General features: G+C 56.2%; 59 protein-coding genes (1 of these 59 cut by a window edge). 33 read left to right on the top strand and 26 right to left on the bottom strand.

Features of this window, described 5'->3' with window-relative positions:
- Window positions 1-578: 578 nt before the first annotated feature.
- Window positions 579-881: a hypothetical protein gene (locus tag IB237_RS17775; RefSeq protein WP_192490036.1), complete on the bottom strand. Its 303-nt coding sequence runs from the start codon at window positions 879-881 to the stop codon at window positions 579-581.
- 867 nt (window positions 882-1748) lie between these two features.
- Between IB237_RS17775 and rsgA the strand changes: the two genes are divergently transcribed.
- The 5 genes from rsgA to IB237_RS17750 all read left to right on the top strand — a co-directional run bounded on the left by rsgA (window position 1749) and on the right by IB237_RS17750 (window position 5905).
- On the top strand, window positions 1749-2771 hold the full coding sequence (gene rsgA / locus IB237_RS17770; RefSeq protein ID WP_192490035.1) for a ribosome small subunit-dependent GTPase A: 1023 nt from the start codon (window positions 1749-1751) through the stop codon (window positions 2769-2771).
- Complete coding sequence (locus IB237_RS17765) at window positions 2749-2901, top strand: hypothetical protein (RefSeq protein WP_192490034.1); 153 nt, start codon at window positions 2749-2751, stop codon at window positions 2899-2901. Before rsgA ends, IB237_RS17765 begins: the two co-directional genes overlap by 23 nt.
- A 407-nt stretch (window positions 2902-3308) precedes the next feature.
- Window positions 3309-3770, top strand: a complete 462-nt coding sequence (locus IB237_RS17760; protein ID WP_192490033.1) for a DUF4126 family protein — start codon at window positions 3309-3311, stop codon at window positions 3768-3770.
- Window positions 3767-5122: an FAD-containing oxidoreductase gene (locus IB237_RS17755; RefSeq protein WP_192490032.1), complete on the top strand. Its 1356-nt coding sequence runs from the start codon at window positions 3767-3769 to the stop codon at window positions 5120-5122. Before IB237_RS17760 ends, IB237_RS17755 begins: the two co-directional genes overlap by 4 nt.
- 264 nt (window positions 5123-5386) lie before the next feature.
- Window positions 5387-5905 carry a YidB family protein gene (locus IB237_RS17750; RefSeq protein WP_210324011.1) on the top strand — a complete coding sequence of 173 codons (519 nt, stop codon included), beginning with the start codon at window positions 5387-5389 and terminating at the stop codon, window positions 5903-5905.
- A 437-nt stretch (window positions 5906-6342) separates the two neighbouring features.
- Here the strand turns inward: IB237_RS17750 and IB237_RS17745 are convergent, their stop codons facing one another.
- Window positions 6343-7548 carry an ROK family transcriptional regulator gene (locus tag IB237_RS17745; protein WP_192490030.1) on the bottom strand — a complete coding sequence of 402 codons (1206 nt, stop codon included), beginning with the start codon at window positions 7546-7548 and terminating at the stop codon, window positions 6343-6345.
- A gap of 221 nt (window positions 7549-7769) precedes the next feature.
- On the opposite strand from IB237_RS17745, the gene IB237_RS17740 reads away from it, so the two are divergent.
- The 7 genes from IB237_RS17740 to IB237_RS17710 all read left to right on the top strand — a co-directional run bounded on the left by IB237_RS17740 (window position 7770) and on the right by IB237_RS17710 (window position 14469).
- On the top strand, window positions 7770-9008 hold the full coding sequence (locus IB237_RS17740; protein WP_192490029.1) for an extracellular solute-binding protein: 1239 nt from the start codon (window positions 7770-7772) through the stop codon (window positions 9006-9008).
- Between the two features lie 75 nt (window positions 9009-9083).
- On the top strand, window positions 9084-9968 hold the full coding sequence (locus IB237_RS17735; protein WP_192490028.1) for a carbohydrate ABC transporter permease: 885 nt from the start codon (window positions 9084-9086) through the stop codon (window positions 9966-9968).
- Window positions 9968-10813, top strand: coding sequence for a carbohydrate ABC transporter permease (locus IB237_RS17730; protein WP_192490027.1), 846 nt, complete (start codon window positions 9968-9970; stop codon window positions 10811-10813). Before IB237_RS17735 ends, IB237_RS17730 begins: the two co-directional genes overlap by 1 nt.
- Window positions 10810-11832 carry an SIS domain-containing protein gene (locus IB237_RS17725; protein WP_192490026.1) on the top strand — a complete coding sequence of 341 codons (1023 nt, stop codon included), beginning with the start codon at window positions 10810-10812 and terminating at the stop codon, window positions 11830-11832. The genes IB237_RS17730 and IB237_RS17725 overlap by 4 nt, the downstream gene beginning before the upstream one ends.
- Window positions 11833-12762, top strand: coding sequence for a PfkB family carbohydrate kinase (locus IB237_RS17720; protein WP_192490025.1), 930 nt, complete (start codon window positions 11833-11835; stop codon window positions 12760-12762).
- Window positions 12759-13829, top strand: a complete 1071-nt coding sequence (locus IB237_RS17715) for an ABC transporter ATP-binding protein (protein WP_192490024.1) — start codon at window positions 12759-12761, stop codon at window positions 13827-13829. Before IB237_RS17720 ends, IB237_RS17715 begins: the two co-directional genes overlap by 4 nt.
- A gap of 373 nt (window positions 13830-14202) precedes the next feature.
- Window positions 14203-14469 (top strand): hypothetical protein, encoded by a 267-nt coding sequence (locus IB237_RS17710; RefSeq protein WP_192490308.1) that lies wholly within the window; start codon window positions 14203-14205, stop codon window positions 14467-14469.
- A 435-nt stretch (window positions 14470-14904) separates the two neighbouring features.
- Here IB237_RS17710 and IB237_RS17705 read toward each other — a convergent pair whose 3' ends face one another.
- From IB237_RS17705 to IB237_RS17690, 4 genes are all read right to left on the bottom strand, one after another.
- The gene (locus IB237_RS17705; RefSeq protein WP_192490023.1) at window positions 14905-15111 is read right to left on the bottom strand and encodes a hypothetical protein; all 207 of its coding nucleotides are present in this window, start codon (window positions 15109-15111) and stop codon (window positions 14905-14907) included.
- Between the two features lie 207 nt (window positions 15112-15318).
- A complete protein-coding gene (locus tag IB237_RS17700; protein ID WP_192490022.1) occupies window positions 15319-15843 on the bottom strand; it encodes an NUDIX hydrolase in 525 nt (174 codons plus the stop codon).
- Window positions 15840-16022: a hypothetical protein gene (locus IB237_RS17695; protein ID WP_192490021.1), complete on the bottom strand. Its 183-nt coding sequence runs from the start codon at window positions 16020-16022 to the stop codon at window positions 15840-15842. Before IB237_RS17695 ends, IB237_RS17700 begins: the two co-directional genes overlap by 4 nt.
- A 180-nt stretch (window positions 16023-16202) precedes the next feature.
- Window positions 16203-16430, bottom strand: a complete 228-nt coding sequence (locus IB237_RS17690; RefSeq protein WP_192490020.1) for a hypothetical protein — start codon at window positions 16428-16430, stop codon at window positions 16203-16205.
- An 82-nt stretch (window positions 16431-16512) separates the two neighbouring features.
- Here IB237_RS17690 and IB237_RS17685 point away from each other — a divergent pair, with 82 nt between their 5' ends.
- Window positions 16513-17331, top strand: coding sequence for an alpha/beta fold hydrolase (locus IB237_RS17685; protein ID WP_192490019.1), 819 nt, complete (start codon window positions 16513-16515; stop codon window positions 17329-17331).
- Window positions 17332-17762: 431 nt separating this feature from the next.
- Here IB237_RS17685 and IB237_RS17680 read toward each other — a convergent pair whose 3' ends face one another.
- Entirely contained in the window at window positions 17763-18038 is a 276-nt protein-coding gene (locus tag IB237_RS17680) for a hypothetical protein (RefSeq protein ID WP_192490018.1), read from the bottom strand.
- A 635-nt stretch (window positions 18039-18673) separates the two neighbouring features.
- The gene (locus IB237_RS17675; RefSeq protein WP_192490017.1) at window positions 18674-19957 is read right to left on the bottom strand and encodes a Gfo/Idh/MocA family protein; all 1284 of its coding nucleotides are present in this window, start codon (window positions 19955-19957) and stop codon (window positions 18674-18676) included.
- Between the two features lie 368 nt (window positions 19958-20325).
- Here IB237_RS17675 and IB237_RS17670 point away from each other — a divergent pair, with 368 nt between their 5' ends.
- The 4 genes from IB237_RS17670 (at window position 20326) to IB237_RS17655 (ending at window position 25461) form a co-directional block, all read left to right on the top strand.
- Window positions 20326-21246, top strand: coding sequence for a LysR family transcriptional regulator (locus IB237_RS17670; protein ID WP_192490016.1), 921 nt, complete (start codon window positions 20326-20328; stop codon window positions 21244-21246).
- A 444-nt stretch (window positions 21247-21690) separates the two neighbouring features.
- Window positions 21691-23646 (top strand): methyl-accepting chemotaxis protein, encoded by a 1956-nt coding sequence (locus IB237_RS17665; RefSeq protein ID WP_192490015.1) that lies wholly within the window; start codon window positions 21691-21693, stop codon window positions 23644-23646.
- Between the two features lie 667 nt (window positions 23647-24313).
- Entirely contained in the window at window positions 24314-24808 is a 495-nt protein-coding gene (locus tag IB237_RS17660) for a GNAT family N-acetyltransferase (RefSeq protein WP_192490014.1), read from the top strand.
- Between the two features lie 323 nt (window positions 24809-25131).
- Window positions 25132-25461, top strand: a complete 330-nt coding sequence (locus IB237_RS17655; protein WP_192490013.1) for an HNH endonuclease — start codon at window positions 25132-25134, stop codon at window positions 25459-25461.
- A gap of 145 nt (window positions 25462-25606) precedes the next feature.
- On the opposite strand, the gene IB237_RS17650 is transcribed toward IB237_RS17655, so the two are convergent.
- From IB237_RS17650 to IB237_RS17635, 4 genes are all read right to left on the bottom strand, one after another.
- Window positions 25607-25894 carry a putative quinol monooxygenase gene (locus tag IB237_RS17650; RefSeq protein ID WP_192490012.1) on the bottom strand — a complete coding sequence of 96 codons (288 nt, stop codon included), beginning with the start codon at window positions 25892-25894 and terminating at the stop codon, window positions 25607-25609.
- 157 nt (window positions 25895-26051) lie between these two features.
- Window positions 26052-26834 (bottom strand): SDR family oxidoreductase, encoded by a 783-nt coding sequence (locus IB237_RS17645; protein ID WP_192490011.1) that lies wholly within the window; start codon window positions 26832-26834, stop codon window positions 26052-26054.
- 14 nt (window positions 26835-26848) lie between these two features.
- Window positions 26849-28045 carry an aminotransferase class V-fold PLP-dependent enzyme gene (locus tag IB237_RS17640; RefSeq protein ID WP_371815347.1) on the bottom strand — a complete coding sequence of 399 codons (1197 nt, stop codon included), beginning with the start codon at window positions 28043-28045 and terminating at the stop codon, window positions 26849-26851.
- The gene (locus IB237_RS17635; protein ID WP_192490010.1) at window positions 28039-28518 is read right to left on the bottom strand and encodes a RidA family protein; all 480 of its coding nucleotides are present in this window, start codon (window positions 28516-28518) and stop codon (window positions 28039-28041) included. The genes IB237_RS17640 and IB237_RS17635 overlap by 7 nt, the downstream gene beginning before the upstream one ends.
- A 118-nt stretch (window positions 28519-28636) precedes the next feature.
- Here IB237_RS17635 and IB237_RS17630 point away from each other — a divergent pair, with 118 nt between their 5' ends.
- On the top strand, window positions 28637-29527 hold the full coding sequence (locus IB237_RS17630) for a LysR substrate-binding domain-containing protein (protein ID WP_192490009.1): 891 nt from the start codon (window positions 28637-28639) through the stop codon (window positions 29525-29527).
- Between the two features lie 376 nt (window positions 29528-29903).
- Here the strand turns inward: IB237_RS17630 and IB237_RS17625 are convergent, their stop codons facing one another.
- On the bottom strand, window positions 29904-30638 hold the full coding sequence (locus tag IB237_RS17625; protein ID WP_192490008.1) for an SDR family NAD(P)-dependent oxidoreductase: 735 nt from the start codon (window positions 30636-30638) through the stop codon (window positions 29904-29906).
- A gap of 156 nt (window positions 30639-30794) precedes the next feature.
- Between IB237_RS17625 and IB237_RS17620 the strand changes: the two genes are divergently transcribed.
- Window positions 30795-31142: a helix-turn-helix domain-containing protein gene (locus IB237_RS17620; protein ID WP_192490007.1), complete on the top strand. Its 348-nt coding sequence runs from the start codon at window positions 30795-30797 to the stop codon at window positions 31140-31142.
- Window positions 31143-31320: 178 nt separating this feature from the next.
- Here IB237_RS17620 and IB237_RS17615 read toward each other — a convergent pair whose 3' ends face one another.
- On the bottom strand, window positions 31321-32214 hold the full coding sequence (locus tag IB237_RS17615; protein ID WP_192490006.1) for a LysR family transcriptional regulator: 894 nt from the start codon (window positions 32212-32214) through the stop codon (window positions 31321-31323).
- Between the two features lie 153 nt (window positions 32215-32367).
- Between IB237_RS17615 and IB237_RS17610 the strand changes: the two genes are divergently transcribed.
- The 8 genes from IB237_RS17610 (at window position 32368) to IB237_RS26320 (ending at window position 39327) form a co-directional block, all read left to right on the top strand.
- A complete protein-coding gene (locus IB237_RS17610) occupies window positions 32368-33417 on the top strand; it encodes an ABC transporter substrate-binding protein (RefSeq protein ID WP_246788060.1) in 1050 nt (349 codons plus the stop codon).
- Window positions 33418-33473: 56 nt separating this feature from the next.
- A complete protein-coding gene (locus IB237_RS17605; RefSeq protein WP_192490005.1) occupies window positions 33474-34265 on the top strand; it encodes an SDR family NAD(P)-dependent oxidoreductase in 792 nt (263 codons plus the stop codon).
- Between the two features lie 15 nt (window positions 34266-34280).
- Window positions 34281-35723: an allantoinase AllB gene (allB, locus tag IB237_RS17600; RefSeq protein ID WP_192490004.1), complete on the top strand. Its 1443-nt coding sequence runs from the start codon at window positions 34281-34283 to the stop codon at window positions 35721-35723.
- Window positions 35720-36559 (top strand): ABC transporter ATP-binding protein, encoded by an 840-nt coding sequence (locus IB237_RS17595; RefSeq protein ID WP_192490003.1) that lies wholly within the window; start codon window positions 35720-35722, stop codon window positions 36557-36559. The genes allB and IB237_RS17595 overlap by 4 nt, the downstream gene beginning before the upstream one ends.
- On the top strand, window positions 36556-37332 hold the full coding sequence (locus tag IB237_RS17590) for an ABC transporter permease (RefSeq protein WP_192490002.1): 777 nt from the start codon (window positions 36556-36558) through the stop codon (window positions 37330-37332). The genes IB237_RS17595 and IB237_RS17590 overlap by 4 nt, the downstream gene beginning before the upstream one ends.
- A 67-nt stretch (window positions 37333-37399) precedes the next feature.
- Window positions 37400-37813, top strand: coding sequence for a DUF3830 family protein (locus IB237_RS17585; protein ID WP_192490001.1), 414 nt, complete (start codon window positions 37400-37402; stop codon window positions 37811-37813).
- A 3-nt stretch (window positions 37814-37816) separates the two neighbouring features.
- Window positions 37817-38767 carry an acetamidase/formamidase family protein gene (locus IB237_RS17580; protein WP_192490000.1) on the top strand — a complete coding sequence of 317 codons (951 nt, stop codon included), beginning with the start codon at window positions 37817-37819 and terminating at the stop codon, window positions 38765-38767.
- Window positions 38768-39048: 281 nt separating this feature from the next.
- Window positions 39049-39327, top strand: coding sequence for an LOG family protein (locus tag IB237_RS26320; protein WP_246788058.1), 279 nt, complete (start codon window positions 39049-39051; stop codon window positions 39325-39327).
- A 64-nt stretch (window positions 39328-39391) separates the two neighbouring features.
- On the opposite strand, the gene IB237_RS17570 is transcribed toward IB237_RS26320, so the two are convergent.
- Genes IB237_RS17570 through IB237_RS17550 form a run of 5 tightly spaced genes read right to left on the bottom strand, consistent with a single transcriptional unit; the run spans window position 39392 to window position 43500 of the window.
- Window positions 39392-40102 carry a fumarylacetoacetate hydrolase family protein gene (locus IB237_RS17570; protein ID WP_192489999.1) on the bottom strand — a complete coding sequence of 237 codons (711 nt, stop codon included), beginning with the start codon at window positions 40100-40102 and terminating at the stop codon, window positions 39392-39394.
- Window positions 40102-40854, bottom strand: a complete 753-nt coding sequence (locus tag IB237_RS17565; protein ID WP_192489998.1) for an ABC transporter permease — start codon at window positions 40852-40854, stop codon at window positions 40102-40104. The genes IB237_RS17570 and IB237_RS17565 overlap by 1 nt, the downstream gene beginning before the upstream one ends.
- A 6-nt stretch (window positions 40855-40860) precedes the next feature.
- Window positions 40861-41667 carry an ABC transporter ATP-binding protein gene (locus IB237_RS17560; protein ID WP_246788056.1) on the bottom strand — a complete coding sequence of 269 codons (807 nt, stop codon included), beginning with the start codon at window positions 41665-41667 and terminating at the stop codon, window positions 40861-40863.
- 1 nt (window position 41668) lies between these two features.
- Complete coding sequence (locus IB237_RS17555) at window positions 41669-42511, bottom strand: ABC transporter permease (RefSeq protein WP_192489997.1); 843 nt, start codon at window positions 42509-42511, stop codon at window positions 41669-41671.
- On the bottom strand, window positions 42511-43500 hold the full coding sequence (locus IB237_RS17550; protein WP_192489996.1) for an ABC transporter substrate-binding protein: 990 nt from the start codon (window positions 43498-43500) through the stop codon (window positions 42511-42513). The genes IB237_RS17555 and IB237_RS17550 overlap by 1 nt, the downstream gene beginning before the upstream one ends.
- A gap of 251 nt (window positions 43501-43751) precedes the next feature.
- Here IB237_RS17550 and IB237_RS17545 point away from each other — a divergent pair, with 251 nt between their 5' ends.
- The 4 genes from IB237_RS17545 (at window position 43752) to IB237_RS17530 (ending at window position 48889) form a co-directional block, all read left to right on the top strand.
- Complete coding sequence (locus tag IB237_RS17545; RefSeq protein ID WP_192489995.1) at window positions 43752-44426, top strand: FadR/GntR family transcriptional regulator; 675 nt, start codon at window positions 43752-43754, stop codon at window positions 44424-44426.
- 52 nt (window positions 44427-44478) lie between these two features.
- On the top strand, window positions 44479-45693 hold the full coding sequence (locus IB237_RS17540) for an NADP-dependent isocitrate dehydrogenase (protein ID WP_192489994.1): 1215 nt from the start codon (window positions 44479-44481) through the stop codon (window positions 45691-45693).
- A gap of 583 nt (window positions 45694-46276) precedes the next feature.
- A complete protein-coding gene (locus IB237_RS17535) occupies window positions 46277-46564 on the top strand; it encodes a DUF2218 domain-containing protein (protein ID WP_192489993.1) in 288 nt (95 codons plus the stop codon).
- Window positions 46565-46624: 60 nt separating this feature from the next.
- On the top strand, window positions 46625-48889 hold the full coding sequence (locus tag IB237_RS17530) for a TonB-dependent siderophore receptor (RefSeq protein WP_246788055.1): 2265 nt from the start codon (window positions 46625-46627) through the stop codon (window positions 48887-48889).
- A 221-nt stretch (window positions 48890-49110) separates the two neighbouring features.
- Here IB237_RS17530 and IB237_RS17525 read toward each other — a convergent pair whose 3' ends face one another.
- The 6 genes from IB237_RS17525 to IB237_RS17500 form a co-directional block, all read right to left on the bottom strand.
- Window positions 49111-50136, bottom strand: coding sequence for an ABC transporter ATP-binding protein (locus tag IB237_RS17525; RefSeq protein ID WP_192489991.1), 1026 nt, complete (start codon window positions 50134-50136; stop codon window positions 49111-49113).
- Between the two features lie 3 nt (window positions 50137-50139).
- Window positions 50140-50982: a carbohydrate ABC transporter permease gene (locus IB237_RS17520; protein WP_192489990.1), complete on the bottom strand. Its 843-nt coding sequence runs from the start codon at window positions 50980-50982 to the stop codon at window positions 50140-50142.
- Window positions 50979-51833 (bottom strand): carbohydrate ABC transporter permease, encoded by an 855-nt coding sequence (locus IB237_RS17515; RefSeq protein WP_246788053.1) that lies wholly within the window; start codon window positions 51831-51833, stop codon window positions 50979-50981. Before IB237_RS17515 ends, IB237_RS17520 begins: the two co-directional genes overlap by 4 nt.
- A 139-nt stretch (window positions 51834-51972) precedes the next feature.
- Window positions 51973-53220 carry a sugar ABC transporter substrate-binding protein gene (locus tag IB237_RS17510; protein WP_192489988.1) on the bottom strand — a complete coding sequence of 416 codons (1248 nt, stop codon included), beginning with the start codon at window positions 53218-53220 and terminating at the stop codon, window positions 51973-51975.
- Window positions 53221-53304: 84 nt separating this feature from the next.
- Window positions 53305-54096 (bottom strand): SDR family NAD(P)-dependent oxidoreductase, encoded by a 792-nt coding sequence (locus tag IB237_RS17505; RefSeq protein ID WP_192489987.1) that lies wholly within the window; start codon window positions 54094-54096, stop codon window positions 53305-53307.
- Window positions 54093-54845: a FadR/GntR family transcriptional regulator gene (locus IB237_RS17500; RefSeq protein WP_246788051.1), complete on the bottom strand. Its 753-nt coding sequence runs from the start codon at window positions 54843-54845 to the stop codon at window positions 54093-54095. Before IB237_RS17500 ends, IB237_RS17505 begins: the two co-directional genes overlap by 4 nt.
- Before the next feature lie 134 nt (window positions 54846-54979).
- Here IB237_RS17500 and IB237_RS17495 point away from each other — a divergent pair, with 134 nt between their 5' ends.
- Both IB237_RS17495 and IB237_RS17490 read left to right on the top strand, forming a co-directional pair.
- A complete protein-coding gene (locus tag IB237_RS17495) occupies window positions 54980-55891 on the top strand; it encodes a DUF6772 family protein (RefSeq protein ID WP_246788049.1) in 912 nt (303 codons plus the stop codon).
- Window positions 55891-56226, top strand: coding sequence for a hypothetical protein (locus IB237_RS17490; protein ID WP_192489985.1), 336 nt, complete (start codon window positions 55891-55893; stop codon window positions 56224-56226). The genes IB237_RS17495 and IB237_RS17490 overlap by 1 nt, the downstream gene beginning before the upstream one ends.
- 36 nt (window positions 56227-56262) lie before the next feature.
- Here the strand turns inward: IB237_RS17490 and IB237_RS17485 are convergent, their stop codons facing one another.
- A protein-coding gene (locus IB237_RS17485) for an FAD-dependent oxidoreductase (protein WP_192489984.1) crosses the window boundary here: on the bottom strand, window positions 56263-56360 show its end. The gene runs 1297 nt beyond the window's last position; only the last 98 of its 1395 coding nucleotides appear in the window; the start codon falls outside the window, past its right edge — the gene reads right to left on this strand; its stop codon occupies window positions 56263-56265.

The raw sequence follows: 56360 nt of genomic DNA, 5'->3' as shown, positions 1-56360 counted from the left end.
CTTCGCCGCGTTCGTCTGCAGAAGATCACTATGAGCGCATAACATCAAATCAAATTGCGTCATCGCATTATACTTAAATGTTATGATGGCTTGGATTGCAGCCTAGGCTTGCATTTTGCGGATCGGCATTGGCGAAACGTGGCGAGGCGACAACGACTTACGCGTGATGGCATCACGCTGAGCGGGCCTCTCTCCCGCGTAGTCCCCGTTTCAGACTCTAGAAGTCAGAGTTCAGGCCTCCTGGTTTCATGCGAGATGGGATCGATGGGGATTGCCACAACGGGCTGCATTCAGCCAGAATGAAGGGACCATTAATGTCTGCGTGTGCGCTGGAAATTCAACCATACCGGTCGTGGTCCGATCGCCAAGCGCCTTCGAACGTGGGATAGGAAAAAGGTTCTCATCGACCTTTTTCTTACTGATCGGTAAGCTGACGCAGGAATCGCCATAAATCGCGCCGATAGCGGTTTGTGAGTTTTTGCAATACGGAAGCTGACAAAAGACAATTTGATTGCCCGTCCCACCGGCGCTCCGGATAAATTATCTTCCTGCCATCAGGAGGCCGAATGGCATTTGGTTCAACGCCGCCAGCTTCTGAGCGAAATTGCATCGGCCAGTTTGTGCACCCACGTCAGCTTGCCAGGTTGTGACATAACCTCAGAGACGTGCTCTGCCGGTAGCTCACCGACTGTCGTTTCTTCAGATACAATTGATGGTAGTGTCTTAGCACCCACAACCACATGAGAGATGTCTGTATGGTCGCGTTTGACAGCAACCAACACTTCGGAGCCTGAACGGATCAAATCAATTGCGTTTTGCGCCGCAGATTGTGGATCATCCGCGTCGATGAGAGTGGTCTGGGTGACAAGATAGAATGGCATGGATATTCCGCAGTCGTTTCGTAACAAGTCCATTGTCTGGCAGCGCGCGTCAAGACGCATCAATCAACAATCTACAGAAGAAATTTATGCTCATTTCTCTACCATTGGTTCAGTCGCACACGCTGGCTTTCCGGCACCAGTAATGACGCACAGTCGTCCGACAGGAATGAGAAAGAAAAAAGGCCGTCGACAAAAGTCGCGGCCTATAAGTTTGAAGGTTCAAAACCTCCAGAGGGGAACAACCGACGCTGCGATCCCGGGAGGAGATCGCCGTGTGCATCGGTTGTAGTCGTTATGCCCGATTTTTGACCATTTGGAAAACAATTACTGTGCAACTCAGCTATGCGCATATCGCGCTGCTTGTCTGAAATGCGCTGATCGAAATATGGATTACCCACAATCCACCGGTCCTGCCGCCGCTCGGCACCACCACGGCCGCGGAAGCTCCTTGGCCCAATCGCAGTTTGGTCCCGCCCGGACAGCGCCGGCGTGTGGGTGTATTTCGCAAGATACGCAAAGTGGTGCTGATCAATTCGTCTTTTGTGCGAACACCTGATACATCCATGGGCTGATGGGTATGACGGTCGAACATCATCTTCAGAGTTTAACAACATCGGACCGATATTGGAGACCATTCTATGGGTTGGAAAACGACAAAGTTTGAATACGTGAATGGATATAAAATCGTCGAAATCGACGGGCCCGCCTTCCAGGTTTACGACGGCGACCGTCAGTTGTCAGACCCATTCCCATATTCCGGCGAAGCGGCTGCTTATGCAACCTCTTTGCCTAAGCGAGAACAGCAGCGCACCTAGGCAGGAAACCTTCAAACCTCTGTAAACTCCGACAGCGAATGTGATAAGAAATTTGACCGAATCCCATCTTCACACTGCCCTGGAATCGCTTGGTTGGTCAGACTTCTTCGCAGATCAGATCACGCCTGGTGAAACTGACCTCTTGCCTCGGCGCGTCGCATCGGTTCACCGCGCGCGCATCGACGTGATCGGTGTCGCGGGGCCTGTCGAGCTTGTGCTTCCGGCCAATGCCAATACGGCGGAATTTGCGGTCGGAGACTGGGTTTTAGCCGATCCCCACTCAGAAATGTTTGTCCGTCGGCTTGATAGAAAAGCGGTGTTTCAGCGGCGTACAGAGGTTGGACGTGGCCAACAACTCGTTGCTGCCAACGTCGATACGCTGCTGATTGTGACGTCGTGCAATGCCGATTTCAATAGTGATCGGCTGGAACGTTACATAATCATGGCCAACCAGGCTGGGAGTAAGCCGGTAATCGTGCTGACAAAAGCTGACACCGCCAACGATGTCGGCCTGTTTCAGACCAAAGCAGAGGCTTTGCAGCGTGATCTGCCTGTCGTTGCGCTGAATGGTCGATCCGGCGATGCAAAGTCTCTTTTAAGTCCCTGGTGCGGTGCTGGCCAAACGATTGCTCTGGTTGGATCCTCAGGGGTAGGAAAATCGACGCTGGTGAACACGCTGACCGGCCCAGCGTCTGACTTAAAGCAGAAAACCGGACCTATTCGCGAATATGATGCGCAAGGCCGTCACACCACGACCGCGCGATCCCTGCATGCCATTCCCGGTGGTGGCTGGGTGATTGATACCCCTGGGATCAGGACACTCTACATCAGTGATGTCACCGACGGCATCGACACACTTTTTGCAGACGTCGTTGAGCTTGCACCACATTGCCGATTTCGTGATTGCACTCATGCGCATGAGCCGGGCTGCGCAGTTCAGACGGCCGTCAAAAGCGGAGCTTTGGCCGCCGAACGCGTTGATCGGTGGCGCAGGCTTGTCTCTGAAAATCTGGCGAGAACACCCGTCATCAGCGGAGCACGTGGCAACAAGAGTGTTCGCAAGAACAAATATTGAAGCCCGCGCTACGATGTGGAGCGACAACGGTGGCAGCGGCGTAACCGCTATCATAACAGCGCTACTGGAAGGCAAAAAGTCCGTCGCCATCATCGCCGGCAACACCGTCGCGGTGTTCCTCACCCCGTAGAGAAGGCCTCGTGATTTCCGGTGGACCAGCCAGCCCTCTGTTTGGCTGCACACGGTCAGCCCGCGATCGTTACGGAATGCTGCACTGTTCCGTCTGACTAATTCTCGGCAGGCTTCGCCCTTTGCATCGATTTACGACGCTTAACTCGCCAAACAAAAATCAGTCAGGTAACGTTATCTCGTCAAAGGCCGTCAGAGGAGGATGCTATCAGCGATCGCACGCTGGCACTCGCATCGGGGAACCAGATGATGTCGTCCGCACATAATTGGACGATACGGAAATCTATTACCAGACAGGGGTCTTGTGACACTGACCTGCTTGACTTCATCGAAGGCTGGGCTCTCATTTGCTGCACGCGATGGCGCAGTGGCGACAGGCACCACGCCAGATCAAAAAAGGGGAATGGCATGATGATTTTTCTCGCGCTTTTAATCGGTGTCATCGCCGGACTACGGGCGATGACAGCTCCAGCTGCCATCGCTTGGGCGGCAAACCTTGGCTGGCTCGATGTTTCCCAGACACCTCTGGCCTTCATAGGGTACAAGTGGACACCTTTGATTTTGACAGTTCTGGCACTTGGTGAATTGATCACGGACAAGCTCCCAGGCACGCCCTCCCGCAAAGTGCTGGTCCAGTTCGGAACCCGCTTGGCATCAGGCGCTCTGTCAGGCGCAGCAATCGGTGCGTCGGCTGGATTGCTCGCTTTAGGCTTGGTCGCCGGGATCGTCGGAGCGACCATCGGTACCTACGGCGGAGCAGCCGTCCGCGCCAGACTTGCCACCTCGTTCGGGCGCGACCTGCCCGCCGCCCTGATCGAAGACGCTGTCGCCGTCGTAGGAGCGCTGCTGATTGTAGCGGCCGTGTCATGACTTCCTTCGACGCCATCTTCATCGGTGCAGGACAGGCCGGTCCATTTCTGGCGGCGCGAATGGCGGCGGCTGGGCGCAAGGTCGCGCTGATCGAGCGCAAATATCTTGGCGGCACCTGCGTCAACGCCGGATGCATGCCAACCAAGACATTGGTCGCCAGCGCACGGGCTGCACACGTCGCGCGGCGCGCTGGCGAATATGGTGTCGTTGTCCACGGCGAGATCGGTATAGACATGGAGGCTGTGCGAGGCCGGGCTGAAAAGGTCACGCTCGATGCCCGCAAAGGCCTTGCTACCTGGTTTGACAGTCTCGACAGCATGTCGGTGATCTACGGACAAGCAAAGTTCGAAAATCCCAATACGGTTGTGGTCAATGGCACGCGCCTGACAGCACCGCAGGTGTTCATCAACGTCGGTGCACGTCCGTCTATTCCCGACTACCCTGGGCTTGCGGACGTGCCATACCTGACAAGCACATCGATCATCCATCTGGCGGAGGTTCCGCGTCATCTCGTTGTGATTGGGGGAAGCTACATCGGGCTGGAGTTCGCGCAGATGTACCGCCGTTTTGGCGCAAGCGTAACCATTTTAGAGCGTGGCACCCGCCTCGCCTCACGTGAAGACGACGATGTCTCCTCCGCCATTGCTGACATCCTACAGGCAGAAGGGATCGCGGTTCATACGGGGGTAACCGGGCTATCGTTCAGAAAAACTGCGGACGACATCGCGGTCACGACAAACAGCGGGACCATGAATGCAAGCCATGTCCTTGTTGCTACAGGTAGACGACCCAATACCTATGATCTGGGTCTTGAAGAGGCTGGTGTCGAGACCGACGACAAAGGTTTTATTGTCGTAGACAACAGCCTCTCCACGAATGTCAGCGGCATATGGGCATTGGGGGACTGCAACGGCCGCGGCGCTTTTACCCACACGTCCTACAACGACTTCGAGATCGTCGCCGCCAACTTGCTTGACGGGGGCGACCGGAAGCTCAGCGATCGCATTCTGGCCTACGCCCTCTACATCGACCCTCCGCTTGGACGGGTAGGCATGACGGAGCGCCAGGCAAGAGCATCGGGTCGCCAAATTCTCGTATCGACACGGCCCATGAGCCGTGTCGGCCGAGCCGTTGAGAAAGGCGAGACACAGGGCTTCATGAAGCTAATCGCGGATGCCGAAACCCGACAAATCCTCGGGGCGGCTATCCTTGGCATAGAGGGCGACGAGGCCATCCATGGCATTATCGATGCAATGAACGCGCGCACCCCGTACCCGGCTCTTCAATGGTCGGTACCGATACATCCCACCGTGTCGGAACTCGTGCCTACGCTTATCGGAGACCTGAGGTAAGTCTCCTGATCTGCGCATGGAAAGCGAACTGCTTCTTGCGCACGGTGCTGCTCGGTAGGCGACTGGGAGAAGGGTTACATCCCTTCCTTTTGCCGAACAGAGAAAGGTTGCCAAAGTTGGCCCGCCGTGCGGCAGGCGGCGCGCATGGGTTCGCTGCGTTCGTTGTACCTGTGGAGGCGGAACTTCATGGCCAACCAACCGTTTCAGTCCAGCGAACTGGGCCGCGTCGCGACGTTGTTTTCGAGGCCCACGGAGGAGAAGAACATGGTAAGTGGTCAACTGAAAGCATTGCTTGGTGTACTTGCCGTCGCTGGCTATCAGAACAGGGACAAGATTGCGGACCTCCTGCGCGGATTGAACAAGCCGCAGGCGGAGGGCGCAAACACAGGTCAAGACGCTGGATCGCGCCAGACAAATGGCCTTGACGATCTGCTTGGCAAGCTCGGTGGAGGCAATGAGACGGGGGGACTCGGGTCTATTCTCGGCGGCCTGACCTCTGGGGGAATTTTGAGCGGTGGCCTGAGCGACCTACTCAAAACGTTCCAACAGAACGGCTTCGGACAAAAAGCTGATTCCTGGGTAAAGCCTGGGACAAATGACGATATTGATGACAACGAACTTGCAGAGGCGATTGGACCGGACGTGCTAGACGAATTGACTGCAAAAACCGGTCTGTCGCGAGAGGAAATCCTCGCACGTCTTAGCAAGGATTTGCCACGGGCGGTCGATGAACTGACACCGGATGGGAAGATACCCGGCGATGATCAGCCAACGACTGTCTGAACCGCGGCGATGCGTCCTATAGCCGACGTACCGTCGGCAGCGCAGTGATCCTACTCTGGTACGAGCGTCTCATTTCTATGGATTAGTAGCGTGCGGCAGTTTTCCATTGCCGCATTAAACATGATGGACGCCTTGTTCGAATTATCCAACGGCTGTTTTGACTGCACGACAGCAGTTCTTCTGCGTTTACCTGGCACTTTCCCAATGCGCACATGCCAGGACCTGCAGATCAGCAGTCTCATCCTTTGAGAAGGGATTAATGAGACGGAGCCGACTGCATCGGCCGAAAGCGCATAGAATCCGCTTACTTTGCAATGTCTGAACGGCGGTGCGATTAGAGAAGCTGACAATCAGCCCAGTTGCGACCGCCACAAACCGTCCCCCGTCAAATACCCGTCGCGATAGTTCTGTAACGACTTTACGGACATGAACCAGCTTCAAATTGCCTGCTTGAGAATCGCTGAAAATCGAGGATCGAAAGCGCGACTGATGGGTTCTGCCGCCGCCCCCAGTGCTACCGCCCATGGATCTGTCATTCCCAGCTGAAACCTTGGCACGCTGCGGTTGGAGCGCTGCGCAACCGACGGAACCAGCGGCTCCATCGCTGCCATCAAGCGAAAGGCAAGCGCTTCGGGCGCACCACCGCACAAGATCACTGTTTGTGGATCGAAGACTGTTTCTATGAGATGGACGCTCCAGCGAAGATCCATCACCGCTTCATCAAGCCATAGCTGGACCCTAGGATCATCCGTCGATGCGAGTTCGTTCACCTTGGCGTAAACCCTGGGGTCGGCCGGATCGATTTCAAGATGCTGGTAGAGTGCGGCCAGCGACGCTCTATGTTCCAAGGGAGCAGCACGTCCGCCCGGAGACAACAGAGCCATACCAATTTCCCCAGCATTGCCATTTGCGCCGCTGTATAATTCACCACCGAGAATCAAACCGGCACCGATACCATAGCCGAGATAAAGGCAAACGGCGTGGTCGAGCCCGTGGGCCGCTCCTACCATGCGCTCCGCTTGCGCACAGGCTGCCGCATCGTTCTGCAACCCTACTTCAAGGCCGGTGCCTGCAGCCAGCATTTCCAGCAGCGGAAATGTCTGCCATGCCGACATCATCCAGGGATCGTCTGTCGTGTTTTCTGTGCCGAAGGGTCCCGGCATCGCGGCGCCCAGGCCGACCAAGCGTCGCTCAGACTGGCTGAACATCTGACCAAGTTCCCGTCTGACGGCCTCGACAAGATCCAGGATGACCTTCACGCCCCCCTGTGGACCGTTCGCCGGCAGCGGCGCTTCGGCGCGGGTAAGGATCGTGCCCATGAGATCGACCGCTAACGCGCGGGTGATGTGCCGGTCGATCTGTAGGCCGATAGCGAATGCACCTGCCGGGACCAGACTGTAAGGGGTCGAAGGCTGCCCCCTGCCCTTTCGGATCACCTCATGCGCGGCCACAAGCCCATCGCGCTCTAGTTCATCGATGATGTTGGATACGGTCTGTTTCGTCAGTCTGGTGGCACGGGCAAGATCGGCCCGTGAGAGCGCGCCATTGACGCGCAACGCATCAATCATCACCCGTCTGTTATGCGAACTGGTGCCTTCTTGGTTGGTCCCGCTTTTGGCCCTTATCGGACGTCTGTCATGCATCTGCAATTCCCCTTGACACCAATAGAATATTGAACAAGAAATAAAGTCAATGCAATTGACTTAATAAGGAACCGCAGAGTTCCGGGGAACGCAGAGAGCCCAAAACGGCTCCACGACGCTCCGAAATCGGCATCTGAAACACTGGATGCCTTGAAGGCCGGAGGCGACGTACAGCCGCCCCCGGGAAACGCGTGAATGCCAAAAAGCTGGAGGCTGGCGAAATGTTGAACTCATTAAATAAGACACTGCTTGGAGCTGCACTATTCGGCGCGTCCTTTGCACCAGGTGCATTTGCAGAAACCACGATCAATGCACTTTTCATGGCGCAGGCGGCCTATAGCGAAGCTGACGTGCGCGCGATGGCCGAGGCTTTCAGCGAGGCAAATCCCGAGGTGAAGGTCAATCTCGAATTTGTTCCCTATGAAGGCTTGCACGACAAGACCGTGCTCGCTCAGGGTTCCGGCAGCGGCTATGACGTCGTTCTCTTCGACGTCATCTGGCCATCGGAATATGCCTCCAACAACGTACTCGTGGATGTCACATCGCGCATTTCCGACGACACCAAGAAAGGTGTTTTGCCGGGAGCCTGGACCACCGTTCAGAACGACGGCAAATACTATGGCATGCCTTGGATCCTCGACACCAAATACCTGTTTTACAACAAGGAAATCCTTGAAAAGGCCGGCATCAAGACACCGCCAAAGACCTGGGACGAACTGACCGAACAGGCCAAGTTAATTAAGGACAAGGGGCTGCTGGATACCCCGATTGCATGGAGCTGGGCTCAGGCGGAAGCTGCGATCTGCGATTATACGACGCTGGTCAGCGCCTATAAGGGCGACTTCCTGAAGGACGGAAAACCGGACTTCCAGACCGGCGGCGGTCTTGATGCCCTCAATTACATGGTTGCGAGCTACAAGTCCGGCCTGACCAACCCGAACTCCAAGGAATTCCTCGAAGAGGACGTCCGCAAGGTCTTCCAGAATGGCGACGCCGCCTTCGCGCTGAACTGGACCTATATGTACAACATGGCAAACGACCCCAAGGAAAGCAAAGTTGCCGGCAAGGTCGGTGTCGTGGCTGCTCCCGGTGTCGCCGGCAAGAGCGAAGCGTCTGCGGTGAATGGCTCGATGGGTCTCGGCATTACCTCCGCCAGCAAGCATCCTGACGAAGCCTGGAAGTTCATTGAATTCATGACGTCACAGGCGACGCAGAACCAGTATGCCAAGTTGAGCCTCCCCATCTGGGCATCCTCCTATGATGATCCTGCCGTCACCAAGGGCCAGGAGGAGTTGATTTCCGCTGCGAAAATCGGTCTCGCAGCCATGTATCCGCGACCCACGACACCGAAATATCAGGAACTCTCGACCGCCCTTCAGCAGGCGATCCAGGAGTCCCTTCTCGGCCAGTCTTCGCCCGAAGATGCGCTGAAGACGGCTGCAGAAAACAGCGGCCTTTAAGCAAGTTAACCACCAGGCGGCCACTAGCGCCGCCTGGCTTGCCATCTCCATACCGATGAATTGAAAGGGCGCCCCATGTCCGGCACCTGGATGACCACCCGTGCGTGGCTTTTGATGTTGCCGCTGCTCGCCGTGATGATGGCCGTCATCGGATGGCCGTTGATTGACACCGTCACCTTGTCCTTTACTGACGCCAAGTTGGTCGGCACCGCAGGCAATTTTGTCGGTATCGATAACTACGTGAAGATGCTCACAAGCTCGAATTTCCAGCGCACGCTTTCAACGACCCTCGTGTTCGCGATTGTCTCGGTGACCGCCGAGATGGTGATCGGTGTTCTTGCTGCGCTGCTGCTGAACCAGAATTTCTACGGCCGCACCCTGCTGCGTGCGCTGATGATCCTTCCCTGGGCGCTGCCCACCGTGGTCAATGCCACCCTCTGGCGGCTGATTTATAATCCCGAGTATGGCGCGTTGAATGCAATGTTGACTCAGCTCGGATTACTCGATGCCTATCGCTCCTGGCTTGGCGAGCCGGGCTCTGCGCTTGCAGCGCTCATCGTCGCCGATTGCTGGAAAAATTTTCCGCTTGTTGCACTGATCGCCCTTGCCGCACTGCAGGCCGTGCCCCGCGATATAACATCGGCATCGCTGGTCGATGGTGCAGGGCCTTTCTCACGCTTTCGTTTTGTCATCCTGCCCTACATCGCTGGTCCGCTCATGGTTGCGCTGGTTCTGCGCACGATCGAAGCTTTTAAGGTTTTTGATATCATATGGGTGATGACCCGTGGCGGACCTGCCAACAGCACTCGCACGCTGTCGATCCTCGTCTACCAGGAAGCATTTTCGTTTCAGCGGGCGGGGTCCGGGGCCTCCCTGGCATTGATCGTCACACTGCTGGTCACCGTGCTTGCAGCCGCCTACGCCATACTTGTTCGCAAGACCGCAGGGAGTGCAAGCTGATGGAACGTCGCAGTCCTCTGTTCAACATCTTTATGTACGGCTGCGCGCTGTTGCTTGCCGCCGTCATTCTCGCTCCGGTCCTCTGGCTGTTCATCATGAGCATCTCCCCAGCTGCCGACCTTGCCGCCAAGCCATTGCGATGGTGGCCGCAATCGCCAGACTTTTCGCGCTACGGTGTGTTGCTGTCGACGTTGGAAAACAGCGCTGGCGCGGCATTCACGTCGTCGCTGGTTAACAGCATCGAAGTTGCCGCATTTTCTACTATTGCAGCGATCGCCCTCGCCATCCCCGCAGGCTGGGCTGTGTCAAGGACGCCAACGGTCGGCTGGTCGCTCACAATGGTGATCGCCACCTACATGCTGCCGCCTGTGGCGCTGGCCGTGCCGCTCTATATGGGTCTTGCCCATCTCGGCCTGCTCAACAACGTCTTCGGACTGGCACTGGTATATCTGACAATTCTCGCTCCTTTTACCACCTGGCTGATGAAATCCGGGTTCGATTCTATTCCCAAGGAAATCGAGGCGGCGGCGATGATCGACGGCGCGGGCCTGTTCCAGACGCTGAAGATCATCACGTTACCACTGGCCATGCCCGTGATGGCGACGTCGGCGCTGTTCGCCTTCCTGCTGGCCTGGGACGAATTCTTTTATGCGCTGCTGTTCACCTCCAATCAGCGCGCCAAGACACTCACGGTTGCCATCGCAGATCTCGCCGGTGGCCGTGTCTCCGATTATGGACTGATTGCAACCGCTGGAGTGCTTGCCGCCCTGCCTCCGGTGCTGGTCGGTCTTGTCATGCAACGCGCCCTGATCTCGGGGCTTACCAGCGGTGGCGTCAAGGGATGATCATGACCCAGCAGAAGAACAGACCCGTCGGCCTCGTCGCCATTGACCGCGAAATGGCCCGGCAGCATGCCGATGCGCTCGCCTCGTATGAAGCAGCGAAGACAAAAGCCCACACCATTGCCGCGTCATTGGCAAAGACCAGGAAGCTGCTGCTGCTCGGCATGGGCGGATCGCACGCGGTAGGCCGCGCCGTCGAACCTCTCTATCGCGCGCTTGGAATTGATGCCATTGCCGTGCCACTTTCGGAACAACTGGGCCAGCCACTGGCGCTCGAAGGTCGCACCGTTCTGGTCACCTCGCAGTCGGGCGAGAGCGCTGAGGTCGTGCGCTGGTTCGATGAGACCGGCGGCAATGCTGAGACCTTCGGCCTGACACTAGAGGGCGGATCCTTCCTGGCGCGCACTGTGACATCACTAATCGGTGCCGGTGGCACCGAGCTAGCCTTCGCCGCGACCCGCAGCCTCACGGTAACCTTCGCCTTGCACCTCGCCGTTTTGTCAGCGCTCGGAGCCGATCCATCAGCGGCTTTCGCCGTGCTGAGTGCACCAGAGGAGCCCGACATCGCGTCGGCACTCGCTGCTCTCGCCACGGTTCGTACCATCGTCACCTCAGGCCGCCGACTGCAGGGCCTTGCCGAAGCGCTCGCACTCGGCCTCACCGAACTGTCGCGTCTGCCATGCTTCTCGCTCGAAGGCGGCCAGTTGCGGCATGGTCCGATGGAAATGCTCAGTGCCGATATTGGCGTCGTTCTGTTCCGCGGCAACGACAGTACGGCCGGCCTCGTGACGGCCATGGCCGTCTCCGCCGTGGAAACGGGCGCTCCTGTCATCATGTTCGACGCTTCGGGCGACGAACCGGTCGCTGGCACAGTCTCTATCCGCTTTGCGCCAGCCACCGGCCTTGCGGCGATATTCGCGATGCTACCTGCGGCGCAGCGGCTGATGATCGCATTTGCCGACGCCCGCGTCGACGATGCCGGCACGCCTGTACGCTCAACCAAGATTACCAGGAGCGAATAAATGCGACCTCTCGCAGTCATCGGCAACGTCAATGTCGATCTTATTTTAGGGCCTGCAGCTCCATGGCCAAAGGCTGGCACCGAAATCATTGTCGATCACGACGAGCTTCGTGTCGGCGGCAGCGCCGGCAACAGTGCCCTGGCCTGGGCAGCGCTCGGCGTGGAGTTCTCGATCGCCGCCAATGTCGGCAGCGACCAGTTCGGCAGCTGGCTGCGTGAGGCCTTCGGGGAGCGCGCCGCCAAATGGTCCGTCCGCTCGGAGCGCACCACGCTGTCGGTCGGCATCACCCATCCGGACGGCGAACGAACCTTCTTCACGACACGTGGTCATTTGCCGCGCTTCGGGATATCCGACGTCCTGACCACGATCGACGGCGCGGCGATGGCGGGTGGATATGCACTGGTTTGTGGCTCATTCCTGACCGACGACCTGGCTCACAACTATGACACACTGTTCGACTGGGCGACGACCCACCAAATCACCCTTGCACTCGACACAGGCTGGCCGCTGGACGGGTGGACAGAAAAGAACTGCACGAAGACACGTCGCTGGCTTTCCCGCTGTGGTATTGCATTGCTCAATGAGGTCGAAACGACAACGCTCGCTGGCCTTGATGATCCGATCGAGGCTGCACGCGAAATCCGCTCGCACATGCCTGAAGGAGCGATTGTCGTCGTCAAACGCGGTCCTGATGGCGCAGTTGCCCTCGGCCCTGACGGCTCGTTAGTTACAGTTGCAGCCCCCAAGGTCGAAGTCGTCGACACGATCGGCGCCGGTGATGTGTTTAACGCCGCATTCCTGGCTGCGCTTGCCAATTCCAGGTCGATTGAAGCCTGTTTGCTTGCCGGCACACAAGTCGCATCGCGCGCAATTTCCACCCTTCCCCGTCATTATGGCGGACCACTTGCTTCCGAGGAGGCCGTTCGATGAGCGCGCTTGAGATCAACAGTATTCGCAAGACATACGGTGAAGTCGAAACACTGAAGAGCGTCGATATCTCGCTTGAAAGTGGTGAGTTTCTTGTCCTTCTCGGCTCGTCCGGTTGCGGCAAGTCAACGCTTCTGAACATCATTGCCGGGTTGGTAGAAGCGACTAGCGGCGATATCCGGATTGGAAATCGTACGGTGCTGGGCGTGCATCCAAAAGATCGCGACATCGCGATGGTGTTTCAGTCCTATGCGCTCTACCCCAACCTGACGGTGCGGCGGAATATCGGTTTTGGACTGGAAATGCGTAAAGTACCAGTGCAGGAGCGCGACAGAGCGGTCAACGAGGCTGCCAGATTGCTGCAGATCGAGCCGTTATTGGATCGTAAGCCGGCTCAGCTTTCCGGTGGACAGCGCCAGCGCGTCGCGATCGGTCGTGCGCTGGTGCGAAAGCCTGAAGTCTTCCTGTTCGACGAGCCCCTGTCCAATCTTGATGCCAAATTGCGCATGGAAATGCGCACAGAGCTCAAGCGCCTGCACCAGATACTGAAAACGACGGTGGTGTATGTCACGCATGACCAGATCGAGGCGATGACACTTGCGACCCGGATCGCCGTTATGAAAGACGGACGCATCGAACAGCTTGGCACACCTGCTGAAATCTACGACCGACCGGCAACCTTATATGTAGCCACTTTTGTTGGCGCACCGCCGATGAACCTGCTGCAGGTGACGGTCGAGAATGGCGCTCTGGCGATCGATAATGGAGATGGCCGTGTGCCTTTGCCGTCATCACTGAAGACTGTGCCAGCAGATGGGCAGAAGCTCATCCTCGGCATTCGCCCGGAAGCGCTTTCGCTCGTCGGCAATGGCAATACAATCGACGCGCGTTGCGATGTGGCCGAGTTAACCGGTCCGGAGCTGCTTGTTACCACATCCGTCGGCACACAGCGCGTGACAGCGAGCCTGCCACCAAGAACAACTCTGGCCAGCGGCGACCACATATCGCTGTTCTTTGATCCGGAAGCCGTTCATCTCTTCAATGCGGAAACCGGGCTTCGGTACGGCTGAGCGCGTAATCGTATTCGATGCGTCAGGACTATGCCGGGTAGGCGTCGCGCGTCGACGCCCCAGAATTGCCCATAAACAAGATGTCGCCTGGCGTTGGAATCTAAATCACTGATGCCAAGTGAAGCTCCAACAACGGTAAAGCCTCGGTAATCATTCACCTCGAAAGAATTCGAACCCGCGTTCGAAAAACCGATTGATAAATGGCGAGACAGTCCCCGCAATTGTCCTCAGACTCGATGTTGGCCACAACACCATCGCCTTGCACTCCGATAAATTGGCTGTCGAAACAAATGGACTGGCTGAATTCCGGATCTGGCACATTGAAATGTCTTCCGTTGGTTGTTACCTGATCGCAAAAATAACAGGATGTCAGATGGCAGCGCGCGACAGATATTCCCGAAAGCTTGAATGTTCAAACTGTGGTCACCAGGGCTTTGCAGAAGTCTCGGAAACCGACGATAAGCGTTCAGCTAATGTCGATTTTCGCGTCGACGAGATGCCGCGCGGATTTCGTGCCGAGCGTCCATCCAGCATTCCCTCGGAATTCATGATCCGCTGCTCGCACTGCGGCAACCAGTTCCGATTTGTGGAAAAGACAGCCTACGCTCAAGGCGGTGAGCCGCGCAAGCCGGGGCGCTAGGTCTCCAGTTCCATACAGACTTCAAACACTTTCTTTATACAAGACACGCATATCAGTGTTTAGGGATTCAAGCTGCTACTTGTCGGTGACGAAAACTCTCGATGGGGATTGACGACACACCAGTCGCTCGACCCTGGTCCTTCGCAACGAACATCACAGTATTCTGTGACGCGTTTGCCCGACTATCCGATCTTCTAACGCGTCGACAATCAAAGGTAGTCATCATTCATATTCTGCATGGCGTCACCGACTATGGCGCCTCCCTTTCGCACGCTCGGAGGCGACAAAATACCAGAAACATCAAACCAGTATGCATTGGCAGGGTTTTTATGCCTGAAAAATGCGGTAAGCGGCACGGCCTCCCTATAAACTTCTGTGCATGACAGTATGCCTACAGGACAATCACCGACCGGCCGCTTGCCGCGAAGGCTTACCTTACAGGCCCACACCTTGCAGTTTTTCAATCAGTGTGTTGCGATCCTCAAGGGACTTCAATCGCACCGTGAGGGCCTCACTTTTGACCGGCACCTGGGGCGGCAGCGACACGGCGACGCCCGGAATATTTTCGGCCGCCCACCGCCTGAAACGAGGCAACTTGTTCGGGCCGCTGATGGGGAACGTATGGGTGTATCTAAAAGTCATTGGTGGCTCTTTCTGGATATGGATTATGCTCTGGCACAAAGGGCCAGGCTTGCCCCACAGTTTCAGTCACGGATTGGGAAACACCTGGCGCCAATGTTGCGATCGCAGCTCTTGGCGCCAGGCAGTTAGCGTCCGGCACTGGTCCTTCGAATTGGAAAGACAGAAGGCATCCAACCTGCGAAGCCTGTCGGAAATATCGTCGGCACGTCAGGCACCTCGCATATGGTGGTCGCGTAGTCCCTCGGAACGGTTGTGTTGCTCAAGGCGACCCGGCTCCGAGTCGATTGTCCTTACGAACTCGGCAAGCTGGATATCATCAAGCTTGTCCGCCGCTGCTTCGAGGGAAAACCACCGTCGGTGTCTTTGCTCCTTCTGACGCCAGTGGGTCAACGTGCCACGCACGTTCATACTGAACACAGTGACGCGGCAGGCAACCTGCGATCCTTCGTCAAGGACCTTAATGTATTGGTAGGTTGTCACCGGGACGGTGGAAATTTCACCGATGATGCCCGCCTCCTCGAAAGCCTTCCGGGACGCCGCAACAAAGGGCGGTTCTCCCTTCACGGGCACCCCCCTGGGCATGATCCATCGTCCCTGCCTGCGCGAGGTGATGAGCAGCACCGTCCGTTCGCCATCACGCCCGATACGCCACGGAAGGACCCCGACCAGTTGCAACTCGTCCGTATCGCCACCTGTGAGGGTCTTACCGCTCAACGTCATAGCGCAAGTCATAGTCCGGCATCCTCCGAGAGCAAAAGCAATGTCTCTAGAGACGCCTGTTGCTTACGAACGGCAGAGCGGCGGTCGATTGTGGACGGAACAGAGGTGTCGCACCATGGGCAACGGGCCGCAGCACCCGGCAGTTTGCGGTTGCATGTGACGCAGGTGGGATGGTGTCGAAAAAGGGACATGATACGCTCCATGACACGCCTCAACGACGTGTAACGAAACCGCACTTTCTATTACGTGGGTGCCCGGAGCGGCTGGGTCTGTGGCGGCGTTACAGGATCAATGCTGCCAGCTCCGGGTGACGGAGCGTGCTTGATCGGTAAGCCAGGAGATTTGAATGACCCAAGTATTTCGCATGAGGGTTAGGTAAGCAGAGGCAACGTATCCTTCAAGGCGACGTTTTGCCGCACGATTAAGAGAACGCCATAACATCTGCGCCAGAGCGCGCTGAACTCATAGAAGTCTTCAGTAGCCTGGAACGCCATCAGCGATTTGCGGATGACAGTGGTGACGCCATGACTTTCCCAATCGCCCAATAGACGCGTCTTAGCCCTCTCGATGAAGAGCTGGTCGGTGCAACGATCAGTCAAACGAGTTTCCTGGAATGTGATCTTCGGGGAACAAGATGTCCGCTGTGAGCTTTACTCTTGGCATCATCCAAGGAGTTTCATAATGGCATTTATTGAAGCAAAAGACGGGACTAGCTTGCACGTAAAGGACATGGGGCAAGGACGCCCTGTCGTGCTAATCCATGGCTGGCCCCTGACCGGCGACATGTTCGAGTATCAAACGGTTGCTCTGCTCGAGGCCGGTTTCCGAGTCATCACATATGACCGCCGTGGATTTGGACAGTCTGGTCACCCCGCAAGTGGCTATAATTACGACGTCTTCGCTGACGATCTGGCCTCAGTTATTGACGGTCTTGATCTGGAAGGTGCTGCGCTTGTCGGTTTTTCCATGGGGGGAGGCGAGATTGCCCGTTACCTGTCGAGACACGGCGCATCCAAGATTTCTAAAACCGTGCTCGTCGCATCGGTCGCGGGCTACCTACTCAAAGATGATACGAACCCGGACGGTGTCGATGGAAGCGTCTTTGATGGAATGAAAAAAGACATCAGAGAGGATCGCTTTGCTTTCCTCCAAAGCTTTGCCAAGACGTTTTACGGCGTCGGATATGTCACTAAGCCTGTCAGCCAAGGTGTGCTGGACTGGTCGTTTGTGCTGGGTGTGATGGCGAGCCCGAAAGCCACAATCGATTGCGTAGATGCATTTGGTAAGACCGACTTCCGTGCAGATTTTGCTGCCTTCACGGTTCCAACACTGGTGATCCACGGTACAGGCGACAAAACTGTCCCCATTGATCCCACTGGGCGGGCTGCCGCGAAGGCTATCGCAGGGGCGAAACTGATCGAATATGATGGCGAACCCCATGGCCTGTTCGCAACGGTCCCTGATCGCCTCAACCAGGACCTTATCGAGTTTCTATCTTAAGCAAAAACGGGCGAGCGCAAATGTTACTTTGCGCTCGCTATCTCAACAATTATTTCGCGACGTTGTCGCCAACCAAATTTACCGTACACAGTTGAAATAACTTGAGTATCTGCCAATTCCGCAACAAGACCCAAACATTAAGAACGCATTTTCAGTGTAGCCAGTCACGAACAGCACTTTTAGGCTCGGACGAGAATGACGGTGAAAGATGTACCCTTCCAACTTCGAAATGCACGTGAACCGATCAGCCTGATGGTTGGCAGACCCGAAGATCCCCAAAAGCCCAAGTCCCGTTCCAAGCCAATAGGTTTTACTCCCGATGGACGGGCCCAGGAGCTTCGGGCACTGTGGGATGAGTTCGAGCCTTACGCCGCCGAAGAGGCTTGCCGCGTCGCGCCGGTCGGAATTGCGTCAGCCACATTGTGCATGGCTTACTCGAGGCTCTGGGAGTCCTTCGCCGAACAGCGAGCGAAATCCACCACTACAACATTGCCGCCTGAGCCAAGATCGACGCCTACTATCTCTTCACAGCTCTGATAAACTGTCAGTTCCTCACTACTTGACGTGCAAGTCGAATTGTTGAGGTGGCTTTCGTCCTTCGCTGTTTGCCGGTTCTGATGAAGCTGCACGACAAGCTTTTTGTAATATGCAACTATGGCATTATGTTCTGCACGGCTTATGTAGCGCTCATGAAACTGGGGGGTCATTCTATCCTCATCTGCAACACCGTAATCGGAATGCCCGTGCTCCGTTTGAGGTTCCGGCGCCGCTTAGACCATGCTTAATGCATAGTGAATACGGGGTGTTGGCTAACCGGCGTGTCGTGGACGATCGTTCGATGGCGGAGTTGGTCTCTCGAGTATTAAAAAACGAAAGAGCCGGGTACTGCCGCGACGAAGTGCAAAAAGTTTCGACTCGATGCAGTGCCACGGAGTGTTCCATAAGCTCCAATGTTCGAACTAATCCCCTTCCCCAGGGGCCTCGCGATTGGAAAAAGCGCGGAACGCGGCCACTATATCCGAAAGGATGCTAATCTCATCTTCACCGATTTCACTCCTGCAGTCGCCTCAACTGTATTGCCCTGGATGGTCCCCTCATGGCCTGGGTGGAGCTCCCCATTTCCAAGCCAACCATGCCATGCTTCGTTGGCGCGGACGTGTACCGTCTGTCGAAAACGCTACCGCGAATGGAGCCTCGTGCAAAATATCGGCACATCAAACTCGGTTCTCTAGGGGTGCGCTGCTCTCCAGACGATAACCTTGCTGGACACGCCCACGCCGACGTGTCCCAACAAAGCATTGCACGCGCCGCTGAAAACGTTGCACGCGCTTTGAAAAACCGCTCAGAACTGGACCATATCGTCGACTTCGACCGGTAAGCCCGTCTGGAACGACCGGTTGGCGGCAAGGCCGGTCAGGATTGACATGGCACCATCGCGAAAATCTGCGGCGAAGGCACCGCCGGAATTCGAACTACCGAAGATATCTGCCAGCATGCGGTTGTCGCCACCGCCATGACCGCCCTCCTCCATCACGACAGGTACGATACGCGGTTCGCCGTGCAGCGGGAAATGATAGAGTTGGATACCCTTTGCAGCGCCTTCCTCGTGTGAAGAACCACCGGCATTGATATAGGAGGTTTCGCGAACCAAGAGTTCGATTCTCCCCTTCGACCCGTTGAAGGCAACATTAAATCCTTCCCAGGGCGCATAGGTGTTGAGCGAATAGGTCATGACCGCGCGGCTCTTGTAGCGCACCATGACCTGCATCGTATCTTCGATGCTGACGCCATCCCCGAAGACGTTCTGATCCCGTTGGTAACCGTCCTCATGTTCGGCATCCCAATAGAGCGCTTTCTGGACCGGGCTTTCGGTCAGGTCGATGGCGAAGGGATCGGTTTTAGCAGCGGCAACTCCGGTGGTGCGGTTGTAAGGCGTGAACAAGCCCCGCTCCTCGGCATTGGCGCGGCCATAAAAACGCAGATCACCCATGCCGAACACGGTCTGTGGCTGGCTTTGCAGCCAGAAATTGACGAGATCGAAATGGTGGGTGGACTTGTGCACCATTAGCCCGCCGCTGTTGCGCTTGTCACGATGCCAGCGGCGGAAATAGTCGGCGCCGTGTTTGGTATCGAGCAACCACTCGAAATGGACGGAATAGACATCACCAATTCCGCCTGAAGCGATGATCTCGTGGACAGCCGCATTGTGCGGCGCGTAGCGGTAATTGAAAGTGACGCGGACCGAGCGACCGGTACGCTTGACCGTATCGATGATCTGCTGGCATTTGACCACATCCGTGGTCATCGGCTTTTCGGTGATGACGTCACGGCCAGCTTCCAACGCCGCGATGATGTAGGTGTGATGTGTACGGTCGATCGAGGTGACGATCACGACATCGGCAGCTGTCTCATCCAGCATGCGACCGAAATCCTCGACCTTATAGGTGGGCAACTGGCTAAGGCCGAACTCCTCGATCAGCACTTTGTTGGTGTAATCCATGCGCGTCTGGTTGGTATCGCAAAGTGCTACCAGTTCATTCTGCGCGCTGAAATTACGCGCAATGACTTCGTAAAACATGCGGGCGCGCGCGCCTGTGCCAACAATGACGTATTTTTTCTTGGCCATCGGCTATCTCCTCTTCCATTCACGCCAAACCGCTTCGATCAATGATGCCGATCTGACGCAGCCACGTGTTTCTGATTTTCTCGTGAGAAGGACGCTTCGCTTTACCGGCGCAGGGCGCAACCTTCCGCATCGAATAGGTGCAATATTTCGGATCGATCCGCGATGCGGCACGATCAGCAGATCGGCAGGGCACTCCGGATGCCAGGGGTCAGCTCACAAGCCGACATTCTGGCTGGCGGGATTGTTGTCGGTCTCCACTCCTCCTCAAGTGTGCTCTGCGCAGCGAAGTTAGCCCTCTCGAGGTATATGGACAAATAGAATATTTCCGACCATTCATAAAATTTCTTTATGGAAACGAGGAGGCGAACATGAACAAGGCACTTGAGCAATTTGTTGCGGTCGCCGAAGCTGGGTCATTCATGGCAGCGGCAGAGATACTGCACATCTCGCAACCAGCACTGAGCTACAACATCAAGCGACTGGAACAGTCACTGGGTGTGGAACTCCTTTATCGCTCGGCACGCGGTGTCCAGCTGAGCCCTTATGGGGAAACGCTCTACAACAACGCGATCCTGATGAACCGCCTGCACACGAACGCCCTTACAACAATCGCCCGGCAGAAAGAGGAGCTGGAAGAAGGCATCAGTATCGGCACCGGTTATTCCACCTGGATTCTGCTTTTGAAGGATTTTGTGATCGAACATTTCAAAGCGCACCCGGCAGCACCAATCAATGTCAGCATAGGCAATATGATGCGCTGCATGGACCAACTGGTCGCTGGCGACATTTCCCTGTTCATGGGACATCGCATCGACCATCTAAAGCCGGGGCTTGCGGTCGATTTCATTCCCTTGGGATCAGCGACCGACGGATATTTCGTCCGTGAAGGGCATCCGCTTCTTGAAGGAACCCGTAAAATTGACGAAATCCGTAACTATCCAACGACAATGGCGAATCCGGCAGAGGCTCGTCAAAAACGCCTCATCTCAGGGACAGGTGCTCAAAATCTCGACGGCACTGGCCACGCATTCGCATGCAACTCGATGGACGCATGCATCGGTTTTGCGCTGAGTACCGACGCAGTGCTGATCCACAGTGATGTGCTGAGAGACTATTTTGTCGAAAAGGGTCTGCGAGAGGTGAAGATTTGCCCAAATAGTCCTCGCCGCCGGGCGGTGATGGGGTTTTACCTTCTGCCGGAAAGCAGATCCAATCCCAAGATCAAGGAAATCATCCGCCTGATATCAGCCCGTGCTGAGGCGGCAGGACTGTTTCCATCGGCGATTTGAAGACAAGTATTGTTAAGCCGCCCACGGTGACGAGAAGGCAACCGGGCGTTCGACGTCTAGCTATCGTCGGGGGGACACCTCGGGACAAGCGGCGATAGCAACAACTCTCTCGCGGGCGTTTATGAAATTGGGCGACGGCAAACCATCATCGCACACAGGTTGAAATTGCACCACAGGCAAGGAGTAAAATATACTACAAGTTGCCAAAATAGATCAAAATAATTTCGATAAACCTCAAGAAATGATATTTAATTATATTTAAACCATAACTAACTAAGCATAGGCGCGACAGAGCACCGATCAGGTCGCCATGATGGCACGCACCGTCTGTTATTCTCCATATCCACGCCGAATCCCCTGCAGCAGAGTTTTTCGTTCGACCGGCCCCGGTCGTAATGCTCCCTGCTTCGTGTTCGCGACTTCAAAATAGAACCGCGAGGAAATATGTCATTTCTTAAAAATGCGAGCATTCGCACGAAAATTCTGTCCCTGATCCTTCCCCTGTGTGTGGTTGGCTTGAGTGCCACAGCCTTTATCTCCACCCGGTACAAACAAGCAGATACAAGCTATTCCGACTTTATCTCAAATGACGCTGCGGCAAGTGTGGAAATGTCGCGCGCAAACCGAAATGTCGTGGCAACCGCATATGCCGCCTATCAAATCCTGACTTATCGCCAGGAAGATCCAGCGATGAAAACAGCGGTGGACTTTTACAACGATAGCAAAAATAAGCTGTTTGAGCGTCTTCAGAATACGAAACTACTCTTTCCAAGCGAGAGTGCTGCGATCGACAAAATCATAGAGAGAACAAAAGATGTCGTTGCCCTGACCGACGAGGCCGTACAACTGGGGCAAGCGGACCAGAACGACCCTGCAAGGGCGGCTCTGGCGAAAGCCGACACGCTGATCCTGCCTCTGACCACCGACAGCGCAACGTTTCTGGATCAGATATTGAAAACGGTCGCCGTGAGAAGTGACGAACTGACCGACCAGACAAATTCCACTATCTTCACCTCGCTGACGGTCGTCGGCGTGGCCTTTGCGCTTGGCATCATTGCATCACTCATCGTTGCCGCCAAAGGCATTACCACTCCAATCGCAGCGTTGCGTGAACGCATGATTTCGCTGGCCCAGGGGCAGACGACTGCACCTGTAGATGGGCAGGACCGCAAGGACGAAGTCGGTCAGATGGCAAAGGCTGTCTCGGTTTTCCGTGACAACGCCCTTGAGAAAATTCGCCTCGAAAAAGAAGCTGACGCGAACCGCAACCTTTCCGAACAGGAACGTCTGGAACGAGAGGCCCAGAAGGCACGGGACGCTGCCGACACGCAGTTCGCCGTCGATCAACTGGCCACGGGTCTTGATCGTCTTGCAGATGGTGATGTTGCCTACCGCATCGAAACGCCTTTTGTTGCCCATCTCGATACGCTACGCAACAACTTCAACGGTTCGGTTGCCAATCTGAATGACGCACTACGCGCCGTCGGCCAGAATGCCCGTGGTATCGACGCCGGTGCCAATGAAATCCGTTCTGCGGCCGACGACCTGTCCAAGCGTACCGAGCAGCAGGCTGCATCGGTCGAAGAAACAGCGGCCGCGCTGGAAGAGATCACCACCACAGTGAAGGATAGCAGCAACCGTGCCGAAGAGGTCGGCCACCTCGTTGCCAAGGCCCGTAATGGGGCGGAGAAGTCAGGTGAAGTCGTGCGTCAGGCCGTGACTGCCATGAACGAGATCGAGCGCTCGTCCGGTGAGATCACCAGCATCATCAGCGTTATTGATGAGATTGCCTTCCAGACCAATCTTCTTGCTTTGAACGCCGGTGTCGAAGCTGCACGCGCTGGTGAAGCTGGTAAAGGCTTTGCAGTCGTCGCACAGGAAGTTCGCGAACTGGCGCAGCGTTCGGCAAAGGCTGCGAAAGAAATTAAGGCACTGATCACCACTTCCGGTGAACATGTCCGCTCAGGCGTCAATCTGGTCGGTGAAACGGGTCGCGCGCTGGAAGTGATTGTCACTGAAGTCCAGGAAATCAACCGGCACATCAATGCCATCGTGGAATCCTCACGCGAACAGTCGGTTGGCCTTCAGGAAATCAATACTGCCGTCAACACGATGGATCAGGGCACGCAGCAGAACGCAGCCATGGTTGAGCAGTCGACCGCGGCTAGCCACAGCCTTGCCAAGGAAGCTGCATCTCTCAACCAGTTGCTGTCACGCTTCAATCTGGGCAACGGCGCGAGTGCAAACAGCTCAGCTCCAACTGCTGCACCTGTCCGCTCTGCGTCAAGCGCGTCCATACCAGCGCCATCTCCTGCCCGTGCGCTTGGCCGCAAGATCGCGGGCGCATTTGGTGGTGGCTCGGCTGCTGCCGTTGCACGGGATTCGTGGGAAGAATTCTGACATCCAAGACTGCTGCAAGGGGCGCTTATCCGTCCAGCCCTTAACGAAACTTTGAAATAATTATGGTCGGGAATTTTGCTTGCGGTAAAGGCAGGTTCTCGACCGATGGCTCCCAAGTCAGTGCAGGATGTGTACAAGTCGCGCATTGGCAGACCATTAGAATTGAGCTCTCACACAAGCTAGTTGTTCTGCCGTGGTTACGCCTTGGAGGACCTACAGATGTGCCACTGAGCGCTTTAATGCACCATCTCTAAATCATCGGATGACTGCGGTCGGCGAACCTAAAAGGCGATCACATCTTCGATCGAACCGTGGAGACAGCGGTTGTCGAACGGTCTGACATTCTCGTTCGTGCCGATGGCCTTGCCCACAAAGACTGGCAATCAACTGGCTGTACGGCTAGGAGGATCGGCGGGACAGCCCACAGCCAGTATTTATATCTAGCTGTTTCTCCAGTCGGCACCGCAAGCAACACACGACGGCGCGCCAGGCAAGAGCATCGGGGTTGCCCCACTCCCTCACCCACACGACCACATAAGCCATGCCAGCCGAGCCGTTGAGAAGATGAGACACAGGGTTTCATGAAGTTAATCGCGGATGCCAAAACCCGACAAATCCTCGGAGAACTCCCTAATCTGCTGTACGGACAAAACCAGAAAGTGAACAGATGGTCGAAATTCGCCCCGCAAAAGCCGCTGATCATGAGGAGATTGTCCAGCTCTGGCACCAAAGATGGCATGATGCCCATGCTAACCTCGTGCCTGATGATGTGCTGCCTTATCGGTCTAAGGACCATTTCAGTCTCCGGCTGACGGAAGCGGAAGACGCATTCTTCGTCGCAGCAGACGACATTGGCATAGTCGGGTTCGTCTCCGTAAAGGGAGCTGAGGTTGTCAAACTCTATGTCAGCGACCGTGCTCGTGGTACCCGCGTAGCCCAGACATTACTATCCTTCGCTGAGAAACTTCTGAGTGAGTCCGGGATAGCAAGAGCGATGCTGCTCTGTACGGCGGGCAACATTCGGGCTGAGCGGTTTTATGCGCGGGAGGGGTGGGAATTATCTGATTCCTACGAAGACGCGCTTTGGACACCAGAGACTAGCAATGAGAGGTTCTTTGTGCTGACCCACCGATTTGAAAAGGACCTGAAGCTGCTTCTTTAACAACGCTGCGAACAGGTTAGGGTCTGCGACGCGGCTATTTTTGTATGACCGGTTTGGGCAAATTGCGGCCATCAAGACTAATGTGCTCTCGAATAGATGTGAACCGAAAACCTGCCAAAGCAAAGACTGCCAATCATGGGCAACATTCTATAATATCCTATCGCTCGTCACGAGGATCGACTGATCGTACTTAGTCGCCGATGTTGCTCCGATGCACACGCCAGTGCCTTGTCGAAAACGGCTTGGCGTTGTCGGCATGCTTGGGTTGGTCTATCGATGCGGCGCGAACGCAGTCTGACAGCCGGTAGAGAGGCACCAAATCAATGGCACGCAAGCAGAGAGACAATTTTACTTCTCAAGATGTGGAGGCGGAGCCCGTCATCTGCCAGCTCTGCGCGCGGGTGATACCTGACGACCAGATCGAGCACCACCATCTTGTTCCCCGGAGTAAGGGTGGCAGGGTCACGGTGCCTTTGCATCGGATATGCCATAGCCACATACATGCAGGCTTCACTGACGCCCAGTTGGCAAAGAAATTCTCCACGATCTCAGCTATTCTCGAGGACCCCGCGATTCAGAAGTTCGTCAGTTGGGTAAAAACAAAACCAATTGGCTTCGATGATGAAGCAGAGGAGCGGGGCCGACGTCGCTGACTATTGGCCACCAGACTACGCGCTCAAGTCTTGATTTAAGATTGCCTGCCCGATTTAGTGCTTTGACCCTTGGTAAAACATTGATGCGGCAACGTAGCGGAAACGCATTTTTGCGGGAAAACTGCGCTAAATGGCCGATCCATTGTTATTCAGTGACCACGTAGTCCCGTTGGATCATTGACGTGGCTGTGAACCATGCGGATGCACGAGTACGCTGCTGATGAAAATCGAAGGCGGCTCGGTCCGAAAATACTTCTTCGACGCGCCAAACAAGGGGATCATCCGTCTGCGATACCTCAAACGAAATGCAACCCGGCTCCGTCTTCGTCAGACGGATATGATCAGGCAGGTGCGTTTTGACGATCTCCACCTCATTGCCGGATGCGCAGCGAAGGAGGCCAGAGAGCCGAATCTGAGTTTCTGGTTTGTCCATATTGTTTCTCCAATTCCAGCATTTGGCCGTGTTCGGCCATCCGATATCGCGCCGACATGTGGTGCTATGCGGAGCCGAACTATTATTGACGATATGGCGGCCGAGAAGCCGCCATTGCCTATCTCATACCGGTAAAGACACGCGTCTTTTCACCACCCTATCCGTGAGTGGATTGGAACGCCCCACCATCGAGCAAAAGATTTTGTCCAACGATATAGCCTGCGTATTGGCTGCACAGGAAGGCGGCGGCGGCACCAAACTCTTCTGGCGTGCCGAAGCGGCCTGTCGGATTGAGCGCATGTGCTTTGCGTCGAGCCTCATCGATGCTGATACTTTGTTCTGCGGCGGTTCTCTTCATTAAACCCTCTGTACGATCTGTTTCGTGTGAACCGGGTAGAAGATTGTTGATGATAACCCCGTGTTTTGCCACCTGCCTTGCCGTTCCCGCAACGAAACCGGTAAGCCCGCTGCGTGACGCGTTCGAAAGCCCAAGTTCGGGGATCGGCGCTTTGACAGATGCGGAGGTGATATTGATCACCCTTCCCCATTTCCTGTCGATCATGCCCGGAAGCACCGCTTTCATCAGCAATATCGGCGCAAGCATATTCGCGTGAAGAGCTTTGAGCCAGTCATCCTCAGTCCAGTCGGACCACAGGCCCGTCGGTGGGCCACCGGCATTGTTGACTAGGATGTCCGGTGATGGTTCCGCGCCCAGAAGTGCTGCGCGACCTTCCGCCGTAGTCACGTCAGCAACGACCATGTGAACCTCGGCATTGGTCTGTTTTCGAATTTCGCTTGCAGTCAACGCAAGTGCCTCAGCGTTCCGGCCATTGAGCGTAACGACTGCACCTGCTTCCGCGAGTTTCTGCGCGACACCCCTGCCAAGCCCTTTTGAACTTGCGCAGACGATTGCCCGTTTGCCAGCTATTCCAAGATCCATTGCGCATTCTCCTTCTATCGTTTGGCCATCCGAGCGATTGTTTCGACAGCCTCAACGAGATGAGCAACCTCATCTTCGGTGTTGAGGTAGCTGACCGAAGCGCGGGCTATTTCTTGTAAACCGCGAGCTGTCATATCGTAAGGCGTGTATGACACCCCGTTTGCACCGATGTTGATGCCTTTTTCGGCCAAGCTACTTTTGACGTTTGAGGCCAGGATGCCATCTACCGTGAACGAGACCAGTCCTGAATATGTCGATCCGAGATCACGCACTTCGACACCGGGAACATGACGCAATCTGTCCCGGAGACTTCCGGAAACCACGCCGATGCGGTCCCGAATTGCCGCCACACCCAGCTCCGAAGCAAGGGAAATTGCCTCTCCGAGCCCCAAAAGCAACGCGACCGATGTCTCAGACATTTCGAACTGACGCGCATCTGATCTCAGTAATGGCATACCATTTATGAGAGGACCTGAACTCACATCCACAAAACGCGGATCGAGTTTGCGGAGAAATTCGGGCCGAATATACAAAAGCGCGGTTCCGCGCGGTCCCCGCAAATGTTTCCGTCCGGCACTTTTGAGCATGTCGCAACCGATCTTTGCTACGTCAATCGGGATTTGACCCAATGCCTGCCCGGCATCCACCAGATAGGGAATGCCCGCGGCGTTGGCTATCTTGCCAACGGCCTCGGCATCGTTGATCAGGCCACCATTCGCGGGAAGCCAGGTCAATGAAATCAGCCTAACGGTATCATCAATCATGGCGGCCAGCGCATCCGGATCGAGACTTCCATCCTCGCGGCAGGGAATGACCTCAATGCGGGCGCCGCTTCTGCTTGCCGCGCGCTGCATCGTCGCAACATTTCCACCCCATTCGTGGCGACCGACGAGAATGCGGTCATCCTTGCGCAGCGGTGGCAGCGCCGCAAAAACCATGCCCCACACGGAGGACCCCGACGATCCGAATACGATATCGTCCCGCCGTGCGCCGATCAGGCTCGCAGCATTCAGCCGAATTGTTGAAAGCCGATCCGCAACTACGGCCGCAGCCTCCATCGGACCGCGTGACCCTTCCAGCGTCAGGTGTCGTGTCACCGCCTCCGCAACAGCCCTTGGTGAAAGCGATGCGCCAGCATGGTTGAAATGGATGAGCTCGGCGCAGCCTGGGGTGTCAGCTCGTAAGCTCCTGACCCTGGCGTCTGTCAGCACCTGCTTTCCTCCAACTCAACAATCGCATCGATCTCGACAGCAGCTCCGGCGGGCAGCGAACTCATTCCGAGTGCGGCCCTTGCGTGTTTGCCAGCATCACCGAAGACAGCAACCATCAGGTCTGAAGCGCCATTTGCGATCTGGGAGTGATCCTTGAACTCATGTGTTGCAGCGATATAGACGCCGAGCTTGAGGACACGGCGCACAGATGAAACCAGGCCATCCGTATGGGCTACGATCTGAGCGAGAACATTGATGGCCGCAATGCGGGCAGCCTCGGTGCCCTGCTCATCCGCACAATCCCTGCCAAGTGTTCCCGCGAGAACCTCACTGTCGGGAGCCTTGCTGATCTGACCTGAAATGAACAGGAGATTGTTCGCTTGTGTCACAGAGACGTAGCTTGCGACAGGCGCAGTTGGAGCAGGCAGTTCAATTCCGAGAGTCTTAAGCTTTTCGCTGATGGATATCGACATGTGTTTCTCCTTTTTTTTAATTCATGGAAGAAATCCGTGCCATCGACCAATTCAAAGCTTTGCAGCCTGCGATCGAAATTGTTAATGTCACGCACAACACTCGTGAGGCAGACCAGATTTGCGCAGCTCCCCCCTTCTTCCTCCACTGCCCGCTCTCAGGGTATTTCAGGCCGTAGCCCACCGTTTAAGTTTTCGGCTGGCTGGTGAGGAGTTGCTGATTACCCAAAGCGCCGTCAGTCACCATATCAAGCAGCTTGAAACCGCACTGGGCACGCAGCTTTTCCAACGCAAAAGCAAAAGCATAGAGTTGACGGATGAAGGGGCGATGTTTCTGGCCACCGTGGATCAGGCATTGTCCCTGCTGGCGACAGGGACTGCGCAGTTGCGCGCACGCTCAGGCCAGACATATCTGCGCGTCAGCCTCTTACCATCTTTTGCTGCAAACTGGCTAATCAGTCGCCTTGAGCAGTTTGAAATGCAATATCCAAATATAGAGCTGGATCTAGACCCAACTCTGCGTGTGGTCGACATAAATCGCGGAGAAGCAGACGTCGCAATCCGTTTCGGTGACTTCAGTGCGGATAAGCAGGGCGGCATTCATCTCGCGAATGAGGAGCTTTCACCTGTGATGAGCCCGGTTCTTTACGGAGACGGGTCCCGCTTCCAGTCTACCGATGATCTGCTGCCTCACCCCATATTGCAGGCGAAAAGTGGGCTTGAATGGCAATTGTGGAGCGAGAGCGCGAACCTCTGCCTCGACAAAGCCAAACACATACGCCTAACCGATTACAATATCGTCCTGCAGGCAGCACTTGATGGACAGGGTATAGCCATGGGCCGAAACCTGCTCATCAAGGAACATCTGCGAAAGGGGCGGCTGATTAAGCCGTTTCCAATCAGTTTCAGCTCAGAGAAGGCAGCCTATTGGGCGGTATGTGATCTAAACTCAAAAAATGCCGCCGCTATCGAGGCATTCGTGGAGTGGCTCAAAGCCGAACTGCAATTTTAGCTTGGGTCAGGCGTAATGCTTTGACCGTAACATTTCCTTCTCCTGAATCAGGCCCATAACCGAGTGCCAACCAAATTTGCAACTTCTCCTTCGGCTAAGCTCGACCAGGCATTATCAACGTCGACGATCTCGGGCGGACGTAGCCGAAAGTTGACTACCGCGCTGATGAGACGGCAATGCGTAACGAGCCTCTATTTGCTGTGGTGCTGGCCTCGTAAACGTGCCCAGTTTTGCTCTGTCAAGAGCCCGTTCCAATGCCTCGATGCAAATAGGATCGTGCGATATTCCCGCTCCTTCTCGCAGGTTATCCGAACGCGCTCCTTCGCTGCGGCAAGCGGTTCACGAAACAGCTTCGCTGTTCATCAGCGCCTTGGTGTTAGACCTGTGCTAAGCCGCCATCAACGAAGACTTCGCCGCCCGTCATGAAACTGGAATCTGAAGATGCCAGAAATGCTGCAACACCGCCTGTCTCAGATGGCTCGCCCATACGACCAAGCACCGTCGTCGCTCCGATTGCGTTCATCCCTTCGTCACCTAGAACTTCCAGTGCCAACTCTGTGGTGATCGGGCCAGGTGACATCACATTGACACGGATGCCGGTACCTCGCAGGTCTAGCGCCCAACTGCGCGCTAGGTTTCGAACCGCGGCTTTGGTCGCACTATAGATGCTGAACGCCGGTGTCCCCATCACACCAGTACTTGAACCCGTCAGAATAATCGAGGCACCCGCCGTCATGAGTGGCAGTGCCTTTTGTACCGTAAAGACCGTGCCCTTTACATTGAGGTCAAATATCTGGTCATAGTGCTCGGGCGTAATCTCGCCGAGCGGCGCGAACGCTCCGGTTCCTGCATTAGCAAGGAGTATGTCGAGCCCGCCCCGCTCGTTTTTTACCTTTTCATAAAGACGGTCGAGGTCGGAGAGATCGGTCACTGAGCCCTGGACCGCCTGCGCTGAAGATCCAAGTTGCGAAACGGCGGCATCAAGCGTTTCTTGCCGACGGCCAAAAATATAAACGAATGCCCCCTCCTCGATAAACCGCTTGGCGGCTCCAAAACCTATACCGCTTCCGCCACCCGTTATAACTGCTGTCTTACCTTGTAGTCTGCCCATGTCGCGCTCCTATGTTGCAATCACACTAAGCTGGCGACCTACGTACCTATTGACAAGTATGCACCTTTTGGTAAGTACCTAAAAATGTCAAATCGACCACTTCCATCCGTATTACCGACGGCGGCCGAACCACCTTCGGAAACCTGCACCCCGACATTGGCCGGCTTTACCTGCGGACTTGACGCAACCTTGCGTGTCATATCGGGGAAGTGGAAACCGTTGATCTTGTACTTCGTCGCCCAGGGTGGTCCGACCCGCTACGGTGCGCTTCGGCGGGCAGTGCGCGACGTGAGCGACAAAGTCCTAATCCAACAGCTCAAGGAATTGGAGGCTGATGGTCTGGTGAGGCGGACTGACTACAAAGAGGTCCCGCCGCGCGTCGACTACAGTCTGACCCCTCTGGGCAGGAGCTTGGCCGAAGCCTTAGTGCCGCTCTGCTCTTGGGGCACTGACAACATGGCAGAGGTTACGCGCGTCTTCGCTGAGCGCGGTGCTTTGCGGTGAAGCCGAAGCTCTTGTCGATATCATGCCAATATTGAACTCACCAAGTCTGGCCACCTAGCTTAACGGAACGGTTGCCTGCATGAGCGGGTACAGAAATAAGCCCGCGGCCCCAAAGTCGATTGATGAGCAGTCAACAATTATGAGCCCTCGGCCGCTTTGCGTCATTAGCGGAAAACTTCTACTTGGCTGTCGCTTTCACGATGCGCTCGGCAAAGCTTGCCGCGGCAAGCGGCAGGATGCGTCCGCGCAACTGGCACATCACGAGGTCGGATCGCGGGATATCGCGTTCATCGATTGGCCGACCAACCACACCCATGCCGAACTCTTCGCGCGGCGCGCCAACGTCAATCTGGAAGGAGATCATGTTGCCGCGCAGCACAAGGCCGCGGAGCATCTCAAAGGAATTGGATTCGGCCATGACGTCGAACCGAAAGTCGCGCCTTGCAATGACTTCATCAAGAACCTGGCGTCCGCCAAGACTTTGGTCCGGTAGTGCCAACGGATGCCCGACGCAGTCGGAGAGGCGCAAAACCTCTTTGCTAGCCAACGGATGGTCATCGCGCATGATCGCGACGAGTCTTTGTGGAACCGAGGCCAGAATTCGAACTGCGGGGCGCATGGCTGCGCGGTAGACGATCGCGAGATCGACATCGTAGTCGATCAGAGCATTGATCGCGGCATTGTGGTCCATGACCTTGATGTTGAACACGAGGCGCGGATTGGCCTTTCTGAACTCGCCGATCTGGGAGGGCAGGAAGTCGAGCGCAAGTGCCTGACTGCAGGCGATTTTCACGGGACCACGGCGTAATCCTCGCAAGTCTTCGACCTGGGAGCTCAGGCGTTCCGCGTCGGCGATCTGGCTACGTGCATAGCGGACAAACATCTCTCCGGCGGCCGTCAGCCTCACGCCACGCGCTCGACGTTCGAAAATCGGCGTTCCGATCTCAAGCTCGAGGTCCTGGATTTTCCTGTTCATCGCTGATGCCGTGATGTTCATCTTTTCCGCCGCCTGACGGATCGAACCGGCACGGGCGATTTCCGAGACTTGCTCTAAAAGCTTGAGATGTCGCATGGCGTTCCTTCTCAGTGAGGCCTTTTTGTCACCGCTGATGCACGATAATAGCGGTAGATGTGTTCACTGAATAGTGGCACTTCTGCATTGCAACACAGACGAAAGAGCAGCCGGACAAGGCGGCCCCCAACCACCAGATCAAGGGAACAGAGAATGGCTCACCATCAGATGAAGACACACGCCCGCATGGTAGCACTCGCTGCGATGACGGCGCTTGCTACGGTTGGCGCTTCCGCGGTCGCGCATGCGGAAACCAACATCAAGCTGGTCCTGAACTGGAAATATCAGGGACCGCAGGGCTTGCTGTTTCTTGCCGAGGACAAGGGCTACTTCAAGGAAGAAGGCCTGAACGTCACCATGGACCAAGGCAATGGCTCGGGTGCCGCGGTCCCGTTGGTCGCGAATGGTGCCTACGACATGGGCTTCGGCGACATCAACGCGCTAATCGAGTTCGCGGCAAAGAAGCCGGAAGATGCCCCGGTCGGCGTCTTCATGATGTATAATCAGCCGCCCTTTACCGTTGCCGTCAAGGCCGACAGCCCGATCAAGACTCCTGCCGACTTCGCGGGGCACACGTTAGGCGGAGCCGCCAACGACGGCGCGCTGAAGCTATTCCCGGCTCTCTGCTCGATCACCAAGTCGGATTGCTCCACGGTCGAAATCACCAACATGCAGCCGAACCTGCGCGAGCAGATGCTGATGAAAGGCCAGGTTGACGGGGTCTTCGGATACGTCAACACCATCCGCTTCAGCGCCAAGCTGATCGGCGTCAATCCGGACAAGGATATCCGCTTCATAAACTACGGCGACTACGGCATGGACCTCTACTCGAACGCCATCATTGTCTCGAAGACCTTCATGAAGGATCACCCCGATGCCATCAAGGGCTTCCTGCGCGCGCTGAACAAGAGCATCACGGACGCGATCAAAGATCCCGAGGCTGCCATCGCCTCTGTGAAGGCCCGCGAGCCGCTGATCAAGTCCGACGTAGAACGCGAGCGCTTTGATGCGACCCTGGCCAATGAGATGGCGCATCCGGAACTTGCGACCGTCGGCCTCGGTGATATCGATGAAGCACGTCTGGCGAAGTCGATCGACATCCTCGTAAACGCCAATAGCCTGCCGCGCAGTCCGACGGTCGGCGAGGTCTTCGACCGTAGCTTCCTGCCTGCCAGGAGCGAGCTCCTGACCTCGGTCAAGTAACCGACGGCGCAGTGCGCCGTCCCCCTTTCTCCATACACAACAAACGGAGCAACATCATGGACTTGATGCTGAAGGATAAGGTCGTCTTCATCACCGGCCCCGCCAAGGGCATGGGCGCGGCAATCACGCTGGCCTTTGCCCGGGAGGGCTCTAAGCTCGCACTTGTCGGTCGCGACACGGCAGCGATCGAACCTGTGGCTAAAGACGCCCGTTCCAAGGGTTGCTCCGTCATCGTTATCGGCTGCGATCTCACCGATGCGGGCCAATGCGATGCGGCGGCTGAGAAAACTGTCGAGGCTTTCGGCCGCATCGACGTTCTGGTCAATGTCGCAGGGGGGTCCGGTCCGATGGGCAAGACCGGAGTCGAAACCACGCCGGAAGAATTCGACGAGATCGTCACGCTTAACATGAACGGCTGCTTCCATACGATCCGCGCGGTCCTGCCGTCAATGATTGAGAACCGCTATGGCAAGGTTGTCAATGTGGGCGGCACCTTTGGCATGAGGGGACGCTCCGGTCGCTTGGCCTACTCGGCATCCAAATGGGGTCTGCGCGGCATCACCAAAAGCTTCGCACTTGAGGTCGGCCAGCACAACATTAACGTCAACAACGTCGCCCCCGGCATGGTCGATGGTCCCCGCTTCCGTGACAAGGTCTGCAAGACCATGGCGCAGAAGCTCGGCATCACCGAAGAGGAAGCCGCGATCCGTCACGCCGAGGATTACGCGCTGAGGCGCATTACCGTCGACGAAGATGTCGCCAATGCCTGCCTGTTCTTCGCCAGCGACGTATCGCGCCAGATCACCGGCGCGGATATCCCGGTCGACGGCGGCTGGGCAGCACTTTAAGGAAGGTTCTAAGTCATGACCGCAGACCTCGTCATCCACGGCGGCACCATCGTTTCGCCGGACACCGAATACAAGGCTAGTATCGCCATCAAGGACGGCACAATCCTCGCCATCGGCGAGCAGTGTGCCATGCCTGCCGCGAAGGAAACGCTCGACGCAACCGGCCTCCACATTCTTCCTGGTGCAATCGACGTCCATGTTCATTTTCGCGATCCGGGCTATGCCCAGAAGGAAGACTTCGCCAGCGGCACGGCGGCCGCGGCGTTCGGCGGCGTCACCACGGTTTTCGACATGCCGAACACCCTGCCAGCGATCTCCGACGGCAAATCGCTTAAGGAAAAACATGCAATCGCCAGCGCGAAGGCACATGTCGACTACGGCCTCTACGCTGTGCTCGGCGAAGACAGCCTGCCGCACATCCATGACCTGGTCGATGGCGGCGTCATCGGGTTCAAATGCTACATGGGCAACACCTTCGGCCGCATCCCGTCGCCAAGCACTGGTGCAATGCTGGAACTGTTCGAGATCGTCGCTCCTACGGGTAAGCGCATCTCGCTTCATGCCGAGACGAACTCGATCATGGAGCGTCGCGAGGCACGCCTTCGCCAGATGGGGCGCACCGATGCGCTTGCGCATCTTGCCGCGCGTCCGGCCGTGGTCGCCACCGAGGCCGTAGCGCGCGCTGCGATCCTCGCCGAATGGACGGGTGCCCGCATCCACATCCTTCACATCTCCTCTGCGGCCGAATTACGGCCTCTCGCAGAAGCCAAGGCACGCGGCGTCGACATCACCGGCGAGACCTGCCCGCAATATCTGGTCCTCTCAGCCGACGACTACGAGGAAAAGCGCGGCGTGATCCGCGTCAATCCGCCAGTCCGAGAAGCGGAGAACCAGGACCCGATCTGGCAGGCGCTAGTGGACGGCACGATCGACATGATTGCCACCGACCATGCCCCGCATTCCATCGAGGAAAAAACACGTGAAGACATCTGGACGGTTGATTGCGGCTTCCCGGGCGTAGAAACCCAAATGCCGCTGATGCTGACGGAAGTCGCGCGCCGCAACGCAAGCATCTCGGATTACGTTCGCTGGAGCGCGGAAAACCCGGCCAAATGCTGGGGTCTCTTCCCGAAAAAGGGCGCGCTGATGGTCGGCTCCGACGCCGATATCGCTATCGTCGACACCAACCGCACCTGGACAGTCGATGACAACCTGATCCAGTCCACCGCCAAGATTTCTCCCTGGCACGGGATGGAGACAACCGCTCTTCCGATCCATACGATCGTCCGCGGCCGCTTCGCCATGAAGAACCGCAAGCTTCAGGAAGACGCACGAGGCTGGGGGCGCTCGGTCCACGCCATTCAGGCGATGCCGACGCCAGACGTCCGCCACGCAGATCAGACGATGGCAGCCGTCACGTCTCAAACAGCAACGAACAAGGGGAGTGCTGCGGCATGACATCAGCTCTCGCTACCGAAATCGCAGTCCGTAATGCTATTATCGATCTGGAAAGGGTGAACGTCACCTTCGGTGGCGAGAAGAACAAGACCGTAGCACTGGCGGAAACGTCGCTTAGGATCGAGAATGGCGAATTCGTCGCTCTCGTCGGTCCCTCTGGCTGCGGCAAGTCGACGATCCTCAAGCTGGTGGCGGGAACGCTCTCGCCATCCCAAGGACACATCTTCGTTGCCGGCCGTGAAATCGGTGCGAATAACGTTCGGATCGGCATGGCCTTCCAAAACCCGACTCTGTTGCCCTGGCTCAACATCCGCGACAACGTGATGATGCCGCTAAAGATCGTCTCTCCGTTTAAACAAACCTATTCGAAGAAGAAGAGCGGTGAATATCGGGATCGTGCCGAGGCGCTTCTGAAGCAGGTCGGCCTGACTGGCTTCGGGGACAAATTTCCCTGGCAGCTTTCGGGAGGCATGCAGCAGCGGGCTTCACTCTGCCGGGCGCTGATCCACGATCCCACCCTGCTCCTTCTCGACGAGCCTTTCGGCGCACTCGATCAGTTCACCCGCGAGGAGCTCTGGGAGATTATGCAGAACCTCTGGATCGACAAAAAACCGACGGTGCTGCTCGTCACCCATGATCTCAAGGAGGCCGCCTACCTCGCATCCCGCATCTGCGTCATGCAGGCGCGTCCGGGTCGCATCATCGAAGACAGCACCGTGCCTTTCGCCCGGCCGCGCACCATCGATGTTTCGTTCGAACCCGAATTCGTTTCCCTCACGCAAAGGCTTCGCGAGCGCATCGTCGCGGCACGGGCCGTCAAGGAGCATCAGTCATGAAGCCGGATACCAGACGTCGCCTTCTTTCCGCCTGCTGCATACTGGGCTTTTTCATCGCCTGGGAAGTCATCTGCCTCGCCTTCGGGATCTCAGAAATGGTCCTACCCCGCCCGACACAGGCCATCTATACCCTGGTAAGCCAGTTCCCGTCGATCTGGCCGCATGCGTTTCAGACTATTTACACGACGCTGGTCGGCCTCGGTCTCGGCATCATTATTGGTGTGCTACTCGGCATGCTCATTGGATCGTCAAAGCTTGCCTATGACGTCGCTTATCCAATGCTGGTCGGCTTTTCCTCGATCCCCAAGGTTGCGATCGTCCCGATCCTAGTTCTCTGGTTTGGAGCGGGAACGGTTCCGGCGATCCTGACGGCGATGGTGATGTGCATTTTCCCGATCGTCGTCAATGTTGCGACCGGCCTTGCCTCGACGGAACCCGAGTTGCAGGACGTGATGCGGACATTGAAGGCGACGAAACTCGAAATCCTCTGGAATATCGGGTTGCCGCGGACCATGCCCTACTTCTTCGCTTCGCTGAAAGTTGCCGCCACGCTCGCATTCGTCGGAACGGTCATCGCCGAAACCGTCGCCTCCAATCGCGGCATCGGCAACCTGATGATGATCGCTAGCTCCAGCTTCGACGTGCCTCTGGTGTTCGCCGGGCTGTTCATTCTCGCAGCTCTCGGCGTCGCCCTCTACATTATCTTCTCGGCCATAGAGGCACGGGTCACTGGTTGGGCAGTGCGCAACGATAACTTCGCCGCCAACGGCTGATCTTTCCTAACAATCGCATCCTTGCCTCCTCTACCACGACGGAGCCGAACCTCAGAGGGACAATCCCATGACCAAGCTCAAAATCACGGCAGGCCCGTTTACCTTCGACGCCCGCCTCGAAACCGGAAGTGCGCCAAAAACCTCGGCAGCTTTCCTCAAACGCCTTCCATATGAAAGCCAAATCGTCCATGTCCGCTGGAGTGGCGAAGGCGTGTGGGTGCCGCTGGGCGACGAAGACTTCGGCGTCGGCTACGAGAACCACACCAGCCACCCGGCTCCAGGTCACATCATCCTCTATCCGGGTGGCATCAGTGAAACCGAAATCCTGCTCGCCTATGGCGGCGTCGACTTCTCCTCGAAAATGGGGCAGCTTGCCGGAAACCATTTCGTCACGCTGACCTCGGGATTGGAGAATTTGCCCGCACTCGGAAAGAAGACATTATGGGAGGGCGCACAGCCCATCCGTTTCGAGCTGGCTTGACCCATGACCGAGCACGAGCTTCTTCCAGGCATCGATACGGTCCATTGGGGTTATCTCGACGCGACCCTGCCACCGGCGCTGGAGATTGCTGATGGTGATATCGTCACAGTCCATTCCGTCAGTGGCTCGGCGGAAGAAACGCCTGTCGCCGGATACTGTGTGCGTCCGGAACTCAAATCCATCCAACGGGCACTATCGCCGGAGCTTGGCCCTCATATTTTGACCGGGCCAATCAAAATCAAAGGGGCAATGCCTGGCGATACCCTTAGGATCGACATTCTTGACGTCAGATTACGCGACAACTGGGGCTACAACATCATTCGTCCCGGCAAGGGTATGCTGCATGAAGAATTCGGAGAGCCGCATACGGTGCATTTCGGGATCGATCTGGAAACAGGAGCCATCGCCACTCCCTGGGGTGGTGCACTAACAGCACGGCCATTCTTCGGGGTCATGGCGACGGCTCCCAATGCCGAAGATGGTCGTCGTTCATCGGTTGCGCCAGGATATTTCGGTGGCAATCTAGACAACAAGGAACTGACCGCTGGCTCCACACTCTATTTGCCGGTGTCCGTTGAAGGCGCGCTCGTGTCTATTGGAGATGGACACGCAGCGCAGGGCGACGGCGAGGTCTGCCTTACCGCCGTTGAAACTGCATTGACCGGACGTTTCCGTTTTACGGTTATCAAAGCTGGACAGATTCCGCTACCTTACGCCGAGACACCAACCCATATGATTGCCATGGGCTTTGGCGAGAACCTCGACCTCGCCGTTCGTGAAGCCTTGCGCAGCGCCATTTCTCTCATCTGCAATCAAACGGGCATGACTGCGGCAAATGCCTACACGCTCTGCAGCGTCGCCGCCGATGTGCGGATCACCCAACTCGTCAACGTTACAACAGGGGCTCATGTGATGATCCCCAAATCCGTCTTCCCACCTGCCAGGCCTGAATAAAGAATGCCATGACCCACCGTGAGATAAAAATCGATCACCGTTTTCTGCGGCTTCAATTTTAGCGGTTCGGAAGACGTCGCCAATGGCGCTGGTAAGGCCGGTATCCAGGCTGATCTACGGTGGCACGACGAAAGTGCTAATGGGCATTGTCGCGGACGCTGCGTTAGGTGTCGACGGTGAGGTGCCGGTGTCATCGCAGCGTGCCTACATGAGGAAGGACAGTCTCATGAGGGCCTGACTTTTATGAGGTCGCCCAGACCCGACTGTAGCGCAAGCAGCGCATGGCAGATGCGTTCATCGCACTCCTAAATGGTATCGGCACGCTTGAAGACTTCATGAAGGTCTGGACGATGAATCAGCTCTCCGAAATCGATAAGCCTGTCGGCCTGCTCAACACGCGCGGCTTCTTCGATGCTTTTCTCGGCCTCGTCGATCATATGGTCGCTGAGAAATTTCTGCCACCTGCGCACCAGCATACGGCTTTTGTCGATGCGGATGCGGAGGTTTTGATCGGCAAATTACACGCATACCAACGTATCGACGTTCCCAAGTGGACGTGATGCCGACCACGACGTCGAAAAGGCAGAAAAATGAGCGGCGCGGGTGAAGCGCCGCTCATAGCGATCAGCCAACCTTGAAGGTCAGTTCATCGACGCCGTCCACATGGGCAACCATAACATCGCCCTTGACGATCGCGCCAACGCCGGCAGGAGTGCCCGCGAAGATCAGATCGCCTGGTTGCAGAGTGAATAAACCTGAGAGATAGGAAATCATTTCCGGAACCTTCCAGATCATCTGGTTGAGGTCGCCCGTCTGGCGCACTTCGCCATTGACCTTGATCCAGATCGCGCCGGCGGAGGGATGTCCCACCTTGGACACGGGATGCAGCGGGCCGCAGGGAGCGGAAGCCTCAAAGGCTTTGCCGGTTTCCCAGGGGCGACCGAGCTTCTTTGCTTCGTTCTGCAGATCACGGCGGGTCATGTCGAGGCCGACGGCATAGCCGTAGACGCAGTCCAGTGCCTTATCATGTGGGATATCTTTGCCGCCACTCTTCAGCGCCACGACAAGCTCTACTTCGTGGTGCACGTCCTTGCTCTGCGCCGGGTAAGGGAAATCCGTACCCGACAGAACCAAGGTGTCCGGGTTCTTCTGGAAGAAAAACGGCGGCTCCTTGTTTGGATCATGGCCCATCTCGATCGCATGGTCGGCGAAGTTGCGGCCGACGCAGTAGATGCGGTGCACCGGGAAGAGTGCCTGGCTGCCGGCGACCGGAAGGGTCGGAATAGCGGCCGGATTGATGACATAGGCGGGGTTGGTTGCGGTCATGTCGTTCATTATCGTGCTCCTGCGTAATATTCGATGCGTTTTTCGAAGAGTTCCACGGCCGCGGACAGCAGCATTGCCACCGCGAAGAGGATGATTGTCAGAGCCCAGAAGCGCTCCATGTCGAAGCTGCGGGAGTAGAGCTCGAAGAGTTCACCGTATCCGATGATGGATACGAGGATCTGGCCAATGACCACGCCCTTCACGCCACGGATGAGACCGATGCGGATGCCTGCCAGGATTTCCGGGAGGGCAGAGAAGAGAATGATCTTGGTGAAGATGGTGAGCCGGGATGCGCCGTAGCAACGACCCATCTCGATGAGCGACGGCGGAACCTGCATCACGCCGGCCCGTGCATCAAGCACGATGATCCAGACTGCGAAGAGGAACACCGTGACGAACACCGTAGTTTCGCCGAGCCCAAACAGGATCATGAGAACCGGAACCAGAGCTGAAAGAGGCGCGCTGACAAACATGTTGACCCAAAGGCCGAAAATGTTGTCAACGACCTTGAAACGGCCCATGGCAATGCCGAGCGGCACGCCGATGCCGATGGCCAAGGCCATGCCCAACACGAAGGACCGGATCGTCACCAATGATGCGTTCTGCCACGAGTTCGTCGCGACCAGCTCAAAGCCCGCCGAGATGATCGAGCTCATCGGCGGGACCAGGAAGATCACATCCATCCTACCGACGATTTCCCAAACCAGCGCCCAGAAGATAAGCGATGTCATCATGGGAATTTTGATGCCGAAAAGTTTCATGGCCGGTTACTCCGCATACTGCCTGAGGCCCTGCCAGATCTCTTCGACCACATCGAGATAGCCCTTGTCGCGGCGGATGACATCGGGTGCAGCGGAGCGATCGATGTTGGGTTCGATGATCTGGGAGACGCGACCAGGGCGCGGCGAAAGCAGAACGATGCGATCGGAGACGTAGACGGCCTCTTCGATCGAGTGGGTGACAAAGAGGAAAGTCTTGCGTTCCTTCTCGACCAGTTGCAGCAAATCTTCCTGGAACTTTCGACGGTTCTGTTCGTCGACGGCTGAGAAGGGTTCGTCGAGCAGCAGGACATCCGCATTGACGGAGAAGGCGCGGGCGATGCCGACGCGTTGGCGCATGCCGCCCGAGAGTTCGTGCGGATACTTTTCCTCGAAGCCTGTCAGGCCCACCTCGCTGATATAGTGCTTGGCAACGCGGTTGCGTTCAGCCTGCGGAACGCCTTTGAGCTCAAGGCCAAACGCAACGTTTCGCAACACGGTGGCCCAAGGCATGAGGGCAAAGTCCTGGAACACGAAGGCACGTTCCGGGCCGGGGCCTGTGACGACCTTACCGTTGACCCGTATCTCCCCTGAGGTTGAAGGCACAAGGCCCGCGATGATTTTCAGGAGCGTGGTCTTGCCGCAGCCAGAGGGACCGAGCAGTGTGGTGAGCTTGCCGCGCTCGAACTGAAGGTTGATGTTTCTGAGCGCCTCGATGTCACCATAGCGTTTGCAGATGTCGCGGACCTCGACAATGGCGTCGGACATGGTCGAGCGCGACGGATCGATGGTGCGGGCCGTCATGGAAAGAGCCATCTTATTTTCTCCTCTTTTCGGGACGCAGGAAGTTGACCTCGACATATTGCAAGGCAGCGAGTGTCAGCGTCGAAACGGCAATGATGGATGCGACGGCCGCGTACATGTGGGCGTAGTTGGCGATCGAGCGGTGATAGGTGATGAGGTCACCGATACCTGTCGGGGTAATCAGCAGTTCGGCAAGCATGACACCGATGAAGCCGGCGGCTATACCAAGGCGTAAGCCCGCGAACAGAACCGGCGTGGCGTCGGGTATGATGATCTTGAAGATCTGCTGGAGGCGATTGCCCTGAAACGATCGGCACATGTCGACCAGCGACGGATTGACGTGACGAACGGCCTTGTAGGAATTGAGCACGATCACCGGCAGGGCCAGCATAATGACGGCGAGCGTCTTGGCGACCAGACCAATGCCGTAGATAAAGGTGACCAACGGAACCAATGCAGCCATTGGTGCGGCCTGGAGCACAATGAAGACGGGGGCCAGAAGCCATTCCGCCTTGTCTGATAGGCCCATGATGATGCCAAGCCCTATGCCAAGCACGGCTGAGACGGCAACGCCGATCAACAGCGGCTGGAACGTGATGAGATAGGCTCGCAACAAGGTGCCGTCGAAGGCCATCTCGAACAGCGCAAACAGTGTGTCGAAGAAGGTGGGGAAGGCGAAGCTGATCGGGACGCCTCCCGCGATTTCCCAGATTGTGAAAAGAGTTGCAAGAGAAGCCACCACCCAGAAGGATTTACGGCGTCTGGCGAATTCGGCGATCGTTTCGGCGAACCGGGGGGAGCCGGTGGCGGCTCCCCCCGTCGCACTCGCCCTATGGGGTGAAGTGGTCATGTGCATCACTTCGTTCCGACTTTGGCAAGTGCTGCATTGAGCGCGGTGAGGTCCCAGAAGTCTTCGACCTTGAGGTCGGCCGACTTGCCTTCGAGCGCGCCGGAGACCGTGTAAAAATCGAAGTCGTCGCGGGCTGCGTCCTCGCCGCCACCATTGAGCGGAAGGGTAGATGCCGCCTCGCTAAAATAAGGTTCAATGTCGGCTAACATGTCCGGCGTCGCATCGGGAAGAAGCTTGTATTTTTCACGTAGCGCAACGGCCGCCTTAGGATCCGCAGCGACCTCCCGCCAGGTGGTCAGAATGCTCTCAACGAGGATTGCGACATCCTTCTGGTTTTTCGAGAGATAGTCAGTGTTGGCAAACAGCGCCTCGTCGGTCGCGCTGACTTCGCCAAGCGGCAGGAAGCCGAATTTCCCTGGCGCTTCCTTCTCCAGCACGCGCTTGCCGGAGGAATCGACGATCGTCGCCTTTACATTGCCCTGAAGCAGGGCGCCGGTGCGCACTTCCGCGCCCGGAACGTAGGAAATGTTGGAATACTTGATGCCGTTCTTGTCGGCCATAAGGCGCATAATCGCCTCGGTACCTGAACCGCGGGAGTGAACCGCGATTTCCTGGCCATCAAGATCCTTCCATTCCTTGTAGAACTCGGTGTTAACCACCGGATAGAACTGGAGCTTGGAAAGCTGCATGAAGATGCGGATCGGCGCCTTCACTTTCTGGAGAAGGGAGTAAGGGCCGCCGATGCCAATGTCGGCCTGACCGCTCACCACCGCCTGTGCCGCGATATCCTCGCTCTTCAGGAAGGTGACCTGCACATCGACGCCCTGCTCCTTGGCGCGTTCGAGTGCCGCGAGTAGATGGACGGATTCTACGGTTGCGATATCGCCGAACGCGATGCGCATTGGCTCGGCAAGCGCCAGGCCCGGTATTGCTGCTGAAAGGCAGAAGGCTGCGGCCACAGCCGATGCCTTCAATCGTCTGAGATAAGTATTCATGCTCATTCCTCCCAAAATTGCGTTTTTCTCAACCCAATCTGAAACCAATTCTTCATTAATTACGAATTGTGTCAACCATTGAAACATGTTGCGGCGCGATAGGAAAGGTCGGAAAACAAGTCTTTACTGCGGTAAATATCTGTTATTTATGACTTTAAATTTATCGTATTTTGTCAGCAGGTATGCGCGTTGACATGCACCAATATGCCGGATATAAGCAAACCAATCGAAAATTGGTTCGGAAATTGAGCATGACAGACTTTTCGGATGGGGCAGTTCTCACGCGCCTCAGGGACTTCCTCACAACCGCAGAATTGCAAGATGGCGGACGCCTTCCGCCAGAGCGGGAGCTGGCAGAAGCGCTGGAAATCGGGCGCGGTGCGCTGCGCAAAGCGCTGGCAACCCTGCAGGCGGAAGGGGTGGTCTGGCGACATGTCGGCAAGGGCACTTTTACAGGCGAACGGCCGATCGATACGGTGGCCGATATCAACGCCATGGTGCATCGGACCAATCCGCTCGAAGTCATGGGAGCCCGCATCGCATTCGAGCCCGAGGTCGCCCGTTGTGCCGCGCTCAATGCCACACCGAGCCAGATTGCAGAGCTGCGCAACTGCATGATCAAGGCGCAGCAGGCGCCGACCTGGCGGCTCTATGAGCAGTGGGACAACCGACTCCATCGTCTGATTGGCGAGTCTTCGCAGAACTCACTCCTTCTTGGGCTGCTCGACACGTTGAATGCGGTACGCCGCGCCGTCACCTGGGGACGGTTGCGTGACACGCCGGTGCGCCCTCCGGTCAATCACCATTCATTCGAGGAACATGAACGCATCGTGGAGGCCATTGCCAATCGCGACGGCGCCGGGGCTGCGGATGCGATGCGCAAGCACTTGCGCAGCGTGGAAAGCCATATGCGCGACATGCGCTGACACGAAAATCTTTGAGGAGGGGCGGCGCAACGTCGTCTCATGGGAGAACAGAATGGCAAAGATCAAGGTTGCAAACCCCGTCGTCGAACTCGACGGCGATGAGATGACACGCATCATCTGGCAGTTCATCAAGGACAAGCTCATCCACCCCTATCTCGACGTGGATCTCGAATATTACGACCTGAGCATCGAGAACCGTGATGCGACCAATGACCAGGTGACGATCGATGCGGCACATGCGATCCGCAAGCACGGCGTCGGCGTCAAATGCGCGACCATCACCGCTGACGAGGGGCGTGTCGCGGAGTTCGGCCTGAAGCAGATGTGGAAGAGCCCGAACGGCACAATCCGCAACATCCTGGGCGGTGTGATCTTCCGCGAACCGATCATCTGCAAAAACGTGCCACGCCTTGTGCCCGGCTGGACCCAGCCGATCATCGTTGGCCGCCACGCCTTCGGAGATCAGTATCGTGCAACCGATTTCAAATTTCCCGGCAAGGGAAAGCTGACGATGAAGTTCGTCGGCGACGACGGCACTGTGATTGAGCGTGACGTGTTCGATGCTCCCTCCGCCGGGGTGGCACTTGGCATGTACAATCTCGACGAGTCCATCACCGAATTCGCCCGCGCTTCGTTGAATTACGGCCTGCAGCGCAAGGTGCCTGTCTACCTTTCAACGAAAAATACCATTCTCAAAATCTATGACGGTCGCTTCAAGGATATCTTCCAGACCGTGTTCGACGAGGAGTTTGCCTCGAGGTTCAAGGAAGCGGGCATTTGGTACGAACATCGCCTGATCGACGATATGGTCGCTTCGGCGCTCAAGTGGTCCGGCGGCTACGTCTGGGCCTGCAAGAATTATGATGGCGACGTGCAGTCGGACATCGTTGCACAGGGCTTCGGCTCGCTCGGCCTCATGACCTCCGTTCTATTGACGCCAGATGGCAAGACTGTCGAGGCGGAAGCTGCCCATGGCACTGTGACCCGCCATTATCGGCAGCATCAGAAGGGTGAGGAAACCTCTACCAATTCGATCGCTTCGGTCTTCGCGTGGACGCGAGGACTCGCCCATCGCGCCAAGCTGGACAACAATACGGAACTGGCAAAGTTCGCCCACACGCTTGAGCAAGTGTGTGTGGAAACTGTCGAAGCCGGCTTCATGACCAAGGATCTTGCGCTGCTGATAGGCCCGGACCAGCCATGGCTCTCCACCACGGCCTTCCTCGACAAGATCGACGAACACCTGCAGGAGGCCATGCGGGCTTAACTGAGCCGAGGGCGACGCGGCGGTGTCGCCCTGCCCGCTCCGCGGCAACATCTGGCTTGTCAATCTGGGGCTGGTCTTGACTCAAGGCTGCAGGAAACAATCAGGGATGGTACTAGCGACAATCTGCTGATTGGAAATGGATACGAGAAACGCATCCTGATGTTTGTCCAAATGGCAGCGCAGCAACCCGATTCCTCACCGTTCGGCGATTGCAGAACATGCTTGGCAAGCAATGAAAGAACATGCGCCATAGCCATAGCTTGGATCGCAGCATACACAGAAATGGCAACCGCGCATTACGGTTCACAACAAGGCATTGAAAACAATGGCGAACATTCTCTATCGCTCATTCCACGTATCCTAAGAGAACTCAAGATTCGCAATCGTGAATTCTAAAAAGCTATTAAATGCAACTAACACTCGAAATCGACTAATTCACTTCGATATTTCCAAGGATATTCTACTTTAAATCGTTATCAAGACTTGACTCAAATTGTCATCTTTGAGATTGCGTCTTTACGTTCCAAGTTTTTTCTAGAAGACGCGGACAAAACGCACTCAAGTGATACGATCCGAGGTATTCATGTCCAGCAGGCAGGCGATCATTTCGACGGAGTATGGAAGTCGCTATCTACAGCAACTTTCCAAGCACTGGGCACATAAATTTGAAACGGAGTTCACGCCCGTTTCGGCAAAGATTGCTTTGCCGCTAGGAGATGCCCGGCTGAGGGCGGACGATAGAAGCCTTCACATCGAAATCACTGCACATAAGAGCAAAGACCTTCCAGTTTTACAGGATGTCGTTCAAACGCATATCGAGCGCTTTGCCTTCCGGGAGACGCTTGAGTTCGATTGGCAGCCGCAAACCTGACGCTGCCTGCAACACGTTCTAATCATCAAACAGAATTCTATTGAAATGGGGATGGGGTACATGTCGAAGGGAACACACCAGTTCTGCCTGCGTAGTTACGGCTGCGCGATACTTGCCAGCGTTTCGCTGCTCGCGCTGACGCCAGTTTTAGCGCAAGGCCAAGAAGCAAATCGCGCTGAACGCGGTCCAGGCACCTCCGCAACAGTACTTGCCCCCATCTTGATCCAATCTCAAAACGAAAACAAACCGAAGACAAGCACCATCGGACTGCCTCCTGCATCGTTCAGTGGTGGACAGCTTTCGACAGGAGCACGACTTGGCTCCCTCGGAGACCGTCCTGTTAAAGACACGCCCTTCAGTATCACGGCCTACACAGCTAAGCTCATCCGTGATCAGCAGGCGCGAACTGTTGCGGATATTACACTCAACGACCCGTCCGTGCGCGCGGACGCGCCTGCAAACAGCGAGCGCGATTCGTTCTTCATCCGCGGCTTTTCGGTGGTCAACCTCGATATTCTTTACGATGGACTTCCGTATATAGCCAACCCGCGTCGTCATTTCCTTGAAGGCATTGAGCAGGTTCAAGTTTTGAAAGGACCGAGCAATTTCGCGAACGGCGGGCTGGGTCGCGTCGGCGGAACGATCAATCTCATACCAAAGCGTGCAGCAGATGAACCATTAACCCGTCTGACGACTGGTTATCGCAGCGATTCACAATTCTGGACGCACGCCGACGTTAGCCGTCGGTTTGGCCCAGCAAATGAATGGGGCGTTCGCGCCAATGGCTCAATCAAGGGCGGTGAAACCGCTCTTGATCACAATGATACCAAAGTTGGCGTGGCAACGCTCGGCATCGACTATCGTGGTGATGATTTTCGTGCTTCGGTAGATTTGAGCCACTCGACACAAAAGCTAGATTCGCCAACATCACTGTTTAACACCGTAGATACACGACCTGCATCTTTGGTAACGCAGATACCGCGAGCTCCAAATGGCAAGGTGAATACGGGCAATCCGTTTGAATATCTTGATAGCTCATACAATATGGCTACGGGCCGCATTGAGTACGATATCCTGGACAGCACGACGATCTATGCCGCAGCAGGCGCGTATCGTTACCGTGAGGACTTTTTGACATCGTCCTATACAATTCTAAACAACAGCGGTGATGCCCGGATCGATTTCGGATACAATCCGCAAGAAATTATCAGCTATTCCGGCGAAACAGGGATTCGTTCAGAATTCGAAACGGGTGAGATAAACCACCAACTGAACATATCCGCCCAACTAGCCTATACGGAAAATAATCGCGGTTACCTCAACCCATCTGCTTTGGGCTTCCCAAGCTACGTGTCCAATATTTACGATCCCGTTTATATCTCAGGTAGCTTGGTGAATACGTCGGGCTTGCCCCGTTCTGGTAACTTGAACCCGTTTTCAGAACTGTTGTCTACCAGCTTTGCAATCTCTGATACGCTTTCCGTCCTAGACGACAGACTTGAACTGACTTTGGGCGGGCGCTTTCAAAGTGTCCGCCAAAAAAGCTTCAATGTGCGCCCAGATCGTGGACCTCTCGGAGTACAGAATTACTTTTATGATGAGTCACGGTTTAGTCCAGCGGTTGCAGCCAGCTTTAAGTTGACCGAAGACCTATCCATCTACGCAAATTACGTGGAGGCGTTGACGGAAGGCGCAATCGCTCCTTTGACGCCAACATTAAGTAACCCAGGCGAAGTACTTCCTCCTACGGTCAATCGACAAAAAGAAGTTGGGGTGAAATATGACACCGGTTCGCTCATGCTTACGGCCGCGCTTTTCGAAATAAAGCAGCCTAGCGCTTATGTGGTCGGGAACACCTATGGTCTCAATGGTCTCCAGACCAATAGCGGCGTAGAACTTACGGCTTACGGAGAGCCAATCGACGGCCTGCGACTGCTTGGCGGGATCACATTTCTTGATGCAGAGCTAAGCCGCACCAATGGCGGAGGAAATGATGGCAACGTGGCTCCCGGCATCCCCAAGACTTCGATCAGCCTCTATGGCGAATATGATTTGCCATGGATTGAAAGCCTAACAGCCACCGGTCGTGTCGTTCACAGCGGCAGCACTTACTTCAACGCGGCGAATACCCTGAAGGTCGACGACTGGACACGCGTCGACCTTGGTGCACGGTACAAATTCGAGCGCGAAAACGGAAAGCCTATCGAAATCCGCGCCAATGTCGAAAACGTTTTTGATGAGAACTATTGGGCGTCGTCGGCTCGCAGCTTCCTCGCAGCTGGCGCATCTCGTACCTTTACACTTTCGGCATCGTTCGATTTCTAAAAAGGAACATTCACAGTGAGCCAGAACCGATCCACCACATTCTCAAATCACGCGCGATTATGACCCGCGGCTCTCTATCGCACAGAAAGACTATTGCGAACGTGGCAGACTGTGACGGCGCGGTAGTCGTGCGATTTTGAGACATGCTTTCTGCAAACTCGCTTATCGATATTCCGAACAGCTCATGATCTGGAGCGGGTGATAAGCGGGTTTTTACGACACTAGAGTAATAAAACTCCGTGACTGTCGAAATAATGGAGTTTTGACGGATCGGCGGTTAATCCGACCTCGCTTCCCACAGAGGGCATTTCCGGCCTGTCATGGGTGACAAGGCAAATCTGTCCGCTGGGCAACGCGATATGCAGCAGAGATATTGCGCCCGTATACTCACAGAGATTGATAATTCCACGCATAACGCCCTCTCCTGGGGCGGAAATGATGAAATGTTCGGGTCGTACGCCTAGAGTTTCGGTGGAGGCAGGATGCGGTCCGCTCAGCAATGCACTTGCCTCAACTGCCGGTATTACGTTCATTTTCGGGCTTCCTATAAATTGGGCCACGAAAATATTGGCCGGCCGTTCATAGAGTTCCCTTGGTGAACCCACTTGCTCTATCCGCCCGTCGCGCAGAACGACGATCTTATCGGCCAACGTCATGGCCTCGATCTGATCGTGGGTCACGTAGATCATCGTGGTGGCAAGACGCTTATGTAGCGCGGCGATCTCGGATCGCATGTGCACTCGCAGTTCTGCATCAAGGTTGGACAGGGGTTCGTCAAACAGGAATACGTCGGGATTGCCGACGATGGCCCTACCAATGGCTACGCGCTGACGTTGGCCGCCGGAAAGTTCGCGCGGATAGCGATCCAGCAAAGCCTCCAGCTTAAGCGTTGCCGCCGCTTCGCCGACGCGCCGGTCGCGCTCCGCAGTCGGTACCTTCCGTACCTTCAGCCCGAAAGCCATATTGTCGCGAACCGTCAGATGCGGATAGAGTGCATAGGACTGGAACACCATCGCCACGCCACGTTGCGATGCCTGCACCTCGTTCACCACGCGCCCGCCGATCGATAACTCGCCGCCAGTGATATACTCCAGCCCTGAGATGAGCCGGAGCAGTGTGGATTTTCCGCATCCGGAAGGGCCTACGAAAACGACGAACTCGCCGTTCTCAATCTCCAGATCGACACCGCGGATGACGTCCACCGCCCCGAAGCTTTTTTTAATGTCCGTTAGCGTAACACTGGTCATATCTTACCCTTTGACGCCGGAAAGCGCGAAACTTTCAATGATCTGCCGCTGGGCGATCAGATAGACAATCAGGATCGGCACCACGGCAAGGCTGGTTGCGGCAAGCTGCAGGTTCCATAAAGGAAGGCCGTAGCTGTCGTTGAAGTTGGAAAGTGCAAGCGGAAGCGTGAACATTTCGAGCGAACTGACAAAGATCAGCGGTTCAAGGAACAGGTTCCACGAATGAAGAAAGGTGATTATCGCAACCGCTGCCAGTGCCGGGCGCGACATCGGTATCGCGATTTTCCACCAGACCCCAAGGCGTGAAAGCCCATCCATTTTGCCCGCATCTTCAAGCTCCTTTGGCAGCGCCAGAAAATATTGACGCATCAGGAACGTCGCCATCACGCCTTGCGGACCAAAGGTCGGCAGAAGGATGAGTGGCCAATGGCTATCCACCATGCCCATCCCGCGCATCAGAAAGAAGTTGGGAATGATCGTGACTTCCTCCGGCACCATCAGCGCCGAAATCAGGAAAACCATCAGCAGCCCCGCCCCGGCAAATCGCATTCGCGCCAGCGCATATCCGGCCAGCGAAGCGATTATCAACGTCAGCACGGTCACAACGACCGCGATGTATATCGAATTGAAATACTGCCGGGCAAATGGCTGGTAGGTGAAGACCTCGACAAAGTTCTGCCAACGCCAGACACGCGGAATGAGCGTCGGCGTGCCGAAGATTTCGGTCACGCTTTTAAAGCCCGCAGATACCATCCAGATAAACGGAAAGACGAAGGGTATGGCGACGATCAAAAGCGCAATCGTCCAGCAGGTGCGATAAAGAATCTGGATCTGACGCTGCTTCATTGCATGCCCTTCCGTCTCAGCATGACCTGGACCAGTGTCAGGGCCATTACGATGACGAACATGATCATCGCCAGTGCAGATGCGTACCCGATATTGAAGAACTTGAAGCCCTGCTGGTAAATGTAGAAAGCCAACACCAGCGTGCCGTTTTCAGGCCCGCCTCCGGTCATCTGGTATATGTGATCGAATACCTTGAACGAACCGATCGTTGTGATGACCATGATGACGAGCGTCGTCGGCGCAAGCAGCGGCCAGGTAATCATTTTGAAAATCTGCCGACGCGAGGCCCCCTCAAGGCGAGCTCCCTCCTCGTAATCCCGCGGGATGGATTGCAGGGCGGCGATGTAGAGGATCATGTTCAGTCCCACCATCTTGATGACCCGCGTCACGATGACAGCGGCCATCGCCCAGTTCGGCTCACGCAACCAGTTCGGTCCACTGATGCCGACAATCGCCAGCACCTGATTGATAAAGCCGCCTTCTCCCTGCAACAGGAACTTCCAGACGATCGCCCAGGCGATTGCCGAGGTGATAACTGGAGCGAAGAACACTGTGCGGAAGAACACAACGCCGAAGAAAGGCCGTGAAAGGGCGAGCGCCAGCATGAGAGCCAGCGCCATATTGAGCGGCACGAGCCCGATTGCAAAAATGACCGAGTTGCGCACCACGAGCCAGAAATCCGGATTTTCCAGCAGCGCATTCTCGAAGTTGGCCAGGCCGATAAAGGCTGCCTCCTGCGTCAGCAGGTTCCATTCCGTCGTCGAATAATAAAGGATGGCGCAGAGCGGCCCGAGAAAAAAGATGAGGAAGCCGATGAAGGTGGGACTGACGAACAGCCACGCCTCCATCATTTCTCTCGCCTTCAAACTCAGCCAGGGCTTTTGGTTGTTTAATCGCACGGTTCCAAGCACTCCATCGTCATCCTCCGCCTTGCGCCAAGGATTTGACTGCGTTCATGTCGGCACAAGGCCAGATGACAGAGCAGCGTCATCAGAGCTGTGGTGTAATTGCCGTGCAAATGTCCTTGATGGCCGCATCGACATTGGCATCGGCCTTCCAGAGAGCGTCTACACGGGGCATCATTGCGGCAAGGATTTGTGGTGCCTTCTCATGTCCGGGAACGACACGGCCCTTTTCGATCGCCGCCGCGACATTCTTCATCATCTCCGGCGAAATCAGCTTGTTGCCGTTGATGAAAGCTGGCGCTTGCAAAACACTCTTACGAGCAGGCGGGAAGAATTGCGCCATTGTGGCGACATTTTCCTTACTGGTCATATGCGCTACAAACTCCGCAGCAACCTTGGTGTTCTTGCCCTTGGCAAAAACGACGAGCGCAGCTTGGCCGATGACCGGAGATTCCCCTCCCGGACCGGTCGGCAACGGTGCGATACCCCACTTGAAACCCGCCTCCGGCATTTTCGATGCGCGCGAAATCTGGTTCACCGTCATCGCCGAATTTCCCGAGAAATAGTCGCCCTGAGTGCCAGGCGGTACGATCGACTTGTCCTTGAACACCATGTCGTGCAGTTGCTTGATCGCCTTCACGGCTTCAGGCTTGTCAAAACCGCATTGCTTGTTCGACCAGATATCGCCGCCATAGGCGCGGATAGGAGGCAGGAAGGCATGCGTCATGCGCGAGGCATAACCTTCACCGTCCTTGAACTCGAAACCCCATTTGCCGGGGTTGGCTTCGACCAGCTTCTTGGAGACCTCCTGGAACTTGTCCATGTTCCATTCGCCCTTGGCCGCTAGCTGTTGCGGGTCCTCAAGGCCTGCTTTGTCGAACATGTCCTTGTTGTAGTAGATCAGGAATGGCGAGGTGGAAAATGGTATCCCGTAAACCGTTTCACCCTGCTGCCACAGGCCCATGGCTGGCTGAGAAAAGTCAGAGAAATCATAGCCCTCCGTAGCCTTCAGTGTCGGCCCGAGATCCATGAGAAGCTTGGCGTTCTCAAAAGCGGGAGCCGCATCTTCCATCATCCAGGCGACATCGGGCGGATTTCCGCCCGCCACCTGGAAGGTCAGTTTCTGGGTGTAATCGTTGACCGGAACTGTCTCGAATTTGACGTTCACGTCCGGATTCTTGGCCTTGAAACTCTCTGCGATGGCATTCAACATCTTCAGATGGGCTTCGCTACCGGTCCACACCGTCATGCGAAGATCCACAGCAAGCGCGGCAGATGTCGACATCAATAGTGCTAAAGCGGATGCTGCTATACCTGCTAGTGCGGTCCTCATGGCTTCCTCCCGTTTGGTCGCTTCGTAAACAGTACTCCTCCAGCGATGCCAATGGCATTCGCCGTAACTCCTTGTCGCAGGCGACTAATCAGCAACCTGCGGAAGGACACCAGGGGCATCACCGATCGACCATCCTCCGTCGACCGGTATATTTGCTCCGGTAATGTAGCTGGCAGCGTCGCTGCACAGAAAAACGAATGCACCTGCCAGATCCTGCGGCTGCCCCTGTCGTCCTGCAGGGATTTTAGCCGTCACGGCCCTGCGAAAAGCAGGGTCGCTGTACTGGGCCGCGTTGGCCTCGATCTCGATGGCGCCGGGCGAGACGACATTGACTGTAACGCCACGCGGCGCGACGTCGCGGGCAATGGCGCGCACCGCCGTCAGTTGCGCTGCCTTCAAGGATGCATAGACGATCGTTTCAGTGCGCGGTCTGGTCGCCATGATACTGCCGGTAGCAACCACCCTGCCCCAGCCACGCTCGGCCATGGGCGGAACCAGTTTTCCCGTGAGGGTCAGCAGTGCCGCGAAATTTGACGCCACATGCGCGGCTATATGCGCCTCATCAATATCATTCCAAGGCATGCGTCGTTCGATAGCAGCATTGGCGATCAGGATATCGATCGGCCCAAATTGATCGAGTATATCGTTGGCGAATGCTTCAGTCGCACCCTGCCTGGTAAAATCCGCCTCGATGACGGGCGCTTTGCCGCCCATCATTTCAGCCAGTTCCCTCGCGCCAGCCTCGTCCCCGAAATGGTGAAGGATAAGTTCCGCGCCATGCTCTGCCAGCCCCAGTGCCACAGCGCGACCGATACCAGAACTGGCACCGGTCACCAGCGCACGCCGACCTTTGAGCGAGAAGCGCGAGCTCGTCATCCCTCTGCGCCTTCCAGCTTATCAGCGACTTCAAGCGAAGCGATATCTGCCGCATCGAAATGCGCGCGTATCCTTTGCTCGGCCCGGTCAGCATCGCCCAAACGGATGGCTTCGCAAATTGCAGCGTGCCGTGCGATCGTCTCATGCCAATCTGCCTCGCTACGGTTCGCGCGCCGTGAGAAAAGCTCGGACACTTCCCGCTGTACTGTGCGCATGCCTTCCATCTGAACGCGGATCATCGCATTGCCCGTCGCGGTCGCCAGACCAAGATGGAACAAAATGTCCGCAGCCGTGAAACTGGCGGGATCATGGACGCCGGCATTCATGTCTTTCAACGCCTGCTCCATCATCTCCAGACCTTCGGGGTCTCGACGCTCGGCGGCAAGTCTCGCGATGCCGGTCTCGATGACCCGGCGCATCTCATTGGCTTCCTGAAGGCGCTTGAGGCTCGAGCGCACCGCATAGCCATAGATCTTGTCCATCGTCTCGCCACTCATGGCCTTAGCGCGGGCCACTTTTCCCTGCTGGGTGAAGATCAGTCCAGCAGCTGTCAACTGACGCAGAGCCTCACGCGCAATCGGCTTCGACACACCAAATTCCCTGGCGATTTCTCCCTCGGGCGGCAACGGCTCGCCCGGCGGAATACGGCCGTCGAACAACGCGGCAGCAATAGCATCCGACACACCATCGGCGAGCCTGACGGGGCTCACCAGCTTGGCATCGAATACGGATTTGCGGGAGATAACCATTGTTTGCGTCCTCATGATCAAAAGCTAGCATACAGTTTATAACATAGCAACTAGGTTTATCAGTTGCCAAGATGATACGATGTGGTTAGAACTAGCATACAAGCAGGCCGCTGAACACAGTGAGGCAAAACCCGATGGCATCATCCACACCCATCCAAATGGCCGAAATAACGGAAAGCTTACGCATCGCTCTGTTGCGGGCCGATCCCGCACTCAGTCGTTTTGACCCATTGCCCCGCATTCTCTCGTTCGACGACTTTTCGCGCGGCCATTGCGGCTGGTCGCAACTGGTCGGCAATTACGAAGACACGTTGGATGCCATGCTGCCCGGTTACGCCCAGCATTCCAGTGCGATGATTTCCACTCTCGGGCACTGGGATGCCGGCTCCCATGGCGGCATGGATTCGTCCTACGCGCTCAAAATCGCCACCAGGCCCAAGCCGGGCGCACAGAATGTCGCGATCAAGCGTCACACGTTCCGCAAAAGAGGGCCGATCCGCTTCGAGATTTACTTCACCTTCAAACCGGAAGCCTCCGAGCTGAAGCTGTCGGAAACCGACGTGCGTTCCGTCGGGTTTCTGTTCGATCTGCAGGGCGGCGACCGTGACAGCGATAGCGAGCGGGTAATGCCGCATCTAAGATTTTTGAATGCCGAAAACGGCAAATTCCTGCAGAAATGGCAATATAAGCGTGAGACCACCGAGATCACACCGCTCGGAACGGAGGACAAGACGGTCAGTCATTACCACCTTGCACCGGAAGGCTGGCTGGATCTGCCGGATGGCGAGCAAAAGCTTTGCTACAACGAAATCCCGACCAAGGTGAACTGGAGCTATCTGCGGTTCGATTTCGACCTTGAAAAAATGCAGGCCACCGGCATGCAATGCAACGATCGCACCTTCGATGTATCGGGCTTCGAGCCTATCCGTATTCCGGCAATGAAGAACCTCTGGTGCATGCTGAACTTCTGCTTGTTCGCGGAAACGGACGTCGCCAAGCGCGCCTTTCTCTATGTCGATTCGATCTGCATTTCGGGAGATTTCTGATGCTGCCTGAAAACATCACAGCGATCATTGCCCGCAACGAGCGCTGGAGTGGTGATGCCGCCAGTGAACCCTATGAGGCAGGCTGGGCGCGCGAAGCAGTCTTTTTCATCCGCGCGCTGAAACAGCCGATTGGCGTATCGCCTCGCGGATGGGTGGAAATTTCACCCGATGGCATGCACTGGGTGCGCGAGGGAACTGAGTTCGATATGCCGGCCGAGGTCGATGGACTGGCATCTGCACGGGTGCAACATTTCGGTAACTGGCTACGCGTCGTAACTCAGTTTGCCGAAGGCGCGGAATGCACCGTGCTGATCACATTGCATTTGAAGGCGTGAACATGAAAAGGGCGAATGATATATCCGCCCCTCACATCACCCCAGATAAGCGCCCTGTGCCAGCAATTCACGGCGCAGGTCCTCGTATTCGATATGGCGAGGGCTGGCGCGATTGCCCACGGAAAGCGCAGCCG

The organism is Agrobacterium sp. AGB01 (assembly GCF_014851585.1).
Lineage (GTDB): Bacteria > Pseudomonadota > Alphaproteobacteria > Rhizobiales > Rhizobiaceae > Agrobacterium.
This window is presented reverse-complemented; position numbering and strand designations above follow the sequence as displayed.

Coding starts and splice junctions, on each gene's coding strand:
- IB237_RS17725 (WP_192490026.1), top strand. CDS start 10,810: ATGATCATGACCCAGCAGAAGAACAGACCCGTCGGCCTCGTCGCCATT.
- IB237_RS17715 (WP_192490024.1), top strand. CDS start 12,759: ATGAGCGCGCTTGAGATCAACAGTATTCGCAAGACATACGGTGAAGTC.
- IB237_RS17550 (WP_192489996.1), bottom strand. CDS start 43,500: ATGAATACTTATCTCAGACGATTGAAGGCATCGGCTGTGGCCGCAGCC.
- IB237_RS17500 (WP_246788051.1), bottom strand. CDS start 54,845: ATGGTTATCTCCCGCAAATCCGTATTCGATGCCAAGCTGGTGAGCCCC.
- IB237_RS17595 (WP_192490003.1), top strand. CDS start 35,720: ATGACATCAGCTCTCGCTACCGAAATCGCAGTCCGTAATGCTATTATC.
- IB237_RS17730 (WP_192490027.1), top strand. CDS start 9,968: ATGGAACGTCGCAGTCCTCTGTTCAACATCTTTATGTACGGCTGCGCG.
- IB237_RS17520 (WP_192489990.1), bottom strand. CDS start 50,982: ATGAAGCAGCGTCAGATCCAGATTCTTTATCGCACCTGCTGGACGATT.
- IB237_RS17645 (WP_192490011.1), bottom strand. CDS start 26,834: ATGGATCTTGGAATAGCTGGCAAACGGGCAATCGTCTGCGCAAGTTCA.
- IB237_RS17510 (WP_192489988.1), bottom strand. CDS start 53,220: ATGAGGACCGCACTAGCAGGTATAGCAGCATCCGCTTTAGCACTATTG.
- IB237_RS17505 (WP_192489987.1), bottom strand. CDS start 54,096: ATGACGAGCTCGCGCTTCTCGCTCAAAGGTCGGCGTGCGCTGGTGACC.
- IB237_RS17660 (WP_192490014.1), top strand. CDS start 24,314: ATGGTCGAAATTCGCCCCGCAAAAGCCGCTGATCATGAGGAGATTGTC.
- IB237_RS17605 (WP_192490005.1), top strand. CDS start 33,474: ATGGACTTGATGCTGAAGGATAAGGTCGTCTTCATCACCGGCCCCGCC.
- IB237_RS17530 (WP_246788055.1), top strand. CDS start 46,625: ATGTCGAAGGGAACACACCAGTTCTGCCTGCGTAGTTACGGCTGCGCG.
- IB237_RS17760 (WP_192490033.1), top strand. CDS start 3,309: ATGATGATTTTTCTCGCGCTTTTAATCGGTGTCATCGCCGGACTACGG.
- IB237_RS17625 (WP_192490008.1), bottom strand. CDS start 30,638: ATGGGCAGACTACAAGGTAAGACAGCAGTTATAACGGGTGGCGGAAGC.
- IB237_RS17740 (WP_192490029.1), top strand. CDS start 7,770: ATGTTGAACTCATTAAATAAGACACTGCTTGGAGCTGCACTATTCGGC.
- IB237_RS17675 (WP_192490017.1), bottom strand. CDS start 19,957: ATGGCCAAGAAAAAATACGTCATTGTTGGCACAGGCGCGCGCGCCCGC.
- IB237_RS17695 (WP_192490021.1), bottom strand. CDS start 16,022: ATGTCCCTTTTTCGACACCATCCCACCTGCGTCACATGCAACCGCAAA.
- IB237_RS17580 (WP_192490000.1), top strand. CDS start 37,817: ATGACCGAGCACGAGCTTCTTCCAGGCATCGATACGGTCCATTGGGGT.
- IB237_RS17515 (WP_246788053.1), bottom strand. CDS start 51,833: ATGATGGAGGCGTGGCTGTTCGTCAGTCCCACCTTCATCGGCTTCCTC.
- IB237_RS17720 (WP_192490025.1), top strand. CDS start 11,833: ATGCGACCTCTCGCAGTCATCGGCAACGTCAATGTCGATCTTATTTTA.
- IB237_RS17750 (WP_210324011.1), top strand. CDS start 5,387: ATGGTAAGTGGTCAACTGAAAGCATTGCTTGGTGTACTTGCCGTCGCT.
- IB237_RS17650 (WP_192490012.1), bottom strand. CDS start 25,894: ATGGACAAACCAGAAACTCAGATTCGGCTCTCTGGCCTCCTTCGCTGC.
- IB237_RS17755 (WP_192490032.1), top strand. CDS start 3,767: ATGACTTCCTTCGACGCCATCTTCATCGGTGCAGGACAGGCCGGTCCA.
- IB237_RS17615 (WP_192490006.1), bottom strand. CDS start 32,214: ATGCGACATCTCAAGCTTTTAGAGCAAGTCTCGGAAATCGCCCGTGCC.
- IB237_RS17560 (WP_246788056.1), bottom strand. CDS start 41,667: ATGGCTCTTTCCATGACGGCCCGCACCATCGATCCGTCGCGCTCGACC.
- IB237_RS26320 (WP_246788058.1), top strand. CDS start 39,049: ATGGCAGATGCGTTCATCGCACTCCTAAATGGTATCGGCACGCTTGAA.
- IB237_RS17585 (WP_192490001.1), top strand. CDS start 37,400: ATGACCAAGCTCAAAATCACGGCAGGCCCGTTTACCTTCGACGCCCGC.
- IB237_RS17495 (WP_246788049.1), top strand. CDS start 54,980: ATGGCATCATCCACACCCATCCAAATGGCCGAAATAACGGAAAGCTTA.
- IB237_RS17665 (WP_192490015.1), top strand. CDS start 21,691: ATGTCATTTCTTAAAAATGCGAGCATTCGCACGAAAATTCTGTCCCTG.
- IB237_RS17710 (WP_192490308.1), top strand. CDS start 14,203: ATGGCAGCGCGCGACAGATATTCCCGAAAGCTTGAATGTTCAAACTGT.
- IB237_RS17570 (WP_192489999.1), bottom strand. CDS start 40,102: ATGAACGACATGACCGCAACCAACCCCGCCTATGTCATCAATCCGGCC.
- IB237_RS17555 (WP_192489997.1), bottom strand. CDS start 42,511: ATGCACATGACCACTTCACCCCATAGGGCGAGTGCGACGGGGGGAGCC.
- IB237_RS17670 (WP_192490016.1), top strand. CDS start 20,326: ATGAACAAGGCACTTGAGCAATTTGTTGCGGTCGCCGAAGCTGGGTCA.
- IB237_RS17545 (WP_192489995.1), top strand. CDS start 43,752: ATGACAGACTTTTCGGATGGGGCAGTTCTCACGCGCCTCAGGGACTTC.
- IB237_RS17565 (WP_192489998.1), bottom strand. CDS start 40,854: ATGAAACTTTTCGGCATCAAAATTCCCATGATGACATCGCTTATCTTC.
- IB237_RS17685 (WP_192490019.1), top strand. CDS start 16,513: ATGGCATTTATTGAAGCAAAAGACGGGACTAGCTTGCACGTAAAGGAC.
- IB237_RS17680 (WP_192490018.1), bottom strand. CDS start 18,038: ATGACCCCCCAGTTTCATGAGCGCTACATAAGCCGTGCAGAACATAAT.
- allB (WP_192490004.1), top strand. CDS start 34,281: ATGACCGCAGACCTCGTCATCCACGGCGGCACCATCGTTTCGCCGGAC.
- IB237_RS17590 (WP_192490002.1), top strand. CDS start 36,556: ATGAAGCCGGATACCAGACGTCGCCTTCTTTCCGCCTGCTGCATACTG.
- IB237_RS17745 (WP_192490030.1), bottom strand. CDS start 7,548: ATGCATGACAGACGTCCGATAAGGGCCAAAAGCGGGACCAACCAAGAA.
- IB237_RS17735 (WP_192490028.1), top strand. CDS start 9,084: ATGTCCGGCACCTGGATGACCACCCGTGCGTGGCTTTTGATGTTGCCG.
- IB237_RS17655 (WP_192490013.1), top strand. CDS start 25,132: ATGGCACGCAAGCAGAGAGACAATTTTACTTCTCAAGATGTGGAGGCG.
- IB237_RS17705 (WP_192490023.1), bottom strand. CDS start 15,111: ATGACTTTTAGATACACCCATACGTTCCCCATCAGCGGCCCGAACAAG.
- IB237_RS17775 (WP_192490036.1), bottom strand. CDS start 881: ATGCCATTCTATCTTGTCACCCAGACCACTCTCATCGACGCGGATGAT.
- IB237_RS17610 (WP_246788060.1), top strand. CDS start 32,368: ATGGCTCACCATCAGATGAAGACACACGCCCGCATGGTAGCACTCGCT.
- IB237_RS17700 (WP_192490022.1), bottom strand. CDS start 15,843: ATGACTTGCGCTATGACGTTGAGCGGTAAGACCCTCACAGGTGGCGAT.
- IB237_RS17540 (WP_192489994.1), top strand. CDS start 44,479: ATGGCAAAGATCAAGGTTGCAAACCCCGTCGTCGAACTCGACGGCGAT.
- IB237_RS17525 (WP_192489991.1), bottom strand. CDS start 50,136: ATGACCAGTGTTACGCTAACGGACATTAAAAAAAGCTTCGGGGCGGTG.
- IB237_RS17490 (WP_192489985.1), top strand. CDS start 55,891: ATGCTGCCTGAAAACATCACAGCGATCATTGCCCGCAACGAGCGCTGG.
- IB237_RS17635 (WP_192490010.1), bottom strand. CDS start 28,518: ATGTCGATATCCATCAGCGAAAAGCTTAAGACTCTCGGAATTGAACTG.
- IB237_RS17535 (WP_192489993.1), top strand. CDS start 46,277: ATGTCCAGCAGGCAGGCGATCATTTCGACGGAGTATGGAAGTCGCTAT.